The following is a 54,278-nucleotide window of genomic DNA, read 5'->3' on the forward strand; positions in this document are numbered from 1 at the left end:
GTTAGGCTGAACACAAGGAAAACAAATGAACACCCGGAATCTGCTCGTCCTGCCTGATGATTTGCCAGTCCCCGAAGACGATGGTGCATGTGCCCATTTGGAAGGTGCGGATATGCCAGCCATCGCTCTAGCGAGCACTTTAGGCGCCAAGATTAATATCGGGCTAGAAAGTGGAATATCCGTTGTTTACTTCTACCCCATGACCGGGAGACCGGACGCCCCTCCGATGATTGGTTGGAACGAGATCCCTGGCGCAAGGGGATGCACGCCACAGTCTTGTTCATTTCGTGATCATCATGCCGACTTACTCAAATCAGGAGCTAAGGTATATGGTGTTAGCTCGCAATCCTCGGAAGACCAGAAAGAAGCTGTTCAGCGCCTCCATTTACCTTTTGAGTTATTGAGTGACAGCAATTTTGAGCTAGCAACCGCATTGAGGTTGCCAACGTTCACATATCACTCGTTACGCCTCATCAAAAGGCTCACCCTCATTATCAAAAACGGTTCAATAAGAAAAGTGTTCTATCCCGTCTTTCCGCCAAATGAAAATGCTGCCAATGTCATCGCTTGGCTTCAGAACAACGATGCCTAACACGGCATTCCACCCGACCCACTACAGCGGGCTTCACCCGCTTCCGTGGCCTGGTGAATTTGAACGTTAGACGGCAATCTAATAAACGCAGCCTGGCATATGGACATCGAAGAACAACAGGTAATCGAGATCGTCAACAGAACGGCCTACATCGAGAACTTGCTCAATCAAGTAATCGAAAATTATTGTAGTCCGCACAAAGATCGTTTCATGTTCTTCTGGGACGTGGTCTTGGATAGCTCCATCATGCCGATCGGTTCCAAAGTTAAAATCGCTATGGCGGTTGCCCAAAATGTGAGTTTCAGGCTAGATCAAGATGCCTTACACAAAGTCATGGCGCTGCGCAACGCGTTCGCACACCATCAAACGGGGTCTCACCCCGTCTTAGTCGTGGGAAAAACAACAGACGAAGATTCTGTTCATTTCCAGCTTCAGGTGATTAGCAACTCAGGACAAATCACTCGAAAGAAGAGACACGACGCATATGTCGAATTCGTCAAATCGTTCAGTTCCGCCGAGTTGTCACTTGTAGATCTTCTCGCTTGCATAAAAAATGAAACGCCGGCCGTCTAACCAATCGTTCAACACCGCGCCGCTTCGCGTCGCTCGGACTGGTCGCCTGCGGCGTCCAGCCGGTTAACTCAAACGTTGAACGTCGGCTTACGACTCGAGAGAAGTCGTAATCAGATAACGGACTAACTTCCGCTTAGGGTCGTTTGCGGTCGGCCCGTTTTCAACATTGCGGCCTCAAACAACAAGCAGAGGTGTACTTCTTAATACAGGCGGTGCCGGAACAGCCAACTGGCGAGAATCAGCGACACGCCACCGATCACGGCCATGGGCCAGAACTGGCCCATCAGCACGTCGAAGCCGGCGCCTTCCAGGAACACCTTGCGCAGGATCACCAGGAAGTAACGCAGCGGATCGATCAGCGTGATCGTCTGCACGAACGCCGGCATGTTGGCGATCGGCGTCGCGAAGCCGGACAGAATCACCGCCGGCACCATGAACAGGAAGGCGCCCAGGAGGCCTTGCTGCTGGGTCACCGCCAGCGAGGAAATCAGCAGGCCGGCCCCCACCCCCGAGAGCAGGAACAGCGCGAGCCCGGCGTAGAGCGCGGGCAGGCTCCCCAGTAGCGGCACCTTGAACCACAGCGTGGCGATCAGCAGGATCGCCGTGCCCTGCACCATGCCGACAATGAATCCCGGCAGCGCCTTGCCCAGCAGGATCTCGCCGGGTCGCAGCGGTGTGACCAGTAATTGGTCGAAGGTGCCTTGCTCCCGCTCGCGTGCCACGGTCAGCGCCGTCACCAGCATGGTGGTCACCAGGGTGAGCATGCCGATGATGCCGGGAATGAAGAACCAGCGGCTTTCCAGGTTGGGATTGAACCAGGCCCGTGTTTCCAGGCGGGCGGGCGGGGCTGGCAGGCCGTGCGCGGCGATCCATTCCCGGTTGAAGCCATCCACGATGGCGCGTACGTAATTCAGGGCGATCAGGGCGGTATTGGAGTTGCGGCCGTCGACGATGACCTGCACCGGCGCGCTGCCGCGCGATTGCAAATCGGCGCTGAAGCGCGGGCCGATGCGGAGCACCACCAGCACAGCCCGCTTGTCCACCAGCGGCGCGACCTCGCCTTCGGCATGGAGCGTGGCCACACGGTGGAAAGCGGGTGCGCCGTCGAATGCCGCCACCAGCTCGCGCGAAGCCGTGCCGCGATCCTCGTTGTAGAGGGCGTAGGAAATGTCCTTGAGGTCGAAGGTGGCGGCGTAGCCGAACACCAGCAGCTGGATCATCGGCGGCACGATGAGCACCATGCGGCTCCGGGGATCCTTGAGCAGGGCAAGGAATTCCTTGTGGATGAGCGCCAGCAGCCGGATCAGCATGTCGCGGGCCCTGTCATTCGAGTCGCTTTCGAGACTTGCGCCAGGTGATGCCGAGGAAGATCGCCGCCATGAGCAGCAGGGCGAACGCATTGGGTAATACGACCGACCACACGTCGCCCGCGAGGAACAGCGTCTGCACGATGGACACGAAATAGCGCGCGACGATGACGTGGGTGATGCCCTGGACCACGGTCGGCATGCTGTCGATGTCGAAGATGAAACCGGACAGCAGGAAGGCGGGCAGGAAGGTGCCGATGATGGCGACCTGCCCCGCCACGAACTGGTTGCGTGCCACCGCGGAAATGGCCAGGCCCATGCCGAGCGCCGCCAGCAGAAACAGCGAGGCGCACGCCCACAAGAGCCAGAACGCGCCGCGCATCGGCACCTCGAACAGCCCCACCGCGAGGCCGACGGTCAGCAGCATGCCGCCGGTGCCCAGCACGAAGTAGGCGATGATCTTGCCCAGCAGGATTTCGGTCATGCTGGCCGGCGTCACCAGCAGCGCTTCCAGCGTGCCGCGTTCCCATTCGCGCGCCATGACGAGGGCGGTGAGCAGAGTGCCGATCAGGGTCATGATGATGGCCACCAGACCCGGCACCAGATAGTTGCGGCTACGCAGTTCGCTGTTGAACCACACCCGCTGCTCCAGCTGCACCGGCGTGGCCAGCGCCTGTCCCTGGCTCGCGGTACGGCGCGCCAGCCAGTTGCCCCAGGCGCCCTCGATATAGCCCTGGGTGAGCCGCGCGGTGTTGGCGTCGACGCCGTTGACGATGACCTGAATGGGGGCGCCGTCGGACCGTCGTAGCTGCTCGGCGAAGTTGGCGCGCAGATGCACGATGGCGTTCACCCGGCCTTCGCGTAGCGCCTGCTCCGCCGCGGCAAGCGTGCGGGCATGCAACGGCGCGAAATAATGGCTGCTCTCCAGGCTGGCGAAAAAGTCCGCCGTATCCGCCGAAGGGGTTTCCGCCACCAGGGCCACCGGGACGTGGTCGGCGTCGAGCGACACGCCGTAGCCGAACAGCACCAGCAGGAAAATCGGCATGACGAAGGCGATGGCGATGCTGCTCGGGTCGCGCACGATCTGCAGGAACTCCTTGCGCACCAGGCCTTTCAGGCGCATCAGGCCGCCGCCGCGCAAGGACGGCTTCTGCGCGGCGCTCATGCCGCTTCCTTCGCCGCGTCAGCGGCTTCCACCAGCCGGATGAAGGCGTCTTCCATGCTGGGCTCGGGCTGCTCGGGCGTGCGAGCGCCGGCCTTGATGGCGGCCGGTTCGTCCATCGCGAGGATGCGGCCGGCGGCCATGATGGCGAGGCGGTCGCAGTATTCCGCCTCCTCCATGAAATGGGTGGTCACCAGCACCGTCACGCCGGCGCGGGCCAGCGCGTTGATGCGCAGCCAGAATTCGCGCCGGGCCAGCGGATCGACGCCCGAGGTCGGCTCGTCGAGGAACAGGATCTCGGGCTGGTGCATCAGCGCGCAGGCCATCGCCAGGCGCTGCTTGTAGCCGAGCGAGAGGTCGGCGGAAAGCCGTTCGGCGTAGGGCGACAGCTCGAACTCCGTCAGCGCCCAGTCGCGTCGTGCCTCGCGCCTCGTGCCTGTCAGGCCGTAGGCGCTGGCGAAGAAATCGAGGTTCTGCGCCACGCTCAGGTTGCCGTAGAGGGAGAACTTCTGCGACATGTAGCCGATGCGGCCGCGTGCCGTGGAGGCGGCGTGGCGCAGGTCCAGTCCCGCCACGCGCAGGCTGCCGGCGCTGGCGGGCAGGAGGCCGCAGAGCATGCGGAAGGTGGTGGATTTGCCGGCGCCGTTGGCGCCCAGGAGGCCAAAAATCTCGCCGCGCCGCACGTCGAAGCTGATCCCGTCCACTGCCCAGAAGCTGCCGAAGCGGCGGCGCAGGCCGTCCACCTGGATGACCGGTGCATCGTCCGCGCCGGTACGTTGCGGCAACGCGTCGACGCGGGGTACGCCATGCGGGGCGGCCGTCGGGTCGTTGCGGGTATGCAGCAGATCGATGAAGCCATCCTCGAAACGTGGCGGCACGGCGTCGATGTGGGCGTCCTGCAGGCCGGGCAACCCGGTCAGCTGCGCCGGATCGTCAGCCGTCTGCGTTACCAGACGCACGTGATCGCCCTGGACCAGGGCATCCACCACGCCGGCCTGGCCCGTCAACGTGGCTTGCAGGTCGCGTGGACGTTTTCCGGCGACGCGGACGGCCCAGGTCCGGCCCGTCATGCGCGCGCTGATCGTCGCCGGCGGGCCCTGATCGAGGATCTTCCCCCGGTCGAGCAGGATCACGGCCTGGCAGCGTTCCGCCTCGTCCAGATAGGCGGTGGACAGCAGCACGCTCATCCCTTCGTTCTTTACCAGGCGGTCGACGCGCGGCGCGATACCGGATCGACGCCCACGGTGGGCTCGTCGAGCAGCAGCAGGCGCGGTGCCCGCACCAGGGTGCAGGCGAGGCCGAGTTTTTGTTTCATGCCGCCGGACAGCCGGCCGGCCAGCCGGCGGGTAAAGGGGCCGAGGCCGGTCATGTGCATCAGTTCGGCGTAGCGTTCGGCGCGTGCCGTATGGGGCACACCCTGCAGGTCGGCGTAGAGGTCGAGGTTTTCCTGCACGCTGAGATCCTCGTAGAGGCCGAAGCGCTGCGGCATGTAGCCGAGTGCAGCCTGCACCGCGAGGGACTCGCGGGTGGAATCCAGGCCGAGCGCGCGGATGCTGCCGGCGTCGGGCACCAGCAGCCCGGCCGCCAGACGCATCAGGGTGGTCTTGCCTGCCCCGTCCGGCCCGATCAGCCCGGTCACCACGCCGGGGCGGATGGCGAAGCTCACGCCATCCAGCGCCTGCGTGCGCTGGTGGCCGGAAGCGAAGGACCGGGCCAGGTCAACCGCTTCCAGGATCGGCGCAGCGTCCATGACGGCGTTGCCTATTTGCTGTCCGTGCAAGGGGCCGCGCCCTGCGCCGGCGGTGCCTGGTCGAGCGGAATGGTCACCGTGGCAGGCATGCCCAGGCGCAGCTCGCCTTGTCCTTCGCAGACGAACACGCGGGCCTGGTAGACCAGGCTGGAACGGATTTCCGCGGTTTCCACTGATTTGGGGGTGAACTCGGCGGCCGGCGAGACATAGCCGACCCAAGCGCGGTAGCGCTTGTCGGGATGGCTGTCGGTCTGCACCCAGGCGCGCGCGCCGACCGGCACGCGGCCCAGTTGCGGTTCGGTCAGCCAGGTGCGCACCCAGACCGGATCGGTCAGCGCCAGGGTGAACACCGGTTTCTGCGGCGAGGCCATGTCGCCCGGCTCCAGGATGCGGTTCTGGATCACGCCGTCCGAGGGTGCGTGCAGTTCGCCTTCGTCAAGGTCGCGCTGGAGCACGGCCACGGTCGCCTCGTTGGCGGCGAGGGTCGCCTTCGCTGCCGCGATGTCCTCCTTGCGCGGACCGAGTTCGGCCAGGCGCAGCGTTTCCTCGGCCGCCTTCAACTGGTCGCGCGCCTTGTCGAGCGCGAAACGGGCGCTGTCCACCTGCTGCTGCGAGATGAATTTACGGGCCACCAGATCCGCCTGGCGCTGGTAATAGGCTTCTGCGTCTGCCACCGTCACCCGGGCCGCGTCGCGCTGCGCGCGGGCCTGGCGGATCTCCTCCGGGCGGGAACCCGCCAGATAGCGCGCCACCACCTGGCGCTGGACGGCTACTTGCGCCTCGGCCTGCTGGCGCGAGAGGCGCAGCCGCTCGGTGTCCAGGCTGGCCAGCAATTGCCCGGCTTTCACACGCGTCCCTTCCTGCGCCAGGATCTGCGCGATACGGCCGCTGGCGTTGAAAGCCAGTTCGACCTGGCGGATGTCCACGTTGCCGTGCAGGGTCAGTTCGTTCTGCGGTGGAGTCCCTTCGTTGCAGAACCAGCCGACGCCGACAAGCACGGCGGCGACCGCGGCGATGATCAGGATGATTTTGATTTTCATGGTACGTCCTTCGAGCGGGTCGACCGGTCTGCCTGGTTCGCCAAGCATGATAGGGCAGATCGCGTCGACCTGTCTGTGCGTGGCCGGGCAGGTGTTCGGGAACTTCGTGGCCATGCCGCGCTTCTCTATCAGGCAACTCAACAACACGCCTGATCGGAAGGATGCCGTGGACGCCGCAACTGCCTCAGTCACTCCCCCCGCGCTCGCTGCCCTCAACGGCCTGCGCACCTATCTCAACGACCAGATCCTCGGCCAGGAAAGCCTGGTCGAACGCCTGCTGGTGGCCCTGCTGGCGGATGGTCACCTGCTGGTCGAAGGTCCGCCCGGGCTGGCCAAGACCCGCGCCATCAAGGCGTTGGCGCACGGCCTGGAAGGCGATTTTCAGCGCCTGCAGTTCACACCTGACATGTTGCCGGCCGACCTCACCGGCTCCGACATCTACCGGCCCGAGGAAGGCGGTTTCCATTTCCAGCGCGGCCCGCTGTTCCACAACCTGATCCTCGCGGACGAGATCAACCGCGCGCCCGCGAAGGTGCAGTCCGCGCTGCTCGAAGCCATGGCCGAACGGCAGATCAGCGTCGGCGCCGCCACCTATCCCCTGCCGCGCCTGTTCCTGGTGATGGCCACGCAGAACCCGATCGAGCACGAAGGCACCTATCCGCTGCCCGAGGCGCAACTCGACCGCTTCATGCTACACACCCGGGTCGACTACCCGGACCGCGCCACCACCCTGCGCATCATGGAGCTGGCGCGGCGCGAGGCCCGGGAGGCGCGCGAGCTGCCGCCGCCGCCCAGCCGCCTGAGCCAGGAAACGATCCTCGCTGCGCGCCGCGAAGTGCTCGATCTGGCGCTGGCCGATTCGGTGGCGGAGTACATCGCCGCCCTGGTCGAGGCCACGCGCAGCCCGGAAAAATACAGTGCCGGCCTCGCCGAATGGTTGCGCTGGGGCGCCAGTCCGCGCGCGGCGATCGCCATCGAGCGCGGCGCCCGCGCACTGGCCTGGCTGGATGGACGCGACTACGTCAGCCCCGACGACGTCCAGGCCATCGCCCCGGACGCGTTGCGCCACCGGCTGCTGCTCGATTACACCGCGCAGGCACGCGGCGTCACCGCCCAGCAATGCGTCGCCGAATTGTTGCAGCAGGTGCCCGCCCCGTGAGCCTGCCCGATCTGGCGGAACTGGTCGCGCTACGCGGTCCCGCTCGCGGTCTCAGCCTGCATGCGCACCGTCCCGCACTGGCGTTGCTGCAGGGTTCGCACCGTAGCGCGCAGCGTGGCCGCGGCCTGGAATTCGAGGAGGTACGGCCCTATGCGCCCGGCGACGATGCCCGCACCATCGACTGGCGCGTCACCGCCCGGCGCGGCCGGCCACACACCAAACTGTTCCGCGAGGAACGCGAGCGGCCGGTCTGGCTGCTCGCGGACCTGCATCCCGGCCTCTATTTCGGCAGCCGCCGCCAGCTCAAGTCCGCCCTGCTGCTGAGTGCGGCGGCCCTGCTGGCCTGGGTCGCGGTGCTGGGCGGCGACCGCCTCGGTGCCCTGATCGCCGGTGGTGCGGACCTGCCGCGCATCTTCCCGCCGCGAGGCCGCGAGGCCGGCGTGCTGCCCGTGCTCGAAGCGCTGGTCGAGGCGCAGCCGCAGGCGCCCGGCGTGCCCGATGCCGGCAGCCTGAATGCCCTGCTGGCCGGGTTGCGGCCGTTGCTGCAGCCCGGCAGTCTGGTGCTGGTGCTGAGCGATTTCAGCGCGCTGGACGCGCGCACCGAATCCGCCCTGGCCGCGCTGAGCACGCACAGCGACTGCCGGCTGCTGGCGCTGACCGATCCACTGGAGCGCAACGGCCTGCCCGCCGGCCTGTATCGCGCCGGCCTGCCCGGCCGGCTCTGGTGGCTCGATGGCGCGCGCAGCCGGGACGCCTGGCAGGAAAAATGGGCGGCGCGGCAGCAGCGGCTGGATGCCCTGGCCCGCCGGCTTGCCTTGCCGCTGACCCACCTGGATACCGCGGATGCCGTGGCCGAGTCGCTGCCGCCGCTGCTCAGGGAAACGGCATGGGCGGCATGAATGCCGACTGGCTGTCCCAACTGGCGCCGGCCCATGCGCCGCCCCCGCCGGGCTGGTGGCCACTGGCGCCGGGCTGGTGGGGATTGGCACTGCTGCTCGGGCTGATCGCTGCCGGCCTGGTCTACAGGGTTCGCCGCCCGCCCGTCCGCCTGCGCCGTACGGCCCTGCGCGAACTCAAACGCCTGGAAGGGAGCACGAACGACGATGCCCGCCTGGCAGGCGAACTGGAACACTTGATGCGCCGTTATGCCGTGGCCGCCTACGGCCGCGAAACCGTCGCACATCTGAGCGGGGCGGCCTGGCTGGACTTCGTCGTCGCGCACGGCGGCAAGGATCTGGCGGGCGACGTGGGCCAGGCGCTGCTGCGCGCGGCTTACGGCAGCCCGGTCCCAGCCGATCGCACCCGCTGGCTGAAAGGGGTTCGCGGTTTCCTGGGGACGCGTCGATGATCCACGTCGCCTGGCCCTGGATGCTGTTGTGTCTGCCGTTGCCCTGGCTGCTGGCGCGCTGGCTGCCGCCCGCCCAGCCGCAGGGCGCGGCGTTGTTCCTGCCTTTCGCCGCCGCCGTGGCGGATGCTTCGCTGCCGGTTGGGCGCCCGGTGTCGCGGCCGCGCAAGCTGCTGTTCGCCCTGGTCTGGCTGCTGCTGGTTCTCGCCGCCATCCGGCCGCAGTGGCTGGGCGATCCCGAAGCGGTCGCCGCCACCGGGCGGCGCCTGCTGCTGGCGGTCGACGTGTCGGGGTCCATGGCCAATCAGGACATGGCGGGCGGCGCAACTCGCCTGCAGGTGGTGCAGAAAGTGGCCGGCGATTTCATCCGCCGCCGTCACGGCGACCAGGTCGGCCTCATCCTGTTCGGTACCCGGCCCTATCTGCAGGCGCCGCTCACCCCCGATCTCAACACGGTGGACCAATTTCTCGACGAGGCCATGATCGGCGTGGCCGGCACGCAGACCGCCATCGGCGACGCCATCGGCCTTGCCATCAAGCGGCTGAAAGCGGACCCGGCCAGGGCGGGCCACAAGGGCGATACCGTACTGATCCTGCTGACCGACGGCAGCAGCAACGCCGGCGCCATGCCGCCGCTCGAAGCGGCCAGAATGGCCGCACAAGCCGGGCTGCGCATCTACACCATCGGCGTCGGCGCCGCCGCGCAGGATGGCTTCTTCGGTATCAGCGGCAACAGTGACCTCGACGAGGACACGCTGAAAAGCATCGCCAAGACAACCGGCGGCGAATACTTCCGCGCCACCGATGCCGCCGCCCTCGAACAGGTCTACGCTCGCATCGACCGACTGGAGCCGAGCGCTGCGCGCCAGCAGTGGTATCGCCCGCGCGACGAATGGTTCGCGTGGCCATTGGGGCTGGCGCTGTTGCTGAGCCTGCCGGCCGTGCTGTGGAGCGGACGCGCATGGCGCTGATGCAGCAGTTTCACTTCCTGCGGCCGTTCTGGCTGCTGGCCTTGCCCGTGCTCTGGGGGCTCAGCGTCTGGCTCGCCCGGCGTCGCGGCCGCGATGGCGACTGGGCTCGGCTCATCGACCCCGACCTGCTGCCGGCGCTACGTCTGGCCGGCGACGGCAAGCCCGGACGCTCGCCGTGGCTGTGGCTGGCGCTGGCCTGGACGCTGGCGGCGCTGGCCCTGGCCGGGCCCAGCTGGCAACGCGCGCCTTCTCCCGCCTATCGTGGCAATGCAGCCTGGGTGCTGGTGCTCGACCTGTCGCCGTCGATGGCCGCGGCCGACCTGGCGCCGAACCGGGTCACCCGTGCCCGCTATGCGCTCGACGACCTGCTGGATGCAGCACACGATGCCCGCGTCGGCCTGGTGGTGTTCAGCGACGAGGCCTATACCGTCACGCCCTTGACCGACGATGTCGCCACCGTACGTGCCCTGCTGCCGCCTCTCGCCCCGGGCATCATGCCGACGCGCGGCGACGATCTGGCGCCAGCGCTCGAACAGGCCGGCAAACTGCTGGCGCATGGCGGGAGCCAGTCGGGCCAGGTCGTGGTGGTGACCGACGGTTTCGCCGACCCGGCCGCTGCCTTCGACGCTGCCGGGAAACTGCGGTCGCGCGGCATCGCCGTCAACGTCGTGGGGGTCGGCGCCCGGGGGGGCGGCTTCGTCCGTACGGGCCAGTCGAATGCCAGGCCGCTCGACGTCGATCGGCTGCGGCAATTGGCCGCCTCGGGGGGCGGGCACTATGTCGACGCGGCCGGCCTGACCGCTTTGGTCGGCGACCTCCAGGCCCGCGCCAGTCGTGCCGGCATGACGCGGGCCGCGCAGGACATCCGCGTGGCGCATTGGCTGGACGGCGGGGTCTGGCTGTTGCCGTTCCTGCTGTTGTTTGCCGGCCTGCTGGCACGACGGGGGTGGCTGTGATGCGCGGCCTGTGGTTGACCGGGTTGCTGCTGTGGGCGGCCGCGGCGCAAGCGAGTCCGACCTGGGACAACCTGTGGCGTACGCCCGACCAGCGCGCCCAGCAACTGTTGCACCAAGGCAAGCCGGCCGAAGCGTCCCGGCTGTTCCGGGACCCGCGCCGCAAGGCCTATGCTGAATTGCAGGCCGGCAATTTTCCACAAGCGGCGCAGGATTTCAGTGCGTTCAATGACACGGACGGCCAGTACAACCGGGGCAATGCGCTGGCGCGTGCCGGTCGCCTGCAGGAGGCGATCCAGGCCTACGATGCGGCGCTGGCGCGCGACCCGAACAATCGCGATGCCCGGCACAATCGCGAACTGGTGGCCAAGGCCCTGCAGAAGCAGCCGCCCAAGCCGCCACCCACCTCGGGCCAGGGCCAGCAGGGAAACACGAGCCAGAACAGTCCGAAACAGGGCGACCAGGGCCAGCAGAAACAGAACTCCGGCTCGCAGAACGGCGAGACGTCGAAGCCGTCATCAAACAATACGGCGCAAGCGGGCAAGCCGGGGCAGAGCCCGGCCGACGGCAGCCAGACCCGGCCGGCCGGACAAGGTCAGCCGCAGCAAGGACAGTCCCAGCCTCGCCAGCTGCAAGCCGGCCCAGCCAGCCCGCCGCCCGATCGCCGCAACGCGGATGCGAACGGTTCACAACAGGAACAGGCAGCGAATGCCGCCGCCCAGGCCCGTAGCGATGCCGAAGCCGGACTGGCCAAGCCGCAAACGGCTCAAGCGCCACAGGCAGTGACCAACCCGCCCAGCGAGCGCCAGCTCGCCGAGGAACAATGGCTGCGCCGCATTCCGGACGACCCGGGTGGCCTGCTGCGGCGCAAATTCATGATCGAACATCTCATCCGACAGCAAGGGACGCAACCATGAATACCCCATGCCGCCTCTTCGTTTTTGCCGCACTCTGCGGTGTCAGCCTGACCGCATCCGCGGCAGTGAGTGCCTGGCTCGACCCGACCCAGGTCGGATCGGGTGAAGCCGTTCAGCTCGTCCTCAAGCACGACGGCGAGACCGGCAAGCAGCCCGACCTCGGCCCGCTCAAGCAGGACTTCGACGTGCTCGGCCGCAGTACGGGCTCCAGTATCCAGATCGTCAACGGCAAGATGTCGGCGCAGACCGAAATCAGCCTGACGCTGATGCCGAAGCATGGCGGCACGCTGCAGGTGCCGCCGCTGAAGTGGGATGGCGAGACGTCGCCCGCCCTCACCTTGACCGTAGGTGGAAACGCGGCCGCCGCCCAGCCCGGCAACGCCCCGGCGCCCGCCAGCGGCTCGGCGCACGTCTTCCTTACTGCGACGCTCGACCAGAAGCAGCCCTATGTCCAGGCCGCCGACACCCTGACGGTACGCCTCTATACCGACCAGCCGCTCTTTCAGGCCAGCCTCGAGCTGCAACCGAGCAACGACGTACTGGTGCAGCAGCTGGGGCAGGACAGCCAGACCAGCACCACGCGCGACGGCCGCAGCTATCGGGTGATCGAGCGCAAATATCTGCTGTTCCCGCAGCGCAGCGGCAAGATCCACCTTGATGGCCCGGTGCTGAACGCCGAGGTGCAGGACGACCGCGGCGGCAACGATCCGTTCGGTACGAACACCTTTTTCGGTAACGTATTCGGTCGCAACCCGTTCGCGGGCATGATGAATGCCACCCGGCCGTTGCGGGTCCGGGCCGACCCGCTGGTTCTCGACGTGCGCCCGCGTCCCGCGAGCGGCACCGGCCACGACTGGCTGCCCGCGCAGAAAGTGACGCTGGCTGAGACCTGGCAGCCCGACAACGGGCCGCTCCATGTCGGCGACCCCATCACGCGCCACGTGCATCTCAGCGCGCTCGGTCTCACCGCTTCGCAGCTGCCCGACCTGAGCGTGCTGATGCCGCTGCCGGATGGCCTGCGAGCCTATCCCGACCAGGCCAAGCTGGATACCGGCGTGCAGGGCGACGGCGTCGTCGGCACCCGCGACCAGGACATTGCACTGGTCGCCAGCCGTTCGGGTCGTTATCAGATCCCTGCGCTGCATCTGTACTGGTGGGATACCACCCGCAACCAGCAGCGCGAAGTCGAGCTGCCGGCGCGTACCTTGTTTGTCCTGCCCGGTTTCGGCGGCGTTGCTGCCACGACCGCGTCCGCAGGCCCGACAGCCGGCACGCCGCTGCTGCCGGCCAATCCGTCCAAGTCGGTCGCCGAACAGATCCGGGCGCCGGCAAACGTCCACGGGTACTGGCTCAGTCTGGTTCTTGGCGTGCTCTGGCTCGGGACGTTGGCAGCCTGGGGGATCAGCCGCCGGCGCCGTCCGCTGGCGAGCCCGGATGCAAGCAGCCCGACACCGACGGTTGCCGTCGCAGATGCGCGCAAGGCCTTCCGGCAAGCCTGCCACGACGACGATCCGCACGCGGCGCGACGGGCGCTGCTCGACTGGGCGCGTGCCACTTGGCCGCTCGATCCGCCGCTGGGTCTCCAGGCCTTGTCGGACCGACTTGGCGACGCCGCATCGAAAAACTTGCTGAAGCAACTCGACCGGGTCTGTTATGCCGGCGGGACGTGGACGGGAAAGCCGTTGGCGGAAACGCTCACGCGCCTTGACGGAAACACAAAAGGAAGAATTGCGACCACGCCGGAATTGGCCGGACTCTACCCCTAGCATTGCTTGCGAATACCGCCTATTGTCCGTTCTTCAGGAATGGTGTGGTTTGAACCTGACCCTTTGTGTGGCTGATGAAGGGGAAGTTGTGTGCAGATAAGCCAAGGAAGCCTGAATGCTTGTAGTATTTAGTTCTCTCAACCAACGAAGGGATATTTATGAACAAATCCGAATTGATCGAAGTCGCCGCAACCGAGGCAGACATCAGCAAGGCCGCCGCTGGCAGAGCACTCGACGCAATCCTTGATGCAGTCGTCAAGGCCGTGGCGAAAGGGGACACCGTGACCCTCGTCGGCTTCGGCACCTTCAAGTCGTCCAAGCGTGCTGCGCGTACTGGCCGCAACCCGCAAACCGGCGCCGAGATCAAGATCGCCGCGTCGACGGTGCCGCGTTTCACCGCAGGCGCCGGCTTCAAGACCGCCGTCGCAGGCAAGAAAGCCGCGAAAAAGAAGTGATGTAACACAAGCGGGGAGGGTGCCGCCCATCGTGGTGCCATCCCTGCTATCAATACGGGCCGGCGTCTCTCGCCTTCCCGCCCGTGTCATGTGCCCGTCCTTGCCATGACGTCAGCAAGAGCAAGTCTTTACCGTACTCAGTGCGTTCCGGGTCACGCCAAGTCGATTGGCCCCGTACCGATTCTCAGCAAATGTACATCCCGGGTGATGCCTGATGTGTCTGAGAGAGGGCAATGGGATGACTGGAAATGAAAACGGCCCGCGAAAAGCGCGAGCCGTTGGAAGTGGTGGCCAGTCTCGGAATCGAACCAAGGACACGCGGATTTTCAATCCGCTGCTCTACCAACTGAGCTAACTGGCCAGTCCGCGGTCATGCGACCACGTTGAGATCAAATGCATGGTGCACAGCCCGACGCATTTGTTTTGCGATGCCAATGCAAACGCCGAAACAGGGAGCAGCCGTTCACATGCGGGGCGCAGTATAAGCGACCCACCCGGTTTTGTGAAGCTGCGGCCGTCGCAGCCTGAAGGCCGATCCCGCTGATACGCTGTCGATTCTTGAAGAATTTGGCAATCTCTTTGCTTGTGATGGAACAGGCGTCGTGACCATGTCCCAGTCAGACCATCGCCTCCCGGCGCTGGCACCGGAGCAAGACGGTACTTGGCGAGCTCGCTCCTAAATGGTCCAGCAGGCCCACCTCCTTCTCCGCTTGCCTGCGCGAAAGGCCGTGAGGCCGGTGATGCAAACGTTGGATGGGAGGGAGAAAGGGAATTCGCCCCGTCATGGCAGTGAGCTTCACATCCGTCCACTCGGCCATTGCAGACATTCCGGGCCTCAGCCGCCCACGTGCAGGATCACCTCGGGAACCCAGCCCAACACGAAATACAGCACCCAGAAACCCAGCACATAGGCCATCGCCACGTGCCAGCCTTCGCGGATCCAGCGCCCGGTGTTCTTGGCTTCCTCGAATTCGTTGGTGATGGCGACGCCGGCCGAGGAGCCGAACCAGATCATCGAGCCGCCGAAGCCGACGGCGAAGGCGAGCATGCCCCAGTCGTAGCCGCCCTGATCGAGCGCGAGTTTGGTGAGCGGGATGTTGTCGAACACGGCCGAGACGAAGCCAAGACCGAAGGTGGTGTGCACCGAGGCTGCAGGCAGTTTGTCAACCGGCATCAGGCTGGCGGCGGTGACGAGGAAGATCAGAAACAGGCTGCCCTTGAGTGCGTGGAACGCTTCGCGCCAGGGCGCCGGGCGGATCAGGGCGCCGAGCACGATGGCCGCCCACACGCCGACCGCGGGAAGTCCGAGGATCACGTTGGCCGCGATGGCGCCGCCGATGATGAGCCCGACCACGCCCAGCCGCACCCAGTCGACTTGATGGTCGCGCGGCCAGTCCTTGCGGATGGGCTGATAGGCATGCTGCTTGTGGGCGGCGACGAAGGCCGAGAAGGTGACGGCGACGATCGAGGCGATGAAGGCGTCGGCGACGTGCAGCGCCGGCACGCCGGCGATCCACATCATGGTGGTGGTGGTGTCGCCCACCACCGAGCCTGCACCGCCTGCGTTGGAGGCGGCGACGATGGCGGCGAGGTAGCCCACCATGACCTTGCCCTGGAAGACGCGCCGTGCGATGACGCCGCCGATCATGGCGGCGGCGATGTTGTCGAGAAAGCTGGAGATCACCGCCACCAGCACCAGCAGCAGGAAGCCGCCGCGCCAGTCGTCGGGCAACCAGTGCGGCAGCAGGTCGGGGACGTGCGATTCCTCGAACACCTTGGCGAGGATGGCGAAGCCGAGCAGCAGGCCCAGCAGGTTGAGCAGCAGCGGTGCTTCGTGTCCGAGGTGGGGCAGCAGCGGGTAGCCCAGCTCCGAGACCTTGTAGAGCGCGATGACCACGAGTCCCGTCAGGGCGATCTCGAAGTTGCGCTGGTGCATGAGGGCCACGCCCAGCAGGGTCAGGGCGAAGAAGAAGAACTCGACGGGAAAAGGCAGCATGGCGGGATGGTCGTTTATTGGAAAGGCGGGGCACCAAGACTCCGCGCTGCGATTCTATGCGCTGTAGGGTGCGCGCATCCAATCCGTGCGCAGTTTGATCGCCTGCTCGCGAAACACGGCGAGCCTGCATCGAGGCTGCCGGCCAGCGTGGCGGGACGGGGCGGGGAGAAGAGAATGGGTGTTCCCTGCAGGTTCGATCGGGATCGTCATGAATCCCGCGACGATGGATCCTGTTACCGGTCTACTTTTCCATACCGTAATATTGGAAGCTAGGCATTCTCAAGACCGGCACGAATCATCAGGATAGATAGCCATGGCTGCCGTCCCTGATATTCATCAATGAAGTGAGACCGAACATTTCCATCAAGCGCTTCGGCAGGAGTTCCCTTTGCTACGCCCCTCTCTATTTCTGATCGGTTCCGCAGCACTCGTGCTGTTGCTGGTGCTCTCCGGTATCCACCCCTTCGATCGCACGACCTGGGTGCTCGAAATCTTTCCCGTCCTGATCGCGCTGCCCGTGCTCTGGGCGACTCATCGTCGCTTCCCCTTGACCTCTCTCCTTTACAGCCTGATTTTCGTGCATGCCCTGCTCCTCATGGTCGGCGGCAAGTATTCCTATGCCCGGGTGCCCCTCGGATTCGAGATCGAAGGCTTGTTGCATCTGGGCCGAAATCCCTACGACAAGATCGGCCATTTCTTCCAGGGTTTCGTGCCGGCCCTGATTGCGCGCGAGATATTGATTCGCGGCGAATTTGTCCGTGGCAGGAAAATGCTGGCCTTCCTGTCCGTATGCGTTGTGCTCGCCATCAGTGCGAGCTACGAACTCATCGAATGGGCATCGGCCGTCGCGCTCGGACAGGGGGCCGACGAGTTCCTCGGGACGCAGGGAGACTCTTGGGATACCCAGTCCGACATGCTGTTTGCGCTTATCGGAGGTATTATGGCGATGCTGCTTCTCTCGCGCATTCACGACAGGCAGATCCGTCGTTTGCGCATCGTGACGCCGCCAGCCGGACCGGCAGTCCACCGCAGCCGCGCAGCTGATTCTGAACCCTGATGATCTCCGCCCACGCCCAAATACTCTGTGACCTGCTACGCACGCAGGAGGTCGCCGCCCTCGGCACGCTGCACCAAGGCCGTCCCTATGTGTCCATGGTGCCCTTCGCCATGCTGCCTGGCGGAACGGATTTCATCATCCATGTCAGCCAGCTCGCGGCCCATACCAAGGACATGCTGACGAGTCCGCCGGTGAGTCTGCTGGTGATCGCACCGCCGGTGCCCGGGGTGATGGCGCAGGAACAGGCGCGCATTACAGTGCAGGGCGAAGCGGTACAACGGGTTGCCGGCACGTCTGGGCATGCTGCCGCGAAGGCGGCTTATCTGGCGCGCTTCCCGCAGAGCGAACCGATGTTCGGTTTTTCCGACTTCTCGCTGTTCGTCATCGTGCCGGACACGATTCGTTTCGTCGGCGGGTTTGCGCAGGCAACGACGATTTCACGGGAAACGCTGGCCGAGGTCCTGGGCCAGGGCGCGCCGCGCTGAAAGCGCGTTTTCGCGTCGCGCCTGGCCCGCCATCGCATACAGTAGGGAGGGCATGCTGGGCAGTGTCGGTGTGCTATGTTGAACGAGGAGGTGTCCACCATGCAAAACGCTCATCCGAATTCTCATTCGACCGTCAAATCCGTACGCGCGGCACTGGAGCGCGAATCGCGCATCGATCTGCATCGCTGGCCCGTCAGCATCGAGTTGACCACCGACGATGCGCTGGTTCTGGAAGGCGAAGTCGGGAGCGTCGCCGCCAAGAAACGGGCGCTGGAGATAGCGGGATCCTGGCACAACGTGCGCGGCGTGGTCGACCGCCTGCATGTGGCGCCTTCCGAACGCAAGGGCGATGGTGCGATGCTGGATAGCCTGACTGCTTCGTTGCTCGGTGCGGCGGAATTGAAGAACTGCACGCTGCGTGCGGTGAAGAAAGGGGGGGCCCGGATGGTGCAGGAATCGGGTGGCGAGGATTCCAGCGGCGATATCCTGGTTTCGGTGAAAGCGGGGATCGTGACCCTCGACGGCTGGGTGCTCAGCCTGTCGCACAAGCGCATGGCAGGCGTGCTGGCGTGGTGGACGCCTGGCTGTCGCGACGTCGTCGACTGCCTGGAGGTGCTTCCGCCGGAACAGGACAATGACGACGAAGTCAGCGACGCGTTGTCGCTGGTGCTGGAACTGGATCCCCTGATTCCCCACCCGGAACAGATCCATGTCCAGACGCGCAATTACGTCGTCACGCTGGAAGGCCTGGTCAATACGGAGACAGAGAAAGCCCGGGCCGAGCAGGATGCCTGGTGTCTGTTCGCCGTGGACAAGGTGGTCAACCGGCTCGCCGTCGGGGGATAACAAAGGCAAGCATGGTGACGTGCCCCCGGCCCGGTCAGGCGCGCGACGACCCGGATTTTCAGGGGATGTTCATCGGCCGCATCAATACGTCGGGCAGTACGGTCCAGGCGGGTCAGTCGATCATCACAATGCATACATGGAAGCTGCGCTCGACCTCATGACGGCCGATTTGGAATGTGACGCTACCGCTTGCCTGGCAGAGTAGTTGCAAGTGGCCCAAGGATGAGTGAGCATGCGGTTTCTGGCTCATACGCAAAACTGGATAACGCATGGATGACTGGTTTGTCTGGCTTGCCCGCTTGATGTTCGTCGGCATTTTTCCCTTGGGTATCGGCATGCTTTTCCGCGCCTGGTCCATCGCGGTGCGCGGGGATTATCGCTACGTGGCGGATTGGCGCGGCCGGTCGATTCAAGAGGGGAAACGCTGGGCTCCTGTCGTCCTGGGCATCAATGGATTGTGCGGGGCGGGGCTGCTTGCGGTGGGGGTACTGGTCTTGCTGATCGGTCTGCCGTTTGCAATCTGGTCGGGACTGACGGCATTCATTATCTGGAGCTATTATTTTTCCCTGCAGGTTGTTGTGCAGCGCGCCAGGAGTCAGCGCGCGATCGCCTGACCTGCCTGAAAGCGCATCGGGGCTTTCCGGGGAATGGTTTGAATTGACTATCGCCGACCAGCCGGATGGGCTATACCGTTGCAAAGGTGTAGTAGAGTGCGCGAAATAACATATAAACCCAAGCAAGTACCAACTTATTCATAAATCACAGCCACCAGGGAGGAGAACTGTCGATGTCCAAGCCACAAGACTTTGATGCAAAAGCGTACTGGAGTGCAACGCTCCGGCTACTTGTCGTAACACTCGTTATCTGGTTCGTTGTTTCGTTCGGTGCCGGCATCCTGTTCCGCGATGCGCTCGACGGCATTCATCTCGGCGGTTATCCCCTGGGCTTCTGGTTTGCCCAGCAGGGTTCCATCTTTGTCTTCGTCGGTCTGATCTTCTGGTATGCGCGCCGCATGGACAAGATCGACCGCGAGCATGACGTTCACGAAGAATAAGCACAACACCGAGGAGACACACAATGGATCTGAAAACCCTGACTTTCGTCGTGGTGGGCCTGTCGTTCGCCCTCTACATCGGCATCGCCATCTGGGCGCGCGCTGGCACCACCAAGGAGTTCTACATCGCCGGTGGCGGCGTTCACCCGATCATCAACGGCATGGCGACCGGCGCTGACTGGATGTCCGCCGCCTCCTTCATCTCCATGGCCGGCCTGATCGCCTTCCTTGGCTATGGCGGCTCGGTCTATCTGATGGGCTGGACCGGCGGCTACGTGCTGCTGGCCGTATTGCTTGCCCCGTACCTGCGCAAGTTCGGCAAGTTCACCGTGCCCGAGTTCATCGGCGACCGGTATTACTCGCAGACGGCGCGCATCGTCGCGGTGATCTGCCTGATCTTCATCTCCTTCACCTATGTCGCGGGCCAGATGCGCGGCGTCGGCATCGTGTTCTCGCGCTTCCTCGAAGTGGACATCACGACCGGCCTGATCATCGGCATGGGCCTGGTGTTCTTCTACGCGGTGCTCGGCGGCATGAAGGGCATCACCTACACCCAGGTGGCGCAGTACTGCGTGCTGATCTTCGCCTACACCATCCCGGCGGTGTTCATCTCGCTGCAGATCTCTGGCAACGTGTTCCCGCAGCTCGGACTGGGCGGGCACATGGGCGACATGTACTTCCTCGACAAGCTGAACAAGACCGTGACCGATCTGGGTTTTGCCGCCTATACCACCGGCAACAAGACCATGATCGACGTGTTCTGCATCACGCTGGCGCTGATGGCCGGTACCGCAGGCCTGCCCCACGTGATCGTGCGTTTCTTCACCGTGCCCAAAGTGCATGACGCCCGTCTGTCCGCCGGCTGGGCGCTGGTCTTCATCGCCATCCTCTATACCACCGCTCCCGCGGTCGGTGCCATGGCCCGCTACAACCTGCATGCCACGGTGAACACTGCGGTCGCCACCGGCGGCGACGTGTTCGCCCCCGATGCCGCGATCCAGGGCGAATCGCGCCCCGGCTGGATGAAGCGCTGGGAGAAAACCGGCCTGATCGCCTGGGAAGACAAGAATGGCGACGGCCGCATCCAGTACTACAACGACAAGAGCAAGGACGAGGCTTTCCTGGCCAAGGCCGCTGCCGCGGGCTGGAAGGGCAACGAACTCGGTTCCGAGGCCAAGGGGAAATTCACCGGCAAGGTCGACAATGACATCATGGTGTTGGCCAACCCCGAGATCGCCGGTCTGCCCGACTGGGTGATCGCCCTGATCGCCGCCGGGGGTATCGCTGCAGCGCTGTCCACCGCCGCCGGTCTGCTGCTGGTGATCTCCTCCGCCATCTCGCATGACCTCATGAAGGGCGTGTTCGCCAAGGACATTTCCGAGAAGGGTGAACTGATGGCGGGCCGTGTCGCTGCCGCCGTCGCGGTGCTCGTAGCCGGCTACCTCGGCTACAACCCACCGGGCTTCGTCGCGCAGGTGGTGGCGTTCGCCTTCGGACTGGCCTGTGCCTCGCTGTTCCCGACCATCGTCATGGGCATCTTCAGCAAGTCGATGAACCGCGGTGGCGCCATCGCCGGCATGCTGACCGGCCTGGTGTTCACCCTGGCCTACATCATCTACTTCAAGCGCGATGTGCTGCTGGGCATGCCCAAGGTGCCTGATTCCGACTGGCTGTTCGGCATTTCGCCGGAGGGCATCGGCGTCATCGGCATGATCCTCAACTTCACGGTGTCCTACGTGGTGATGAAGCTGACGCCCAAGTGTCCGGATCACATCCAGCACCTGGTCGAAGGCATCCGCTACCCGCGGGGTGCCGGTACGGCTCAGGCTCACTGAACCCATAACGGGTGAAACGGCAAGGCCCCCGCTGCGGCGGGGGCCTTTGTTTTTGCATGGTCGTCAGACCGACAGGGTTTGCCGCCTGTGTTCCTGTTCCAGCCGCTTCAAGCCCCCAAAACTGGCCATCCCGCGCGGCGCCAGGCCAGGGCGCAACGCCAGCAGCAGTTCGGCCGTGGACAGGGCATCGGCCAGGGCATTGTGACGGGCGTAATTGCCGATCCCGAACCGGCCCATCCAGTCATCCAGCGTGCGATAGCGCCGGGCAAGCTGTGGGTGCAGCGCGGGCGCCACATATGCCAGGTCGGCCCAGGCATGCCGGAAATCGAGCCCAAGGAAGGTGCGCATGGCCCGGCCGATCATCGACTCGTCGAACGCGACGTGAAAGGCAATGAGCGGATCCTTGTCCAGGTATTCGAGAAAGGCGAGCAGGGCATCGGCAGCCGGCATGCCCTCCCGCTGGGCGGTGCCACCGATCCCATGGATCAGGATGTTGTCCTTTTCGCTGACCTGCGCCTGTTGCAATACGATTTCGAAACTGTCGTCCAGCCGGATGCGTCCGTTCGCCACCGCGACCGCGCCAATCGCGATCAGGCGATCGCGGCTGATATTGAGCCCGCTGCTTTCCACGTCTACCACCACGTAGCGGCTTTCATTGAAAGGCGTGTTTTGACGCGGCGGCGGCAGCGCCTGCCAGGCAGCCAGGCGCTGCATTTGTGGCGAGGTCAGGTCCGGCTTTCTGCCGACGAGCCGATCCAGCAGCCAGCTCATACCTGGTAGTCCAGGCCCAGCTTGGTCTGCAGCTTGCGCGCCTGGCGAAAGGCTTCCTTGAGAATGCGCTGGTCGAGGTTGTTGAGCGTGTCGGGATCCACCCGGTTGGTAAGCGTTGTGCCCTGCTCGCTTTGCACGTGATGCAGGCGCAGGCGCAGCAATTGAATGAACAGGAAGGCCTGGCAGTAGGCGTCGACGTCGCGCGTGCTGATATTCAAGGGAAGGGCGATCTCGCGCAGGCGCTGCAGCGTGTTGGTGTGCGTGCCGCCAGTCGCCAGGCTGAAAATGCGCGCGGCATCGACGAAAGGGGTGATGCCGTTCATCTTGAGATCGATGGTGTGATCGTCACCCGTTACGAAATCGCGCACCATGCCGAGGGGCGGTCGGTTGCGCAAGGCATTGACGGCAAGCTGGTGGAGGAAGCGCGAGTTCTTCGGTGCGGCTGCCTGCAGCCATTCACGCAGCGCCGTCCCCAGGTGGGTCGCACCGTAGAGCGGACGGAAGTCGAAGAAGATGGTCGAGTGCAGCAGATCCATCGGGGCGCCGTGGTAGATCCATTTGTCGAACGTGGTCTGCCATTCATCGAGCGACAGGCACCATTTCGGGTTCGACGCCATGACGTCGCCGCCGCACAGCGGAAACCCGCACTCCGCGAGGGCGAGATTGATGCGTTTGGCAAAGGGCAGCAGCACGGCACGCAACGCGGCGGGGTCCTGGTTGTCCTTGAGCGCGAAGATGATGCCGTTGTCCTGGTCCGTGTTCAGCGTCTGCTCGAAGCGACCTTCGGAGCCTAGCGCCAGCCAGCAGAATTCGATGCCTCGAGCCGGGCTCTCCTGCAACTCCAGTTCGATGATGCGTGTAGTCAGCAGGTCATTGAGCGTCGTGATGATCTGGGTCAGCTGCTCGGCGGCCACGCCCTGGGCCAACATGTTGCGGGCAAGCTGCTGGATGTCGCGCGCGCATTGCTTGAGCAACGCAAGATCGGGTGCATGGCGGATGGCCGTGCTGATCCGGCTCAGCCCGACGCGCTGCAGGCTGAACAAGTCCTTTTCCGATATCACGCCGGTCAGACGGCCGCTGTCGGTTACCAGCACATGACGAATACCCTGTTTGGCCATGGCGAGGGCAGCCTCATGGGCGGCGGCATGGGGCGGCAGGGTGATGAGATTCGTGCTCATGATGCGGATGACGGGTTCGTCGAGATCCATTCCGGCCAGGGCTACGCGGCTCAGCACGTCGTGCAAGGTAAGGATCCCCTTGGGAACACGGGATTCCACGGCAACCATCGCGCCCACGCCGTGGTCCTCCATGCGCTGCAGCGCCTGCCGGATGGACGTGTCCGGGGCGCAGGTCACCGGCTCGCGCCGGATGACGGACGCGAGACTGCTGCTCATCGACTGCTGTTCCGAACTGGCTTTGGAATAGCCCGCCTGGATGAGATGCTTCGATTGCTCGAGCAGATTGGCGATGCGGCGGGTGCAGAAATCGTGGAAGGCTGCGCTCAGGCGGGTCAGCTGCAGGAAGTCGCCGGCCGGCAAGGCATAGCAAAAGACATCGCTGCTGGCACGGTAGACGCTGGTGACGGGGCGATCGGCGAGCAGTGCGCCCAGCGGGAAGCACTCGCCCTCGTGCAGTTCCAGCCAGGCACTGTCCTCTTGCGTTTGTGCGATGCCCTGCTCGCCCTGCACGATGCCTTGTTTGATGATGAGGAAAGGGACCGGGTCGGTCTGTCCGGGCGAGAGGATCACTTCACCCTTTGCAAAATAGCCCAGCGTCAGTTTCCGGGCCATCCACAGCAGGTGTTCACGGGCCATCTGGTCAAACGGCGCAAACTGGCCCAGGTGCTCAACGGTAGCCAGAATCAGTGAATTGGCAGCCTCCGACATCGTTTTCCCTCGGCGTGTCTTCTGGTTCGTGGCCCATTATCGTCAGGTGCCGGCGTATTCCGCAAGGCGAGTTATCGGGCAGGCAACGGCCGCCCATAAAAAAGCGGTGGGCAATTGCCACCGCTTCAAAGGCTGCTGAAACGATTTAATTTGCGCGTTTACGCATGAGGCGAGTAAGTACCAGCCCCGTACCCAGCAGCAGCAGCGATCCCGGTTCGGGTACGGAGTTTCCGCCCCCGCCAATCGGTGCGAAGCGGTCTTCCAGCGTCCAGCTGAGAACGTCGTGATTGGCGTATGCCGCACCGGTGCCAGACGTAAAGCCGACGAAAGCATTGGTGGTGCCCAGGTCACTCGCCAGATTGCGCGTCAGCGACAGAATGGCGCTGGTGGGGCGTACAGCGGAACGGCCCAGGCGGGCTTCCAGTAGATTGGTGCTGCCGTCGTAATCGATCCACGCGTTCCAGATGTCGCCATCGTTCATGTCGGCTTCGGTCACTTCGGCAAGGACGATCGAATCGACGCTGCCGTTGACATCGACGCCGATGTGGTTGCTGCTGTTGTTGTCGCCGGCGCCATTGTTCCATGTGTCGAATTCAATGCCGACGCTGTTGTTGATGCCGGCATAGCCAATGCCGCCGCCAGCCCCGCCGACGTTGTTGCCGACGGTCTGTACTACGAACACCAGGCCGTCGGCGCCGCATCCTTGACCATCGCAGGCGCCGCCGGGATTGGTGAAGCGAAACTGGAAGAAGGTGCTGAACGAGGCGTTGGAGGCAAGGGAAACCGTGCTGGTCGAGAAGGCGCTGCCCGATTCGCCATAATTCGCGGGCGTCAGCCGCAGTACGTTGCCCACCTGAGCGGCATTGCCATTGAGTGTGAGACCGGCCACGCTGGAAAAATCCGGGTAGCTGATCACTGCAGCACCGGCCTGCCCCGCCAGGGTGAGGATGCAGGCGGCAACAGCAAGCTGTTTGATCGTTTTCATTCATTTCTCCCTTGTTGGATGTTCCCCATCGCACTGCAAATACCGGGCCATCAGATGATTTGATCTTTGATTCATCTGGTTAATCAATGGCTTGTTGCATTTTCCCGTGAGGTGTTTGCATCAGGCATGGGGCATTTGATACTGGAACGTAAAAAACGCCGACAGATGCCGATTGCCAAGAGGGTTTGCCGGATAAAAAAAGCCCCGCCGAAGCGGGGCTTTGGGACTGCTTGAAAACCCGAAACGGGTTAAACGGGCAGGCGTTTGCTTCCTTACATCATGCCGCCCATGCCACCCATCCCGCCCATGTCGGCGCCGCCCATCGGCATGGCCGGCTTGTCTTCCGGCAAGTCGGCGACCATGCAGTCGGTGGTCAGCATCAGGCCGGCGATCGACGCGGCGTTCTGCAGCGCGGTGCGGTGCCTTCGAGCACCTTGTTGACCACGACCGAGGGCTCGTCGCCGCAGTTCTTGACGATCTGGCGCAGCGGTTCCTCGATGGCGCGCAGCACGATCTTCACGCCGGCGTCCTGGTCGTGGTTGTCGCCCTTGACGGCAGCGGCCGCGGCCTTGGCGCGCAGCAGTGCGACGCCGCCGCCGGGGACGATGCCTTCTTCAACGGCGGCACGCGTGGCGTGCAGCGCGTCTTCCACGCGGGCCTTCTTCTCCTTCATCTCGACTTCGGTCGCAGCGCCGACCTTGATCACCGCCACGCCGCCGGCCAGCTTGGCCTTGCGCTCCTGCAGCTTCTCGCGGTCGTAGTCGCTGGTGACTTCGTCGATCTGCTTGTTGATCTGGGCGATGCGGCCCTTGATCGCGTTGGCATCGCCGGCACCGTCGATGATGGTGGTGTTTTCCTTGCCGACTTCGATGCGCTTGGCGCGGCCGAGGTCCTGCAGGGTGGCCTTCTCGAGCGACAGGCCGACTTCCTCGGCGATCACGGTGCCGCCGGTGAGGATGGCCATGTCTTCCAGCATCGCCTTGCGGCGGTCGCCGAAGCCCGGGGCCTTGACGGCGCAGGTCTTGAGGATGCCGCGGATGTTGTTGACCACCAGGGTGGCGAGCGCTTCGCCGTCGACGTCTTCGGCGACGATCATCAGCGGCTTGCCGGCCTTGGCGACCTGCTCCAGCACGGGCAGCAGGTCACGGATGTTGGAGATCTTCTTGTCGAACAGCAGGATGAAGGGATCTTCCATGATCGCCATCTGCTTGTCGGGATTGTTGATGAAGTAGGGCGACAGGTAGCCGCGGTCGAACTGCATGCCTTCGACGACGTCGAGTTCATTTTCCAGGCCCGAGCTGTCTTCGACCGTGATGACGCCTTCCTTGCCGACCTTGTCCATCGCGGCGGCGATGATGTCGCCGATCGAGGAGTCGGAGTTGGCGGAAATGGAACCGACCTGGGCGATTTCCTTGGAGGTCTTGCAGGGCTGGGAAATCTTCTTCAGTTCGGCGGTGATGGCGATCACGGCCTTGTCGATGCCGCGCTTCAGATCCATCGGGTTCATGCCGGCGGCGACAAACTTCATGCCTTCGTTGACGATGGATTGCGCCAGCACGGTGGCGGTGGTGGTGCCGTCACCCGCGACATCGGAGGTCTTGGAAGCGACTTCCTTGACCATCTGCGCGCCCATGTTCTCCAGCTTGTCCTTCAGCTCGATTTCCTTGGCGACCGACACACCGTCCTTGGTCACGGTGGGGGCGCCGTAGGAACGGTCGAGCACCACGTTGCGGCCTTTCGGGCCCAGGGTTACCTTGACGGCGTCAGCCAGGACATTGACACCAGCCACCATGCGGTGACGCGCGGAATCGCCAAAACGTACGTCTTTTGCAGCCATGCTTTAACTCCTAAATTGAATTCGGTTGGATTGCGTGTCAGGGATGATTACTGCTCGACCACGCCCATGATGTCTTCTTCGCGCATCACCAGCAGTTCGTCGCCTTCGACCTTGACAGTCTGGCCAGCGTATTTGCCGAACAGCACGCGGTCGCCGACTTTCACGTCCAGCGGAATCAGCTTGCCCTGGTCGTCTTTCTTGCCTGCGCCGACGGCGATCACTTCACCCTGGTCGGGTTTCTCGGTCGCGGTGTCGGGGATCACAATCCCGGAAGCGGTCTTGCGCTCTTCTTCCATGCGCTTGACAATCACTCGGTCGTGCAGAGGACGGATTTTCATTGCAAAGTCTCCATTGCGGTACGTTGATATAAGGCAGCCGGAGCTGCCCGAAAAATGAGGAAGCGGCGAAGTGTTGTTAGCACTCGTCGCCGTTGAGTGCTAATAGTAGAGGCGCAGAGTTTCAATTTCAAGTCCATGGACGATTGTCGGTCGCCATTAGAGTTGATAGTTTTGCCAATAAACTTGATGGCCCGGCCACGGCGGCGAAGCCGCTTGGTGCGATGGCGCTCACTAACGTGCATAAAAATCAATCAGATACGGTTAGGGTGGCTGTGGCGGTCACCTGCCAAATTCCTCGCCTGCTTTCGACATGCGTACGGATGTCCTGAATTCGGATCTGTACCCCGAGTGGCTCCAATACCTCGCCTCTGAGGACGCGAGGGATGCGTTTTGCTTGATCATTGGCCTTGCAGCCTGTTTGCGCGACTGCGGGTGCCGCAGAGCCGCGTGATAAGTCGGCTATATGACATGGGAGCGATCGAACGCGTGAGGAGTGGGCGTAGCGTCCGGTGGCAAGGCAAAACGAATGTTCGACTCAGCGACTGACAAGTTCAGAGATTGCCTCTTGTGAATACCACAGGCCAAATCGAGAAGCGCACCCAGGCCCGTGTCGTCGCCCTGTTCCGCGACCGGCTGGCCTACCATTACTTGGGCAACTGGATCGACCGCTCGGCTAACACCAACATCGAGCAGGAGCTACTGTGCACCTACGCGCTTTTATCGATTTCCGGCTGGCGCGCGTCAGCCCGGATCCGTGGTGGGACCATGACTGGGCGAACATCTGTATGGAGCGCCGTCGTTCCCGATGAATCCAGACGATGCGCGAGCGGCGGCTTGACAGTCTCCGCCTGATCGCCTACCTTCCCGGCCATGTTTGCTTTTGATTGCCCCGTCTACACGCATGCCGCCCGCCAAACCCTGATGGCAGGCATGCACACGCACGGCCTCAAGTTGACAAGCGTCATGGGCACTTGCCCGCCGGGCGCAGATACTTAAGCCCGGCGATACCCCACCCTCATCTCATTTGCGCAAACACATATCGCCGGGCCTAAGCCAGGCGCGATAGTGGCCGTCCCCTTGCCGGGTCGGCCGCGCTTTTGGGAATCACCATGCATACGTACATCCCTGTCAGGCCCATGCTTGACGCACCCAGCTTCGTCCATCTTTCCTGGCTGGAGCAAGACCCGCGCCAAGCGGCTATCCGTGACCGCCGGCCCCTCTCTGGGCGACTTTTCAGTCTGTTGCGGCGTATAGGCCACCGCTTTTTCGATGAGGCCGGCTCGCCATGGATCTGACCAAGAACTTCGTAAAAGCCAAGCGCCCCTGTGCCGAGGGTTTTCGCTGGTTTCTCCGCACCCACCAGAACGGCGGTGATTACCAGCCGTTGCTCGATGCCCTCGTCAGAGACGGAAGGGTTGACGACGCCTGCTGGCTGCTGACCCAGTTCGGTCCCACGGATGCGGTTCTGTCCGTGAATGCGATCGATGCGCAGGCCATCGTGTTCGCTGGCACCCTGGAGGTGCGCGGCAACATCGAGGTCGATTCGATCCTACGTGCGGGTGGGTCGATCCGGGCCGGCGGCGGGATTCGCGCTGGCCAGTCCATCATCGCAGGCGAGGATGTCCGGGCTGACGGCAACATCCGTTCGGGCGGAACGCTCGACGCCGGCGGAGACATCAAGGCTGGCTGGGGCATCGAGGCCGAAGGCGCGCTGCAATGTGGTGGCAACCTGCGTGTCGAGTGGGATCTGTCCTGCGGCGGCCTGCTGACGGTGGGCGGCAATGCCTACATCGGCCAGGACGTGGTTGCCAAGGGTGCCGTCCAGTGCAGCAAGAGCCTGCGAACCGGCGGCTTCATCACCGGCGCCAGTTCGATCCGTGCTACCCATGGCATAGAGGCCGGCACGACAATTCATTGCCAGGAACACCTGGAAGCAGGTTGGGGCATCAAGGCACTCGGCGCCATCGTCGCCGGCGGGGCGATCAAAGCTGGCGAAAGCCTGCAGACCGAAGCGACGATCCGTGCTGGCGACGGCTACGGCATCTACGCCGGCCTCAACGTACCGGTGGAGGTGTGGGAAGCCAGCGCGTGGGTACGCGCGCGGGAACTGCCGAACCGGCTGTTCAGCGGCCATTGGCAAGCACCGGCCACGTCCTGAGCGACGCAGCTTTTCCTTGTCGTTCCCATACTCTTGCAGGAGTTTGCCATGCGGGTCTTGAATTTCTCCCCCTTTCTTTTCGCCGGGGGCCACTGCGCTGCCGACGCAGCTGCGCATCGATGTCGAACTCCCTGAAGACGGGCTCGATGAGCCTTCAGTCGAAAGAACCGTCATGGCCGCGGCCATGAAGGGCTTTCATTCTTGCTGCCAAATGAGGTCAAGATGAACACACCTTTCATTTCTCTGTGTCCCGAGATCACTCGGGAAAACGCGCTGACACTGATTGACTGGTTGGAGGATGAGGACATCACCCGCTACCTGAGCGATTCCCGCCATGTCTCCCGCTTGATCGAGCAGATCATCGGTCGGGTCCAGTTGCCAATCCTGACCCATCTTTTCAACCAGGGCGGCCGGTTCTTCATGGCCTACGACCAGCATGACGTACCGGTGGGCTTCGTGCGTCTCGCCAAGGCGGGCCCGGACTGCGAAATGGTCCTGGTCATCGGTGACCGCGAAAACTGGGGCCGCAAGCTCGGCGCCAGCGCCATCCGCGAAGGCATGAAGCTCGCTTTCTTCGAGATGCGGGCCGAGAAGCTCATCGCCAAAATCCACCCGGACAACGTGCGATCGTTGAATGCTTTCCTGCGTAGCGGCTTCTTGCTGGAAAGCGAAACGCCGGCGATGAAGTCCCTGGTCATGAACTCAACGCGCTATCTCCGGCTCTTGCGCGAACGCCCTCCGGTTCACACCGCCGACATCTACATCACCGAGATCGACAAGGCCCGGCTCAGGAGTCTGGTCGACCTCGAACAGGGCTCGAGTATTTTCGAGCTTGAGCATGAGATCGAGCGAGCCATCGTCGTCGATCCAAAGAAAGTGGCGGAGGATGTTGTCACGATGAACTCCAGGGCCTTGCTGAAGGTGGACGACGAGGAGGTGGAAGTTGCGCTGGTTTACCCAGAGGATGCGGACGATCGTGCCGGGAAACTATCGGTTTGCTCCGGCATCGGCACCGCGATCCTGGGCTACAAGGAGGGCGATGCCTTCAGCTGGCGGATTCCGAACCGAACCTGCCATATCCGGATTGGAAAAGTGCTTTATCAGCCTGAGGCCGCGGGTGATTTCCACCTGTAGGTCTGCACGCTGCGCATCCGCCGCAGATCGCGCATGGGCGCTCCGGCCGCCTGCGATTCGGCGGTCGCTCCTCTCCACAACCGACCGATTGCTGCTGAAAGCTGACCTTCAGGCCCGCGCGATACAACGCCTGTATTGGGTCGGGTCCTGTCGCGGGGGAAATCAGAACGCGGACGTTCGGGGAATTTCCTGCCCTATGTCCGGTAACGACCACATAGCAGAAGTAGAAGGCCAAATCTCCAGCGGCAGCTTCGGCCGAACTGCTGCCGGCTAAAGGGCTCACCCGGAGTGTCCACTCGGCTAGAATTGGTGCTCCTTATTCGCAATATCCGTTTTAATGTCGAAAACCCTGACGACTGTCGGAATTAACGTCAATTTCTCTGATGTTGGGAATGGCGATAGTCGTTGGAACCCCTTGAGAGACGCGCAAGTGGACTATCGAATCCAATGGCGGCCGACAACGATCTTTTAAGCCGTACCCGCGCTGCCGTCTGGCACCCCTGCACCCAGATGAAACAGCTGGAAGCCGCCCCGCCGCTGCCGATTGCGCGCGGCGAAGGGGTGTGGCTGGTCGACACCGACGGGCGGCGCTATCTCGACGCGATTTCGAGCTGGTGGGTCAATCTCTTCGGCCACTGCAATCCGCGCATCAACGCCGCGATCGTCGACCAGCTCGGCAGGATCGAGCATGTGATGCTGGCCGGCGCCACCCACGAACCGGTCGTGGCGCTCTCGGAGCGGCTGGCCAAGCTGACCGGGCTGGGCCACGCGTTCTATGGCTCGGATGGCGCGTCGGCTACCGAGATCGCACTGAAAATGAGCGCTCACTTCTGGCGTAATGCCGGTCAAACGGAGAAAAACGGCTTCATCAGCCTCCAGAACGGCTATCACGGCGAAACCGTCGGCGCGCTGTCGGTGACCGATATTCCGCTGTTCAAGGCCACCTATGCGTCCCTGCTGCGGCACACGGTGCAGGTTCCGACGCCGGATGCGCGCCTGGCCGAAACAGGCGAAACGGCCGAGGAATTTGCCCTGCGCTGTGCGGATGCCCTGGAAGCGCATCTGGTCGAACACGCCGCGGAAACGGCCGCCTTCATCGTCGAACCGCTGGTACAGGGCGCGACAGGGATGGCGATGTATCACCCGGTCTATCTCAAGCGAGCCCGGGAACTGTGCACGAAATATCGAGTGCACCTGATCGCCGACGAGATCGCCGTGGGTTTCGGCCGCACCGGCACGATGTTCGCCTGCGAGCAGGCCGCCATCCACCCCGATTTCATCTGCCTGTCGAAGGGGATCACGGGGGGCTATCTGCCGCTGTCGGCCGTGCTGACGACCGACGCCGTCTACGCCGCGTTCTATGGCGACGCTACGGCGCGCGGCTTCCTGCATTCGCATTCCTACACCGGCAACCCCCTGGCCTGCCGGGCGGCGCTGGCGGTGCTGGACATCTTCGAAACGGACCAGGTCATTGCCGCCAACCGCATCAAGGCGCAGGAATTCACGGGATTGCTGGCGGATGTGGCGATGCACCCGCGGGTACGCCATTTTCGTCAGCGCGGCATGATCTGGGCGTTCGACGTGGCGGATGCACAGCCCGGTTTCTCCGCCCGCCTGCACCAGGCGGCGCTGGGGCAAGGCGTGTTCATTCGCCCGATCGGCAATACGGTGTATGTCATGCCGCCCTATGTGACAAGCGCCGACGATATTCGCATGCTGGGGGCGGTCCTGCTGGCCTGCCTTAAAAACCCGGATATCTGAGAATGGGCGCTTCTCCGGCTTGACGCGTGTCGAACCCGATCATAAGATAGTGATCAATAACTATCTAGGGCTGCGTTCATGTCCGAGGCTGTGCGCAAACGGTTGGGTGCCGACGAAAGGCGCGAGGAAATTATCCGCGTGACGCTCGAACTGGCCGCCAGGCAGGGTGTCGACGACGTGACTACCCAGGACATGGCCCAGGCGATGGGGGTGACGCAGGGCGCAGTGTTCCGGCACTTTCCGAGCAAGGACGCCATCTGGCTGGCGGTGATGCAGTGGGTGCGCGACCGCATGATGGCGGTGCTGACGCGTGCGGCCGCGCAAGGCCGCGATCCGCTGGACGCCCTGCAGCGCATGTTTTTTGCCCATATCGCGTTCATCGCCGGCCATCCGGCCATCCCGCGCGTGCTCACCTCCGAGCATCTGCATGGTCGCAATGCGGTGCTGCGTCAGGTCGTGACCGAAATCATGCTGGCGTACGAGGCGAAAATCGCGCATCTGCTCCAGGATGGCCAAATAGAGAAGCAAGTCCGCCCCGATCTCGATACGCAGGCCGCAGCCACGCTCTATATCGGCATGATCCAGGGACTGGTCCTGCAAACGTCCATCCTGCGGGGCCAGCGCACGCTGGCGGCCGAAGCCGCCCGCACTTTCCCGGTCTTTCTCGCGGCAGTCCGTACACCCTCATCCACCCAAGGAACGCACCCATGAAATATGTCTCAATGCTGCTCGCAGCCTGCCAGTGCATGAATCTGGCCACCGCCCATGCGCAGGACATGGCGCCCCTCCATGTCCATGCGCCTGCCGCCGACACTCGCGTGATCCTGGCCCTGTCTCCGGACGAACGCGCCATGATCCTGGAAGAAATGCGTCTCTTCCTCGACAGCGTCGGCACCATGACCGGTGCGCTCGGCAAGCAGGACATGCAGGCGACGGCGGCCGCGGCCCGCGGAATGGGGATGAAGATGGTGCACGAAGTACCGCCCGAGTTGCGGGCCAAGTTGCCCATGGAATTCAGGCAGCTGGGTTTTTCGGTGCACCGCGATTTCGACCAGATCGCAATGGATGCCGACAGCCTGGAGCTGCCATGCGGCCTATCAAATCCGCAGTCCGCTGAACGACGATAAACACTGAGCGGACCCCGTATGAAGCGCCGCGCTGTCTCGTTCATCAATCGACGTAATCTGTTTCTGGTCATTGGCCTTCTGGCATTTGTCGCGGCCTCCGTCTGGTTGCTCGCGACACGCGGGCCGCTGGCGCCGGTGGGCATCGAGCAGGCTGCCGTCATCCGCGCCGACCTTCATCCCGGCGTGTACGGAATCGGCACGGTGGAGGCGCAGCATGCCTATAGTGTCGGCCCGATCCAGGCCGGCCGGCTGTTGCGGGTGATGGTTGATCAAGGCGATCGGGTCGAGGCTGGCCAGGTGCTGGCCGAGATCGATCCGGTGGATCTGCGCCAGCGCGCCGACGCGGCGATGAGCGCTGCCGCCCGCGCCCGGCAGGCTGCAGCGGCGGCACAGGCGCAGGTGGGTGAGGCCGACAGTCGGACGCGTCTGGCGCAAGCCAATCTGGCGCGCTATCAGGCGCTGTATCGGCAGAATTTCGTCGCCAGGGAAATGGTGGACAGCCGTCTGCACGAAGCAGCGGCCGCCGACGCGGCGCTGACTGCGGCGCGCGCCAATGCCGCGGCCGCGCAGCGCGAAATCGGGCGGGCCGACGCCGAGCGGCGGGGCGTCGATCAGCTGCGCAACAGCCTCACATTGCTGAGCCCGATCACAGGCGTGGTCACGGCGCGCGAGGCCGAACCCGGCACGACGGTGGTAGCGGGGCAGGCCGTACTGCGGCTGGCCGATCCGGCGAGCCTGTGGGTGCGCGCGCGGGTCGATCAGGCGCGCGCGCAGGCTATACGGGTGGGACAGTCGGCGGATATCGCGATGCGTTCTGCGCCCGACGTGGCCCTGCCGGGGAAGGTGGCGCGCATCGAACTGCAAAGCGATGCCGTGACCGAGGAGCGCATCGTCGACGTGGCGTTCGACCCGGTGCCCGATCGTCTGTATCTGGGCGAGCTAGCGGAGGTGACGCTGCATCTGCCCGGCACGCGCAACGCGTTGACCGTGCCGAGTGCCGCCATCGGCCTACGCAACGACCGGACCGGCGTATGGCAGGCAGTCGACGGCCGTGCCCGCTTCAAGTCGGTGCAATTCGGCGTGCAGACTGCGGATCGTGTGCAGGTCGTCTCCGGCCTCGCCGAGGGCGAGCGCATCATCGTCTACAGCGCGAGGCAGCTCGACGCCGGCATGCGGGTGCGCGAGCAACAATTGATGGCGCGCTGAGCCGCTCCGGCCATGATCAATCTCGCCGGGCGCGACATCGTCCACCATCTGAAAAGCTATCTGCTGACCGGGCTGGGGCTGGGCCTGCTGATCGGGGTGACGTTGACCATGGCCGGCGTGTATCGCGGCATGGTCGACGACGCCAAAGTACTGCTGCGTGCGGTCGACGCCGACGTCTGGGTGGTGCAGCAGGATACCCTCGGTCCCTTCGCCGAGCCCTCCTCCGTGCCGGACGATCTCTACCGCGCGCTGCTGGGGCTGCCAGGCGTGGCGCAGGCGGGAAACGTCGCCTACCTCACCATGCAGGTGTCGCACGCAGGCCGGTCGCAGCGTGTGATGGTGGCGGGTTTCGAACCGGGCAAGCCCGGCGGGCCGGCGTTTCTGGTAGCCGGCCGCCCCATCGCCCGTGCGCATTACGAAGCCGTGGCCGACGCCAAGACCGGCCTGCGGGTGGGTGACGTGGTCCGCATTCGCCGCAACGACTACACTGTGGTCGGGCTGACGCGGCGCATGGTGTCGTCCAACGGCGACCCGATGTTGTTCATTCCGTTGAAGGACGCGCAGGAAGCGCAGTTCCTCAAGGACAACGACGCCATCGTCGAGGATCGCCAGCGGCTCGCCGCCAATCCGGCGATCAACCGCCCCGGCCAACCCGGCGTGCTCGATGCGGTGCAGGAGATCCAGACGTCCAGCCACAAGGTCAACGCCGTGCTGCTGCGGCTGCAGCATGGGGCCGACGCGCGCGCCGTCGCCGACACGATCGCGCGCTGGCAGCGTTTCACCGCCTATACCCGCGACGACATGGAAGAGATCCTGGTGGCGAAGCTGATCGCCACTGCGGCCAAACAGATCGGCCTGTTCCTAATGATCCTGGCGGTGGTCAGCGCGGCCATCGTCGCCTTCATCATCTACACGATGACGCTCGGCAAGATCAAGGAGATCGCCGTGCTCAAACTCATCGGCACCCGAAATCGCACCATCGCCGCGATGATCATGCAGGAGGCGCTGGGACTGGGCATCATTGGATTTCTGGTCGGCAAATTCGCCGCCACCCTGTGGGCGCCGGCCTTTCCAAAATACGTGCTGCTTGAAACCGGCGATGCAGGACGCGCCTTCGTGCTGACCCTGGTGGTATGCGCATTGGCCTCGGTGCTGGCGATACGCGCCGCGCTCAGGATCGATCCGGCGGAGGCGATCGGTGGCTGACGTTGCCTCAACCCAGCCTGCGATTCTCATCGAGGGCCTCGCCAAGCGCTATGGCAGCGGCAGCGCGGCGGTCGATGCGCTGAAGGGCGTCGATATGACGGTCTGGCCCGGCGAGGTGGTCGGCCTGATCGGGCCGTCCGGATCCGGCAAGACCACCTTGCTGAAATGCCTGGGGGCGGTGATCGAGCCGACCGCCGGCCGGTTCACCCTCGGCGGCGAAATGATCTTCGACGGCGGCTGGAAGACCGGCGACCTGCGCGCGCTGCGGCGCGACCGCATCGGTTTCGTGTTCCAGGCGCCCTATCTGATCCCCTTTCTCGATGCCACCGACAACGTCGCGCTGCTGCCGATGCTGGCTGGCGTACCCAATCCGCAGGCGCGCGCGATCGCGCTGGAGATGCTCACCGCGCTCGATGTGCAGCACCGCGCGCAGGCGCGCATCGCCGAACTCTCGGGCGGCGAACAGCAGCGCGTGGCGATCGCGCGGGCGCTCGCCAACAAACCGCCGATCATCCTCGCCGACGAGCCGACCGCGCCGCTCGACAGCGAACGCGCGCTCACCGTGGTGAAGATCCTCAACCGCCTGGCGCAGGAATTCCAGACCGCGATCATCGTCGTCACCCACGACGAAAAAATCATCCCGACCTTCAAACGCATTTACCATATCCGCGACGGCAAGACCTACGAAGAAGCGGGCGAAGGACGCGCGATATGAAACTGACTTTTCTCGGCGCAGCGCGCGAAGTGACGGGCTCCAGCTATCTGCTGGAAGCCGACGGCGTGCGCTTTCTGGTCGATTGCGGCATGTTCCAGGGCGGGCGCGAAGCGCGCGACAAGAATCGCCGCGCCTTCAACTTCGATCCCCGAACGATCGATTTCGTCATCCTGACGCATGCCCACATCGATCACTCCGGGCTACTGCCGCGCCTGGTCGCGCTCGGTTTCAACGGCACCGTTCATGCCACGCGTGCCACCTGCGACCTGCTGGTGGTGATGCTGCCCGATTCGGCGCACATCCAGGAAAAGGAAGCCGAGTATGCCAACGTCAATCGCTTCCGCAAGGGTATGGATCGTCGCGACAAGGCGCGCAGAGTGTTGCGTGATGACGCAGCGCCATCCGGGGCTGCGCCGCCGCGCGACATCGCGCCGCTCTACACGGTCGCGCAGGCGCAGGCTTCGCTCAAGCGCCTCAATCCGGTCGATTACGATCTCGAGATCGCGCCGCATCCGCAGGTGCGCTGCACCTTCCGCGACGCCGGCCACATCCTCGGTTCGGCAATTGTCGAAGTCTGGGTGGGGGACGGGCCGCGGCGCCGCAAAATCGTGTTTTCCGGCGACCTCGGCCAGCCTGCACGGCCCTTGCTGCGCGACCCGACGCCGATCTTCGACGCCGACTACCTGCTGGTCGAGTCGACCTACGGCAACCGCGACCACAAGAGCATGGAAGCGACGCAGGACGAGCTGGTGGAGGCAATCTGCGACACCATCGAGCGAAAGGGCGGCAACGTCATCATTCCCGCCTTTGCGGTGGGGCGCACGCAGGACATGCTCTACCTGCTGGCCGACCTGACCCGGCAGGCGCGTATCCCCAAGCTCTCCGTCTTCGTCGATTCGCCGATGGCCACCGCAGCCACCGAAATCACCTTCAAGCACATGGAACTGCTCGATGCCGAAACCCACGCGTTGATGGGCCGGCATGGCGGTGCGCAATATTTCCGCAAGCTCGAATTCGTCGAGGATGTCGAGGAATCGAAGGCGCTTGATCGCGTCACGGGCGGCGCCGTCATCATCTCGGCCAGCGGCATGTGCGAGGCCGGCCGCATCAAATACCACCTGCGCGCCAATCTGCCGCGCCGCGAATCGACTATCCTCATCACCGGTTTCCAGGCTGCCGGTACCTTCGGCCGCCGCCTGGTCGATGGCGCCAAGCGCGTGCGTCTGTTGGGCGAGGATATTCCGGTGCGTGCCGATCTCTATACATTGGGCGGGTTGTCGGCGCACGCCGACCGTACCGCCCTGCTCGCCTGGCTGGGCCACTTTCGCAGCAAGCCGCGCCAGGTGTTCGTCGTGCATGGCGAGGAGACGGTGGCGAAGGATTTTGCCGCCGATCTGAAGACGCAGTTCGACTGGGATGCGATGGCGCCGGCGCCGGGCCATGGCGTCATCCTCGAATGAGCCTGTGCCGATGAATTTTCCCAGTCCATCGTACGGCCTCCTGTTGCTGGCTTTGCTGGGGGGTGGCCTGGCGGGGCATGCGCGGGCCGCTTCGACGGCTGACTGGGAAGGGTGCAGCGCGATTCCGGCGGATGCCGAACGGCTGGCCTGCTACGACCGCGTGTCAGGGCGTTCGCAACTCGAGACTGCCCCCCGGGTCGAGGCCAAACCGGCACCGCAGCCTGCCGCAGCGCCCCCGCTGGCGCAGCAGCCGGAACCGAAGCTGCTTTCTGCGCTGTCCCGCCACTGGGAACTGGACGACGAAGCCAAGCAGGGCGCCTTCCTGTTTCAGCCTCATCGGCCCAACTATTTCCTGCCCGTCAAATACAGCAACGCACCCAACGATTCCCCGTTTCGGAATACCTTTGCCCAGCCCGGCCTCGGTCTCGAAAACGTCGAGACGGAATTGCAGTTGAGTTTCAAGATCAAGGCCATGCAGGGCGTGTTCGGCCATGACGATGCCGATCTGTGGTTCGGCTATACGGCGACTTCGTTCTGGCAGGCCTACAACCACAGCATTTCTTCGCCGTTTCGCGAGACCAACTACGAACCGGAGGCGATGCTGGTGTACCGCACGAATTACGAGCTTGCTGGTTTCAGAGGACGTTTCATCAATTTCGGTCTGTCGCATCAGTCGAACGGGCGCGGCGAAGGCCTGTCGCGCAGCTGGAACCGGGCTTATGCGCAGTTCGGCCTGGAACGCGGCAATCTGGCCTTGCTGGTCCGGCCCTGGATCCGCATCCACGAAAACCGGGGTAGTGACGACAACCCCGATATCGAAGACTACATGGGTCATGGCGATCTGCTGGTGGTCTACAGCAAGGGCCGCAACGCCTATTCGCTCCTGCTGCGCAATAATTTCAAGAGCCCGGACAACCGGGGTGCGCTGAAACTGAACTGGAGCTTCCCGCTGATCGGGCGCCTGAAAGGTTACGTGCAATATTTCACCGGCTACGGCGAATCGCTGATCGACTACAACCACCGCCAGCAGTCCCTGGGTCTAGGCGTCAGCCTGGCCGAGGGGATGTAAGCTTCAGGGCGCGTGGGGCAGCGCTTCCTCCAGCAGGCGATGCACGTACTTGACCGGAATGGCGTAGCTGATCCCGCTGGGCGCGGAGATCGCAGCTTCGCGCGTGCCCCGTACGTAGACCGAATTGACCACGCCCAGGACCTCGCCGGTATCTGGGTGCCATACTGGGCTGCCGCTGTTGCCGGGATAGGCTACGGCGTCGAGTTCGAACACTTCATACGGCGAGGCGGCCTGTTTGATGGCATGCGCGTTCAACTGGGACGCGGCGGCGACGGGCGTGAAGATGGGAATGATGGCGGCCAGGCCGGCACGATGCGTGGAAGGATTGAGACCCAGTATCGAGCCGATCGGATAGCCGGTGAAATAGAGCTGCCAGCCTTCGCGCACCTGGCTGGAGTCGCCAAGTTTCAGCGGGGGCAGTGGCTCCCCCGCGATTTTAAGCAAGGCCAGGTCGCGCGCCTTGTCGCTGGCGATCAGCTCCGCGGCGCGGACCGATATCCGCTGGTCGCGACCGACGAACACGGCGTACATTTCCTTCTTCTCGCTATCCAGCGGCTTGCTGAATATATGCGCGCACGATACGACGTAGTGCCCGTCCAGCACCGCGAAGCCGGTGCCCATCAGGTTGGCGGGCGGGCGGCCGGTGGGCTTGAAGGTGCCGACGCCGACCACGCCCGGTTTGATGCTGGGGAGCATGTCGGCCACGTCGGCGTGGACGGGCGAGGCCAGCAGGAGCGTAATCACGGCCCAGCTGGTATGCGGCTTGCTCACCCATGAAGCGCGCAGCCGCCGGATGCAGCCGGGCAAGGACCTGTAAATTCGATACAATCCGGGCGGCAGCAAAGACTTTATATTCATAGGGGAATCCAAGCATGAGCGTTGTTGCGGTTGTCGGGCTGGGCTATGTGGGCCTGCCGTTGGCGGTGGAATTCGGCAAGAAAATGACCACCATCGGCTACGATCTCTCGGTTGAAAAAGTCGAGCATTACCGTCGATTCTGCGACCCCACCGGCGAAGTATCAACGGACGACCTCAAGGCGGCGACTCAGCTGACGGTGACCACCGACCCCGCCGATCTGGCCAAGGCCGACTTCATCATCGTTGCCGTTCCCACCCCGGTGGACCAGGCGCATATCCCCGATTTCTCGCCGCTGGTCGGTTCCTCCACCACCGTCGGCAAGTATATGAAAAAAGGCGCAACGGTCATCTACGAATCCACAGTCTACCCCGGCGCCACCGAGGAGGTCTGCATCCCCATCCTGGAAAAGCTTTCCGGCATGACATGGCTGCAGGACTTCCACGTCGGCTACTCGCCAGAACGCGTCAATCCCGGCGACAAGGAACGGACCATCACCAGGATCGTGAAAGTCGTCTCCGGCGATGACGCCGCTACCCTCGATAAGGTGGCCGATCTCTACGGCAGCGTCATCACCGCCGGCGTGCATCGCGCCAGTTCAATTAAAGTCGCCGAAGCCGCCAAGGTGATCGAGAACACCCAGCGCGACCTCAACATCGCGCTGATGAACGAACTCTCGCTGATCTTCCATCGCCTCGGCATCGACACCCTCGAAGTGCTGAAAGCGGCCGGCACCAAGTGGAACTTCCTGCCCTTCCGTCCGGGTCTCGTCGGCGGCCACTGCATTGGCGTCGACCCCTACTATCTCACCCACAAGGCAGACATGCTCGGCTACCACCCGCAGGTCATTCTCGCCGGCCGCCGCATCAACGACGGCATGGGCGCCTACGTGGCGCAGGAAACGGTGAAGAACATGATCGCCAACGGCGTTCAGGTGAAAGGCGCCAAGGTCAACGTGTTGGGCCTCACCTTCAAGGAAAACTGCCCCGACCTGCGCAATTCCAAGGTGGTCGACGTCATCCGCGAACTGCAGTCCTTCGGTTGCGACGTACATGTACACGATCCCCTTGGCGAACCGAAGGAAGCTGAGCACGAATATGGCATCCATCTCACGGCATGGAACGACCTGCCCGAATGCGATGCCATCATCGCAGCGGTATCGCATCACGCGTATCTGGAAAAATCGTTTCCCGAACTGACCGCCAAGCTGAAAAAAGGCGGCGCCTTCACCGACGTCAAGGCGGCCTACGATCCGGCTGCCGTGAAAGCGGCGGGCTTCACCCTCTGGAGGCTGTGATGTCCGCATTCGATGCGCTGAAGAAAACGCTCGAAGCCGAGCCCCGCACCTGGCTCGTCACCGGAGCTGCCGGCTTCATCGGCAGCAATCTGGTGGAAGCGTTGCTGCTGCTCAACCAGCGCGTCGTCGGTCTCGACAACTTCGCGACCGGCCACGAAAAAAACCTGGCGCAGGTCCAGGTCAGTGTCGGTCCGTCCCGCTGGGAAAATTTCAGATTCAAACGCGGCGACATCCGCGATCTCATCACGTGCCACACGGTATGCAAGGACGTCGATTACGTCCTGCACCAGGCGGCTTTGGGTTCGGTGCCGCGTTCGATCGAGGATCCGTTGACGACGCACGCCGCCAACAACACCGGTTTTCTCAACACACCGGTTTTCTCAACATGCTGGTCGCCGCGCGCGATGCGAAGGTCAAGCGCTTCGTTTACGCTGCGTCGAGCTCCACCTATGGCGACCATCCCGGCTTGCCCAAGGTCGAGGACGTCATCGGCAAGCCGCTGTCGCCCTATGCGGTGACCAAGCTGGTGAACGAACTGTATGCCGACGTGTTCGGCCGCTGCTACGGCATGGAATCGATCGGCCTGCGCTACTTCAACATCTTCGGCCGCCGCCAGGATCCGCAGGGCGCCTACGCGGCCGTGGTGCCGAAGTGGGTGTCGAGCATGATCAGGAACGAGCCGGTGTACATCAACGGCGACGGCGAGACCAGCCGCGACTTCTGCTACATCGACAACGTCATTCAGGCCAACCTGCTTGCCGCCACCAGTCAGCATGTGGACGCGGCCAACCAGGTCTACAATGTCGCGGTCGGCGACCGTACCACGCTGAATCAGCTGTTCGAGGCCATCCGCAGCCTGCTCGTCCCGAAATTTCCCCACCTCGCGGAATTCAAGCCGGTCTACCGCGACTTCCGCGCCGGCGACGTGCGCCATTCGCTTGCCGATATTTCCAAGGCCCGCACCCGTCTTGGGTACGCGCCGACGCACCGCATCGGCGAAGGCCTGGCCGAGGCGATGGACTGGTATGTGCAGGATTTGAGTTGAGGCTGTTTGCCGAGCAATGTGCCGGGCCTCGCACCCGATGCATGCAGCGGCCAGGAGGGATGCCCGTTCAACCATGACGACGCATGACGAACAGACCGGGCCGGGCGACGCCGCCAGGCGGAACGCGCTGGATATCCTGTTGCGGCGGATGCAGGCAGAGAGCGATTTCCCGGCCTTGTCCGAAGCGATCGGCGATATCAACCGGATCGCCTCGTCCGACCGTGAGGGCGTCAACGAACTCTCCAACCATATCCTCAAGGACTTCGCGCTCACCAACAAGCTGTTGAAACTGGCCAACGTCGCCTTCTACAACCAGGTGGGCGGCGGATCGATCAGCACGATTTCGCGTGCGGTGGTGGTCCTCGGCTTCGATGCGGTACGGTCGATCGCTCTGAGCCTGATCCTGTTCGACAACCTGGAAAACAAGGCGCACGCGCAGCACCTGAAAGAGGAGTTCGTCAAGGTGATGTACGCCGGCATGCTGGCGCGCGAGATGGCGGGTAATGCGCAGGTGAAGGATGTGGAGGAGGCCTTCATCGGGGCCATGCTGCACAAGCTCGGTCGCATGCTGGCAATGTTTTATTTCCCCGAGGAGATGGCTCTGGTCCTGCAACGCGTCGAAACCGAAGGCTTGAGCGACGTCCGGGTGTCGGCCGAAGTGCTGGGCGTGTCGTTCGAGAATCTTGGCATCGGCATCGCACGCAGCTGGGGGTTTCCCGACCAGCTGGTGCAGAGCATGAAAAAGCTGCCGGACGGGAAAATCAGAAAAAGCGCCAGCAACGTCGAGCGGTTGCGTGCGCTGGCAGGATTCGCCAACGAGTTGTGTGAAATCATCCTCGAGACGCCCGATGAAGACCGCAGCAAGGCTTTGGGCAGGCTCACCGCGCGGTTCGGCGATACCGTGCCGGTAACGGCGGAACAGCTGGCCGGCATGATGGAAAAATCGATGCAGGACATCGGCCAGTTTGCGCGGGTGGTGAATGTGAACCTGAAGCACAGCGATTTTGCCCGGCAGGCGTCGAAATGGGCGGGCCTGGCGGCACCGCCGGGCCAGGCGTCGGCACAACAGGAAACGAACACGGACATGCCGGACGCCGTGCCGGATGCCATGGCGGCGCTGGATGCCAATGTGTTGCATGAGGCCGCACCGGCTATCGAACAGGGCGCCGTCGCCCGCGATAAACAGGAACGCACGCCGGAGGAGATTCAATCCATCCTGGCCTCGGGCTTGCAGGATGTCGGCAATTCGCTGATCGACGACAGCATTTCCATCAACGATATCCTGCGCATGATCCTCGAGGCCATGTATACCGGCATGGGATTCGCACACGTGGTGCTGTGCATCAAGGATGGACGCCGCAACGCGATGTGCGGCAAGTTCGGTTTTGGCGACGACGTGCAGCGCCTGGTCAAGGCATTCGATTTTTCCCTGGCGGGCCAGCCCGACGTTTTTCTCGTCGCGCTGCAGAACAATGCCGACATCCTGATTTCCGACATCGACGATCCCAAGATCGCCACGCGGATTCCGGCCTGGTACCGCCAGCATATTCCGGCGCGCACCTTCGTGCTGTTTCCCGTCATCGTGAAAGGTAAGCCGGTCGGCCTGATCTATGCCGACCGGCCGCACGCCGGCGACATCGCGATCCCCGAGAAGGAATTGTCCCTGCTCAAGTCGCTGCGCAACCAGGCGGTATTGGCGATCCGGCAATCCTTGTAGGCCGGGCCTGGCGGCTGGCCAGGGCGGAATTCGGCATAATGTCGCCATGCCGTTTTTCCGAGTCGTGTCCCGTTCCCTGCCCGCGCTGCTGTTTGCATTATCCGTTGCGGCGCACGCCGGATCGCTTCCCGCGGCCTTCACGGCCGCGCTGCAACAGGCCGGCATTCCGCTCGACCACGTGGCGGTGGTGGTGCAGCCGCTGGATGCGGACGCACCGCTGCTCAGCCACAATGCCGACGCGGCCCTGAATCCCGCTTCCGTCATGAAACTGGTGACCAGTTTCGCGGCCTTGAACCAGTTGGGCCCGGACTATGCGTGGAAGACCGATGTCTGGGCGGAGGGGCCGGTTAGGGAGGGCGTGCTCGAAGGCGACCTGGTCGTCAAGGGCTACGGCGATCCCACGTTGACGCTGGAACGGATGTGGCTGTTGCAGCGCGAACTGCGGGCGCGCGGCGTGCGCCATATCCGCGGCAATCTGGTGCTCGACCTGAGCGACTTCGAACTGCCGGCAAGCGATCCGGGGGCATTCGATGGCGAGCCGCTGGCTCTGTACAACGCCGCGCCGGGCGCGCTGGTCGCCAATTTCAATGCCACGACGCTGCGGCTCAAGCCCGGCGGCAAGGCCGTCGAGATCGAGCCGGATGTCGCGCTGCCCGGCGTCGCGATCCGCCCGGACATCGCCTTGACCGACGATGCCGCGTGCAATGGCTGGAAGGATGCGCTGGCATCGAGCATTCCCGATCCCCGGCGCAGGGATCTCGTCGTCGCCGGGCGCTATCCGCGCGGATGCGGCGAACAGACGCTGTCGCTGAATCTGTTCGAACCCGCGGTGACCTTCGATTTTCTGTTTCGCGGCCTGTGGGCGGAAACGGGCGGCACGCTCGATGGGCAGACCGTGCCCGGCATGGCGCCGGAAACGCCTCCGCTCCTGCGCTTCGAATCGCCCCCGCTGACCGATGCGCTCATCCGCCTCAACAAGTACTCCAACAACCTGATGGCGCGCAACCTGTTCCTGACGCTGGGCGCGGAAGCCTATGGCGCGCCGGCGACGCCGGACAAGGGCGCCCGCGCGGTGCGCGAAGACCTGGCGCAGCGCGGCATTTCAACGCGCAAGCTGGTGCTGGAGAATGGCGCGGGCCTGTCGCGCATCGAGCGCATCCGCGCGGCCACGTTGAACCAGTTGTTGCGCGCGGCCTATCGGAGCCCGCTGTTCGCCGAATTCGAATCGACCCTGCCCATCGCCGCGACCGACGGCACCCTGAAGCGCCGCTTCAAGGGCAGTAGCCTGACCGGCAGCGCGCATCTCAAGACCGGTACCCTGCGCGATGTCAGCGCACTGGCGGGCTATGTGGACACGGCGAGCGGCCGGCGGGTGAGTTTCGTCATGCTGGTGAACCACGCCAAGGCAAACCGTAGCGAGGTGGCGCAGCGTGCGTTGCTGGAATGGGTGCAGTCGGAGATGTCTTTGGATAGCGGGGCGCGGGATGACGTTCGATAAGGTGCCCGCATGGGCGGCGTGGCTGGCACAGGATGCGGATGGGGTCTGGTGGGCCTACGAAGCCGAGCCCAACAAGCAGGATAACATCGCGCGGCTGGGCCAGAGCGCGCCGCCGCCCGACTGGGAGGCGACCCTGATCGCCTGGCCGCCCAAGGCCTGAGACGGGTTTGGATCAGGGTTCGGCGGGCGCGTCCAGCTGCAATTGGCCGTCCTTGACCGGAATGCGCGAACCGGGCTGATGGTCCATCCGCACGTGGCCTTCCTCCTTGCCCAGGCGATAGCGCACGTCATAACCGATCGTTTTGGTATGCGATTCGTAGACGGTCTTGCAGCGCGTCTCGGTGCGGCTGACGGTGTCCTTTTCCTGCAGGTTCTTCTGTATCTGATTGCCCGCGTAGCCCCCCGCTGCCGCACCGCCGACAGTGGCCAGGGTGCGCCCGGTACCGCCACCGATCTGGTGGCCGAGCAGACCGCCTGCCACCGCACCGATGGCCGTGCCGGCGATGCGGTTGCTGTCCTTAACGGGCGCCTGCTCGTTGACAACCACGTCATGGCATTCCTGTCGAGGCGTTTTGACGGTTTCGGTCACTGGCTTGGCGGCCAGAACCTCGGCGAATTCCGGCTTCGGATTCAGGGCCTTGTAGCCCGCTACGCCACCAATCGCCGTCACGGCGATTGCACCCAGTACGACACCTGTCAGCATGGATTTATTCATGATTTTTTCCCAGGAAAATTGCGAAGGTCACTGAATTCCAATTCAGATGATAGTTCAACTCACGGTACGTTTCCGTAGCGAGGTCAGTCCGGTTGCAGCAAATCGATCTTGAAGCTGGCTTCGTATGGCGGTACGTTGCATTCGATGACGTCTGGCGGCGCGACATCGAGGCGGACACCCACGATGTCCGAGCGTACCGGCAGCTTCGCCGCCCCGCGATCCACCAATACCATGGTGCGGATTTCATCGGGCTGCCTGCGGGCCAGGTATTCCACCGCGCGCAGCATGGAATGCCCGCGATACATCACGTCGTCCACCACCAGCACGGTATGGCCTGTGAGATCGAGAGTGGTGTGCAGCGGGTTTTCCGTCAGCCGGGTTTCGGGATACAGCAGGGTGAGATCGTCGGCATAACGGGTGATCTGCAAATCGAGGCGTACACAATCGGCGAGGCCGTAGTGCGCCTGCAAGCGTGCATGCAGGCGGTCGGCCAATGGCGCGCCGCGGCGCAGGATCCCGACAAGCGCAACCCGGGTACGTCCTGTCAGCAAACCCGCGGCCTGGCGCGCCATGTCGTCGACGATGGTGTCGAGTTGTCGGGTGGTATAGAGACAGGTTCGCTTGCCCTGGGGTTTGTCTGTCATGGTGGCGGCGTGGGGAAGTTCAGGCAGGGCTGTCTGCCACCTGGTTGGCCCATGCCATGGCTTCGATCTCTGCCGTGGTCAGATCCGAAAGCGTCAGCCCGCCAGCCTGTGCCAGCAATGCGTTGGTGTAGTCCAGGTCCAGATGTTCGACGCTTTCGACCAGTTGCAGCAGGACGCCCATTTCGCCCTCGCGGCGTAGCAGACCTGCCGCAAGACGTTCACCCAGATTGAGTTCGCGCACAATATCGATCAGCGGCTTGTCGATGAGGCTTTCGATCAGGGACAGGATCCCGGCCATGAAGGCCTCATCGCAATAATCGGCATTGCGCTGCTGTTTGAGCGCCAGCACTTCCATCATCTTGCCGCGCGTGGCGGCGAGCAGCAGCAGGGGGCTGGGATAGACCGGGCCGCTTTGCAGGGTAAACATCAACAATTGCAGCCAGCGTTGCAATTGCTTGCGTCCCAGGACCAGGATGGCCTGCGAGACCGAGGTGATGCTGCGGTGGACACCGCTTGCAACCGAGTTCACCAGCCGCATCAGGTTGTAGGTGAGATTGGGATGCTGCTTGAAGATCTGCTCGATCTGCACGGTGTCGGCGTCACTCAGTACCAGGCCCAGCAACTGAATGAGTGCCATCTGGCTGGAGTCCGCCCGTTTGGCCGAGAGCACCAATGGCCGTGCAAAGTAATAGCCCTGAAACAGGTCGAATCCAAGCGAATGGCAATAAGCCGCCTGCTCGGCACGGTCGACTTTCTCAGCCAGCAGTCTCACCGGCCATTGCTTGAGCTGGTTGACGATTACACGCAACTGGTCCTGGTCATGCAACAGCAGATCGACCTTGATGATGTCGACCAGCGGCAGCAAGGGACGATAACTTTCATCGAAGATGAAATCATCCAGAGCCAGCGTGAACCCGAGCTGCTTGAGTGCGCGGCAGCGTTCAATGATGGCCTCGTCGACACGGATGGTTTCGAGCAGTTCGAGCACCACCTGGGCCCGTGGCAGCAGTTCGATCATGTCGGACAGCAGCATGTCGGCACTGACGTTGATGAACCCCAGTTGCGACCCCAGTACCGTTTGGACGCCCATTTCGCTGAACGCATGATGAATGACGCTCGCGGTCGCCTGCATGTCGTCGGTGACAGCGGCGCCGGAAGTGTTGCCGGCGCGGAACAGCAACTCGTAGGCGACGATGCGCTGGTTGCGGTCGAGGATGGGCTGACGGGCGAGGAAGATGTTCTGGGTGGTCATGATTACAGCCCCAGGTCTTGCCACAGCGCATCGACGCGCGCCTTGACGTTGGCATCCATCACGATCGGCGTGCCCCATTCGCGGGTGGTTTCGCCCGGCCATTTGTTGGTGGCATCGATGCCCATTTTGCTGCCGAGCCCGGACACGGGGCTGGCGAAGTCGAGATAATCGATCGGCGTGTTTTCCACCAGCAGCGTGTCGCGTGCCGGGTCGACGCGCGTGGTCAGCGCCCACATGACCTCCTTCCAGTCGCGCACGTCGACGTCGTCGTCGGTGACGAGGATGAACTTGGTGTACATGAACTGACGCAAAAAGCTCCACACGCCGAACATCACGCGCTTGGCGTGGCCGGGATAGGCCTTCTTCATGCTGACCACCGCCATGCGGTAGGAGCAGCCTTCGGGTGGCAGGTAGAAATCGACGATCTCGGGGAACTGCTTCTGCAGCAGCGGCACGAAGACCTCGTTGAGCGCCACGCCCAGGATGGCCGGTTCGTCCGGCGGCTTGCCGGTGTAGGTGCTGTGATAGATCGGATCGCGCCGCAGCGTGACGCGCTCGACCGTGAAGACCGGGAAGGTTTCCTGCTCGTTGTAGTAGCCGGTGTGGTCGCCGTATGGGCCTTCGAGTGCCGTTTCACCCGGATGGATCACGCCTTCGAGCACGATCTCGGCGGATGCCGGCACCTGCAGGTCGTTGCCGAGGCATTTCACCACTTCGGTCTTGGCGCCGCGCAGGAGGCCGGCGAACTGGTATTCCGACAGCGAATCCGGCACCGGGGTGACCGCGCCGAGGATGGTCGCTGGATCGGCGCCGAGCGCGACCGCGAGCGGGAACGGCTCCCCCGGATGGGTCAGTTGGTGTTCACGGAAATCGAGCGCGCCGCCGCGATGCGCGAGCCAGCGCATGATGAGCTTGTTCGGCCCGATGACCTGTTGCCTGTAGATGCCGAGATTCTGGCGCTTCTTGTGCGGGCCGCGGGTGACGGTCAGTCCCCAGGTGATCAGCGGTGCGACGTCGCCCGGCCAGCAGTGCTGGATTGGCAGCCGCAACAGGTCGACGTCCGCGCCTTCCCGGACGACCTCCTGGCATGGTGCGCTCTTCACTTCCTTGGGCGCCATGTTCAAGACCTGTTTGAGCACCGGCCACTTGTCCCAGGCGTCGCGCAGGCCTTTCGGGGGCTCGGGTTCTTTCAGATAGGCCAGCAGCTTGCCGACTTCGCGCAGCCGGCTCGGGTCGTCCTCGCCCATTCCCAGCGCCACGCGCTTGACCGTGCCGAACAGGTTCGCCAGCACGGGCATGGTGTGTCCCTTGGGTTTTTCGAACAGCAGTGCCGGGCCGCCGGCGCGCAGCACGCGGTCGGCAATCTCGGTCATTTCCAGTTTTGGATCGACTTCGACGGCGATGCGCTTCAGCTCGCCCATTTTTTCGAGTTGTGCGATGAAGTCGCGCAGGTCGTGATAGATCATGGAGCGCCGATCAGGAACGGATGCGCCGAAGAAGCGCGGTAGTCGAGGTGTGATGCCGGAACGGGATCGAATGCACGCTGCCGCCCCAGCCGCTTACTTCCGCTGCGCCGACGATGCGGTCCGGCGTCCAGTCGCCGCCCTTCACCAGCACATCGGGGCGGATGGCGAGGATAAGGTCGAGCGGTGTATCGGCATCGAACCAGGTGACCAGGGATACGGACTCCAGCGCCGCCAGCAAGGCCATGCGGTCGTACAGCGTATTGATCGGACGGTCGCCGCCTTTGCCCTGGCGTTTCACCGACGCATCCGAATTCACCGCGACGATGAGCGAGGCACCCAGCGCGCGCGCCTCGGCCAGATAGGTCACATGGCCACGATGCAGGATGTCGAAGCAACCGTTGGTGAACACCCGCGGGTGCGGCAGCTGTGCGACCCGTTCGGCCAGGTCGGCGGGGCCGCACAACTTGCGCTCGAATGCGGGTGCGTGCATCGATTGCGGCCGGGCGGTCAGTTGAGGTATTCGAACAGGGACGCCCGAGGTGGTGCGCGCGATATCCGTGGCAGCCTCAGCCTCGGTTTTCGTCACCAGTCCCATCAGGTAGACCACGCCGGCCTCGGTGACCACCTTGATTTTGGTCCCGGGTACGCGCTCGTCGCGCAGCATGCGTGCCTTGACCTGGCTGGTCAGGGCGACGTCGTTGGCGTCAGAAGTCAGCGAGGTAATTCCCGATACGGTCAGTTCGTTGAATACCGTGCGTACGTCGGGAATGCCCTTGACCACGTCGCTTGCCCGCGAGCGCGTGGCCTCATCCGGCACCTGGCCGGTGAGCAGTACCTGACGGTTATAACTGGTGGCGGAAATGTTGTCGGTCTTTTGCGGGAAGGCTTCACGCAGGCGCGCCAGCGCACGCAGCTCGATTTCCTGGTCGCTTACGTACACGCCGGCCGTGCGGCGATCCAATGCGACCGAGGTGCCGACGGCGGCACCGCCCACGACGGCGGCAGCACAACCGCCCAATTGCGACAGGACTGCGCCGATCAGCGCGATACGAATCAGTTTGTTCATTCCTCGACTCCTAATAAAACGCTGTCCACCGCATCGCACAGGCAATGAATGGTCAGCAGATGGACTTCCTGGATGCGCGCCGTGGATTCGGCGGGCACGCACAGGAAGACGTCGTCCTCCTGCATTTGTTCCGCCAGCCCGCCGCCGCTGCGTCCGGTCAATGCGATGACATGCATGTTGCGTGCGTGGGCAGCAGCCACGCCCTGTAGCACGCTGGGCGAATTGCCGCTGGTCGAAATCGCCAGCAGGATGTCGCCCGGATGCCCGAGCGCTTTCACCTGCCGCGCAAACACCTGGTCATAGGCGTAGTCGTTGGCGATCGAGGTCAAGGTCGAGGTGTCGGTGGTGAGCGCGATGGCCGCGAGACCCGGACGCTCCTGTTCGAAACGGTTGATCATTTCCGACGCGAAATGTTGGGCGTCCGCTGCTGATCCGCCGTTGCCGCAGGCGAGGATCTTGCCGCCTTGGGCGAGGCTGTGCACCATCAGGCGTGCCGCGCTCTCGATCGCTGGGGCAAGCGCTTCGGCCGCATCCAGCTTGGTCTGTGCCGAGGCCTTGAAATGGCCGAGAATTCTGTCGTGTAAAGGCATGTTGGTCGCGATTATCCCATATCGTCGAAAGCGTTCCGGATCCATTCCGGGGCGTTGTCGCCCGACAGTGCGACAACGTCGAAACGGCACGGCGGCAGCGTTCTCAGCGTGGCCAGATATTGATGCGCGGTGGCCAGTAGCTTCTTCTGTTTGGCCGGCGTGACGCTGGCGGCAGCACTGCCGAAATCGCTGCGACTGCGCAGTCGCACTTCGATGAACACCAGCGTCGAACCATCCTGCATGATGAGGTCGATTTCTCCGAAGCGGCTGCGCCAGTTGCGTGCCACGAGTTTCAGGCCTTGTGTCTTCAGGAAGGCTGCGGCGCGCGATTCGGCGGATTGGCCGAGCAGGGATTTCAACATCTGCGACAATGCAGGGATGAGTGAAAGTCCGCATCATACGCCTCTGTTTCCCGCGCTCTATGTCGTCGCCACGCCGATCGGCAATCTGGGCGACATCACGCTGCGTGCGCTCGACATCCTGCAGCGCGTGGATCGTGTGGCAGCCGAGGATACCCGTGTATCCGGACAGCTGCTGGCGCATTTCAATATCTCCAAACCGCTGATGTCCATCCGCGAGCACAACGAGCGCGAAGCCGCCGCCGGCGTGGTTGCGCGGATCGCCGCCGGCGAGGCGGTCGCCTATGTGTCGGACGCGGGAACGCCGGCCGTATCGGACCCCGGTGCGCGGCTGGTGGCAGCGGTTCGCACGGCCGGGTTGAAGGTGGTGCCGATTCCTGGTGCGTCGGCCGTGACGACGGCGCTGTCGGCGGCCGGGGTGGAATCGGGTGCGTGGCTGTTCCACGGTTTCCTGCCACCCAAGCCCGGTGCACGCCGTGCCCAGCTGCAATCGCTCGCCGCGCTGCCGGCGGCGCTGGTGTTCTATGAGGCGCCGCACCGCATCGAGGAGACGCTGGCCGACATGGCGGACGTGTTCGACAGCGCACGCGGGGTGACCCTGGCGCGTGAGCTGACCAAGCGATTCGAGACCATCGTTACGCTGCCGCTTGCCGATGCGCCGGCCTGGCTCGCCGCCGACACGAATAATGTGCGTGGCGAATTCGTCGTCATCGTGCATCCTCCGGCGACCGAGGTGGCGGTCGATGCGGAAGCGATGCGCGTGCTCGACATCCTGCAGGGTGCGCTGCCGCCGACGCTTGCCGCCAAACTGGCGTCGCAGATCACCGGGCGCAGCAAGGCCGAACTCTATAAAATGTCGCTGGCACTCAAGCCGCACCCGCAGGACGCAGAATGACCGACACCCTCACGATCACACGGCCCGACGACTGGCACATCCATTTCCGCGATGGGGCGGCCATGCGGAGCGTGCTGCCCGACACCGCGCGCGTGTTCGGCCGTGCCATCGCCATGCCCAATCTGAAACCCCCGGTGGTGAACGTGGCCGACGCCGCGGCCTACCGCGACCGTCTGCTCGCAGCGTCAGGCGCCGCCGCATTCGATCCCTTGATGACGCTTTATCTCACCGACAACACCCAGCCGGACGAAATCCGCCGGGCGCGCGCCAGCGGCTTCGTGCACGCCGTCAAATACTATCCGGCCGGTGCGACGACGAATTCCGATTCCGGCGTCACCGAGCTGGCGAAGGCCTATCAGGCGATCGCGGCGATGGAGGAGGCGGGCATGCCGCTGCTGTTGCATGGCGAAGTGGTCGATGCAGAGGTCGACGTGTTCGACCGCGAAGCCGTGTTCATCGAGCGCCACCTTGTACGGCTCATGAACGATTTTCCGCGTCTGAAGATCGTGCTGGAGCACATCACCACACGTCATGCTGCCGAATTCGTGGCGACGGCACCGGCCAATGTTGCCGCGACGATCACCGTGCACCACTTGCTGTATAACCGCAACGCCATGTTCCGCGGCGGCATCCGCCCACACATGTATTGCCTGCCGGTACTGAAGCGCGAACAGCATCGCCAGGCACTGGTTGCGGCGGCCATCTCGGGCAACCCGAAATTCTTTCTCGGCACCGATTCCGCACCGCATGCGGTTGGCGCCAAGGAGGCCGCATGCGGTTGCGCGGGCATCTATTCGGCGCATGCCGCGATCGAGCTGTATGCCGAGGCGTTCGAGGATGCCGGTGCGCTCGATCGTCTGGAAGCCTTCGCCAGTTTCCATGGGGCAGATTTCTACGGCTTGCCACGCCATGCCGACACGATCACGCTACGCCGTGAGAACTGGACAGCCCCAGACCGTCTCGAACTGGGCGACGAGGCACTGATCCCGCTGCGCGCCGGCGAGACGATCCGCTGGCGCGTGGTCTGACAAAAAAACGGCAGACCAGGGGAAGTCTGCCGCGGCGGAAGCGGTGTCAGCGTTGGCTGCTGACTGCTTCCAGATGTCGCGCAGCATTGCGCTGCGCGCGGGGAGGGAGGCGCTACGGGAACGCCGGGATGGTGGGTTCGATGCCGGAGTTCAAGGCTTCGGGGTGGTATGCGGCGATCAGTTTCTTGATTTCATCGACCCGCCCGGACGGTACGTCGACCATCATCAGAATGCGCCCTGCGGCAATGGCTGACTCGAAGGATTTCAGCCGCGAATTGGGGATGGCGCTGGCTACCATGCTGGCGACCCAGGCGCCGAACGCTGCGCCGATCAAGGCCGTGAGCAGGATGGTCACCAGTTGCAGGTCCACGCCCGCAGGCGGAAACACCACGGCAACCAGCCCGGCGATAATGCCGATGCCGCCACCGACCGCCAATCCCGTCTCGGCACCGTGGACAAAATCGGTTTTCTGCAGGATCGAGGCTTCGTGCAGACCGGGTAGGGAGACGCCATCCCGGGCCAGAACATGAATATGGCCGTCCTCGATGCGGGCCAGCAGAAGTTCGTTGTGGATCTGTCGGGCGCTCGCCACGTCCGGCACCATGAAATACAGTCGTCTTCTCATGATGGCTCTCCTGGCGGGGGCAAGATTGTCCCCGGATACCTTGGATTAGCAAATTAGCGGATGCAGTCAAGTTAAAGTTCTATAATTCGGAGTGGAAAAGCAGGTCAGGCAACCGCTGTCCTCACGTCCGTTGGACGTGGGGGGAGAGGAAAGTCCGGGCTCCACAGAGCAGGATGCCGGCTAACGGCCGGACGCCGCGAGGCGAGGAATAGGGCCACAGAGACGAGCGTATTCAGTTACGGTGAAACGCGGTAACCTCCATCCGGAGCAACACCAAATAGGCAGGCGATGAAGCGGCTCGCTGAGTCT

General features: G+C 63.7%; 52 protein-coding genes, 1 tRNA gene, 1 other RNA gene and 3 pseudogenes. 35 read left to right on the forward strand and 22 right to left on the reverse strand.

Going from position 1 to position 54,278, the window contains the following annotated elements:
• The first annotated feature begins 25 nt into the window (after positions 1-25).
• Together ABT23_RS12710 and ABT23_RS12715 are read left to right on the forward strand one after the other, a co-directional pair.
• Positions 26-592, forward strand: coding sequence for a peroxiredoxin (locus tag ABT23_RS12710; protein ID WP_296635937.1), 567 nt, complete (start codon positions 26-28; stop codon positions 590-592).
• A 99-nt stretch (positions 593-691) separates the two neighbouring features.
• Positions 692-1,165, forward strand: coding sequence for a hypothetical protein (locus ABT23_RS12715; protein ID WP_296635941.1), 474 nt, complete (start codon positions 692-694; stop codon positions 1,163-1,165).
• Between the two features lie 200 nt (positions 1,166-1,365).
• Here ABT23_RS12715 and ABT23_RS12720 read toward each other — a convergent pair whose 3' ends face one another.
• Genes ABT23_RS12720 through ABT23_RS12740 form a run of 5 tightly spaced genes read right to left on the reverse strand, consistent with a single transcriptional unit; the run spans position 1,366 to position 6,424 of the window.
• Positions 1,366-2,475 carry an ABC transporter permease gene (locus ABT23_RS12720; protein ID WP_296635943.1) on the reverse strand — a complete coding sequence of 370 codons (1,110 nt, stop codon included), beginning with the start codon at positions 2,473-2,475 and terminating at the stop codon, positions 1,366-1,368.
• 13 nt (positions 2,476-2,488) lie between these two features.
• Positions 2,489-3,637: an ABC transporter permease gene (locus ABT23_RS12725; protein WP_296635945.1), complete on the reverse strand. Its 1,149-nt coding sequence runs from the start codon at positions 3,635-3,637 to the stop codon at positions 2,489-2,491.
• Positions 3,634-4,821 (reverse strand): ATP-binding cassette domain-containing protein, encoded by a 1,188-nt coding sequence (locus tag ABT23_RS12730; protein ID WP_296635948.1) that lies wholly within the window; start codon positions 4,819-4,821, stop codon positions 3,634-3,636. The genes ABT23_RS12725 and ABT23_RS12730 overlap by 4 nt, the downstream gene beginning before the upstream one ends.
• An 11-nt stretch (positions 4,822-4,832) precedes the next feature.
• On the reverse strand, positions 4,833-5,384 hold the full coding sequence (locus tag ABT23_RS12735; RefSeq protein ID WP_296635949.1) for an ABC transporter ATP-binding protein: 552 nt from the start codon (positions 5,382-5,384) through the stop codon (positions 4,833-4,835).
• Positions 5,385-5,395: 11 nt separating this feature from the next.
• Positions 5,396-6,424 (reverse strand): HlyD family efflux transporter periplasmic adaptor subunit, encoded by a 1,029-nt coding sequence (locus tag ABT23_RS12740; protein WP_296635951.1) that lies wholly within the window; start codon positions 6,422-6,424, stop codon positions 5,396-5,398.
• A gap of 46 nt (positions 6,425-6,470) precedes the next feature.
• Here ABT23_RS12740 and ABT23_RS12745 point away from each other — a divergent pair, with 46 nt between their 5' ends.
• From ABT23_RS12745 to ABT23_RS12780, 8 genes are all read left to right on the forward strand, one after another.
• On the forward strand, positions 6,471-7,583 hold the full coding sequence (locus ABT23_RS12745; protein ID WP_296635953.1) for a MoxR family ATPase: 1,113 nt from the start codon (positions 6,471-6,473) through the stop codon (positions 7,581-7,583).
• On the forward strand, positions 7,580-8,482 hold the full coding sequence (locus tag ABT23_RS12750; RefSeq protein ID WP_296635955.1) for a DUF58 domain-containing protein: 903 nt from the start codon (positions 7,580-7,582) through the stop codon (positions 8,480-8,482). The genes ABT23_RS12745 and ABT23_RS12750 overlap by 4 nt, the downstream gene beginning before the upstream one ends.
• A complete protein-coding gene (locus ABT23_RS12755; RefSeq protein ID WP_296635957.1) occupies positions 8,470-8,931 on the forward strand; it encodes a DUF4381 domain-containing protein in 462 nt (153 codons plus the stop codon). Before ABT23_RS12750 ends, ABT23_RS12755 begins: the two co-directional genes overlap by 13 nt.
• Positions 8,928-9,899, forward strand: coding sequence for a VWA domain-containing protein (locus ABT23_RS12760; RefSeq protein WP_296635959.1), 972 nt, complete (start codon positions 8,928-8,930; stop codon positions 9,897-9,899). The genes ABT23_RS12755 and ABT23_RS12760 overlap by 4 nt, the downstream gene beginning before the upstream one ends.
• Positions 9,890-10,855: a VWA domain-containing protein gene (locus ABT23_RS12765; protein WP_296635962.1), complete on the forward strand. Its 966-nt coding sequence runs from the start codon at positions 9,890-9,892 to the stop codon at positions 10,853-10,855. The genes ABT23_RS12760 and ABT23_RS12765 overlap by 10 nt, the downstream gene beginning before the upstream one ends.
• The gene (locus ABT23_RS12770) at positions 10,855-11,769 is read left to right on the forward strand and encodes a tetratricopeptide repeat protein (RefSeq protein WP_296636060.1); all 915 of its coding nucleotides are present in this window, start codon (positions 10,855-10,857) and stop codon (positions 11,767-11,769) included. The genes ABT23_RS12765 and ABT23_RS12770 overlap by 1 nt, the downstream gene beginning before the upstream one ends.
• Positions 11,766-13,535 (forward strand): BatD family protein, encoded by a 1,770-nt coding sequence (locus ABT23_RS12775; protein WP_296635964.1) that lies wholly within the window; start codon positions 11,766-11,768, stop codon positions 13,533-13,535. Before ABT23_RS12770 ends, ABT23_RS12775 begins: the two co-directional genes overlap by 4 nt.
• Positions 13,536-13,693: 158 nt before the next feature.
• Positions 13,694-13,990, forward strand: coding sequence for an HU family DNA-binding protein (locus ABT23_RS12780; RefSeq protein WP_018509203.1), 297 nt, complete (start codon positions 13,694-13,696; stop codon positions 13,988-13,990).
• A gap of 285 nt (positions 13,991-14,275) precedes the next feature.
• On the opposite strand, the gene ABT23_RS12785 is transcribed toward ABT23_RS12780, so the two are convergent.
• Together ABT23_RS12785 and ABT23_RS12790 are read right to left on the reverse strand one after the other, a co-directional pair.
• Positions 14,276-14,351, reverse strand: a tRNA-Phe gene (locus ABT23_RS12785).
• 474 nt (positions 14,352-14,825) lie between these two features.
• Entirely contained in the window at positions 14,826-15,986 is a 1,161-nt protein-coding gene (locus tag ABT23_RS12790; RefSeq protein WP_296635967.1) for an SLC13 family permease, read from the reverse strand.
• Between the two features lie 430 nt (positions 15,987-16,416).
• Here ABT23_RS12790 and ABT23_RS12795 point away from each other — a divergent pair, with 430 nt between their 5' ends.
• The 6 genes from ABT23_RS12795 (at position 16,417) to ABT23_RS12820 (ending at position 21,263) form a co-directional block, all read left to right on the forward strand.
• Positions 16,417-17,043 carry a DUF2238 domain-containing protein gene (locus ABT23_RS12795; protein WP_296635970.1) on the forward strand — a complete coding sequence of 209 codons (627 nt, stop codon included), beginning with the start codon at positions 16,417-16,419 and terminating at the stop codon, positions 17,041-17,043.
• The gene (locus ABT23_RS12800) at positions 17,043-17,528 is read left to right on the forward strand and encodes a pyridoxamine 5'-phosphate oxidase family protein (RefSeq protein WP_296635973.1); all 486 of its coding nucleotides are present in this window, start codon (positions 17,043-17,045) and stop codon (positions 17,526-17,528) included. Before ABT23_RS12795 ends, ABT23_RS12800 begins: the two co-directional genes overlap by 1 nt.
• A gap of 99 nt (positions 17,529-17,627) precedes the next feature.
• Positions 17,628-18,374: a BON domain-containing protein gene (locus ABT23_RS12805; protein WP_296635976.1), complete on the forward strand. Its 747-nt coding sequence runs from the start codon at positions 17,628-17,630 to the stop codon at positions 18,372-18,374.
• A gap of 269 nt (positions 18,375-18,643) precedes the next feature.
• Positions 18,644-18,988 (forward strand): hypothetical protein, encoded by a 345-nt coding sequence (locus ABT23_RS12810; RefSeq protein WP_296635979.1) that lies wholly within the window; start codon positions 18,644-18,646, stop codon positions 18,986-18,988.
• Between the two features lie 173 nt (positions 18,989-19,161).
• Positions 19,162-19,428 (forward strand): DUF4212 domain-containing protein, encoded by a 267-nt coding sequence (locus ABT23_RS12815; protein WP_296635982.1) that lies wholly within the window; start codon positions 19,162-19,164, stop codon positions 19,426-19,428.
• Between the two features lie 23 nt (positions 19,429-19,451).
• On the forward strand, positions 19,452-21,263 hold the full coding sequence (locus tag ABT23_RS12820) for a sodium:solute symporter family protein (RefSeq protein ID WP_296635985.1): 1,812 nt from the start codon (positions 19,452-19,454) through the stop codon (positions 21,261-21,263).
• Positions 21,264-21,326: 63 nt separating this feature from the next.
• On the opposite strand, the gene ABT23_RS12825 is transcribed toward ABT23_RS12820, so the two are convergent.
• From ABT23_RS12825 to groES, 5 genes and pseudogenes are all read right to left on the reverse strand, one after another.
• Entirely contained in the window at positions 21,327-22,034 is a 708-nt protein-coding gene (locus ABT23_RS12825) for a 3'-5' exonuclease (RefSeq protein ID WP_296635986.1), read from the reverse strand.
• Positions 22,031-23,920: a DUF294 nucleotidyltransferase-like domain-containing protein gene (locus ABT23_RS12830; protein WP_296635988.1), complete on the reverse strand. Its 1,890-nt coding sequence runs from the start codon at positions 23,918-23,920 to the stop codon at positions 22,031-22,033. The genes ABT23_RS12825 and ABT23_RS12830 overlap by 4 nt, the downstream gene beginning before the upstream one ends.
• Before the next feature lie 145 nt (positions 23,921-24,065).
• Positions 24,066-24,905, reverse strand: coding sequence for an L-type lectin-domain containing protein (locus ABT23_RS12835; RefSeq protein ID WP_296635990.1), 840 nt, complete (start codon positions 24,903-24,905; stop codon positions 24,066-24,068).
• A 272-nt stretch (positions 24,906-25,177) separates the two neighbouring features.
• Positions 25,178-26,742: pseudogene (groL, locus tag ABT23_RS12840) on the reverse strand (chaperonin GroEL).
• Between the two features lie 47 nt (positions 26,743-26,789).
• Entirely contained in the window at positions 26,790-27,080 is a 291-nt protein-coding gene (groES, locus tag ABT23_RS12845) for a co-chaperone GroES (RefSeq protein WP_018509198.1), read from the reverse strand.
• A gap of 567 nt (positions 27,081-27,647) precedes the next feature.
• Here groES and ABT23_RS12850 point away from each other — a divergent pair.
• From ABT23_RS12850 to ABT23_RS12900, 11 genes are all read left to right on the forward strand, one after another.
• The gene (locus ABT23_RS12850) at positions 27,648-27,932 is read left to right on the forward strand and encodes a hypothetical protein (RefSeq protein ID WP_296635993.1); all 285 of its coding nucleotides are present in this window, start codon (positions 27,648-27,650) and stop codon (positions 27,930-27,932) included.
• Positions 27,933-28,365: 433 nt separating this feature from the next.
• Complete coding sequence (locus ABT23_RS12855) at positions 28,366-29,238, forward strand: hypothetical protein (protein WP_296635996.1); 873 nt, start codon at positions 28,366-28,368, stop codon at positions 29,236-29,238.
• Between the two features lie 222 nt (positions 29,239-29,460).
• A complete protein-coding gene (locus ABT23_RS12860; protein ID WP_296635998.1) occupies positions 29,461-30,372 on the forward strand; it encodes a bifunctional GNAT family N-acetyltransferase/nucleoside diphosphate kinase regulator in 912 nt (303 codons plus the stop codon).
• A gap of 447 nt (positions 30,373-30,819) precedes the next feature.
• A complete protein-coding gene (bioA, locus tag ABT23_RS12865) occupies positions 30,820-32,133 on the forward strand; it encodes an adenosylmethionine--8-amino-7-oxononanoate transaminase (protein WP_296636000.1) in 1,314 nt (437 codons plus the stop codon).
• 78 nt (positions 32,134-32,211) lie between these two features.
• Complete coding sequence (locus tag ABT23_RS12870) at positions 32,212-32,844, forward strand: TetR/AcrR family transcriptional regulator (protein WP_296636003.1); 633 nt, start codon at positions 32,212-32,214, stop codon at positions 32,842-32,844.
• Positions 32,841-33,260 carry a hypothetical protein gene (locus ABT23_RS12875; protein ID WP_296636005.1) on the forward strand — a complete coding sequence of 140 codons (420 nt, stop codon included), beginning with the start codon at positions 32,841-32,843 and terminating at the stop codon, positions 33,258-33,260. The genes ABT23_RS12870 and ABT23_RS12875 overlap by 4 nt, the downstream gene beginning before the upstream one ends.
• A gap of 18 nt (positions 33,261-33,278) precedes the next feature.
• Positions 33,279-34,466: an efflux RND transporter periplasmic adaptor subunit gene (locus ABT23_RS12880; RefSeq protein ID WP_296636008.1), complete on the forward strand. Its 1,188-nt coding sequence runs from the start codon at positions 33,279-33,281 to the stop codon at positions 34,464-34,466.
• 12 nt (positions 34,467-34,478) lie between these two features.
• On the forward strand, positions 34,479-35,672 hold the full coding sequence (locus tag ABT23_RS12885; RefSeq protein WP_296636010.1) for an ABC transporter permease: 1,194 nt from the start codon (positions 34,479-34,481) through the stop codon (positions 35,670-35,672).
• Positions 35,665-36,387, forward strand: a complete 723-nt coding sequence (locus ABT23_RS12890) for an ABC transporter ATP-binding protein (RefSeq protein ID WP_296636012.1) — start codon at positions 35,665-35,667, stop codon at positions 36,385-36,387. The genes ABT23_RS12885 and ABT23_RS12890 overlap by 8 nt, the downstream gene beginning before the upstream one ends.
• The gene (locus tag ABT23_RS12895) at positions 36,384-37,847 is read left to right on the forward strand and encodes an MBL fold metallo-hydrolase (RefSeq protein ID WP_296636015.1); all 1,464 of its coding nucleotides are present in this window, start codon (positions 36,384-36,386) and stop codon (positions 37,845-37,847) included. Before ABT23_RS12890 ends, ABT23_RS12895 begins: the two co-directional genes overlap by 4 nt.
• A 10-nt stretch (positions 37,848-37,857) precedes the next feature.
• Positions 37,858-38,916, forward strand: a complete 1,059-nt coding sequence (locus ABT23_RS12900) for a phospholipase A (protein ID WP_296636018.1) — start codon at positions 37,858-37,860, stop codon at positions 38,914-38,916.
• 3 nt (positions 38,917-38,919) lie between these two features.
• On the opposite strand, the gene ABT23_RS12905 is transcribed toward ABT23_RS12900, so the two are convergent.
• The gene (locus ABT23_RS12905; RefSeq protein ID WP_296636020.1) at positions 38,920-39,687 is read right to left on the reverse strand and encodes a serine protease; all 768 of its coding nucleotides are present in this window, start codon (positions 39,685-39,687) and stop codon (positions 38,920-38,922) included.
• A 101-nt stretch (positions 39,688-39,788) separates the two neighbouring features.
• Between ABT23_RS12905 and ABT23_RS12910 the strand changes: the two genes are divergently transcribed.
• The 5 genes and pseudogenes from ABT23_RS12910 to ABT23_RS12930 all read left to right on the forward strand — a co-directional run bounded on the left by ABT23_RS12910 (position 39,789) and on the right by ABT23_RS12930 (position 45,489).
• The gene (locus tag ABT23_RS12910; protein ID WP_296636023.1) at positions 39,789-41,069 is read left to right on the forward strand and encodes a nucleotide sugar dehydrogenase; all 1,281 of its coding nucleotides are present in this window, start codon (positions 39,789-39,791) and stop codon (positions 41,067-41,069) included.
• Positions 41,069-42,114: pseudogene (locus tag ABT23_RS12915) on the forward strand (SDR family oxidoreductase). The gene ABT23_RS12910 and the pseudogene ABT23_RS12915 overlap by 1 nt, the downstream one beginning before the upstream one ends.
• 73 nt (positions 42,115-42,187) lie before the next feature.
• The gene (locus ABT23_RS12920) at positions 42,188-43,831 is read left to right on the forward strand and encodes an HDOD domain-containing protein (RefSeq protein WP_296636025.1); all 1,644 of its coding nucleotides are present in this window, start codon (positions 42,188-42,190) and stop codon (positions 43,829-43,831) included.
• Between the two features lie 64 nt (positions 43,832-43,895).
• Positions 43,896-45,329: a D-alanyl-D-alanine carboxypeptidase/D-alanyl-D-alanine-endopeptidase gene (dacB, locus tag ABT23_RS12925; protein ID WP_296636028.1), complete on the forward strand. Its 1,434-nt coding sequence runs from the start codon at positions 43,896-43,898 to the stop codon at positions 45,327-45,329.
• Positions 45,316-45,489 (forward strand): hypothetical protein, encoded by a 174-nt coding sequence (locus ABT23_RS12930; protein ID WP_296636031.1) that lies wholly within the window; start codon positions 45,316-45,318, stop codon positions 45,487-45,489. The genes dacB and ABT23_RS12930 overlap by 14 nt, the downstream gene beginning before the upstream one ends.
• Before the next feature lie 12 nt (positions 45,490-45,501).
• On the opposite strand, the gene ABT23_RS12935 is transcribed toward ABT23_RS12930, so the two are convergent.
• The 8 genes and pseudogenes from ABT23_RS12935 to ABT23_RS12970 all read right to left on the reverse strand — a co-directional run bounded on the left by ABT23_RS12935 (position 45,502) and on the right by ABT23_RS12970 (position 51,424).
• Positions 45,502-46,044 carry a glycine zipper 2TM domain-containing protein gene (locus tag ABT23_RS12935; RefSeq protein WP_296636034.1) on the reverse strand — a complete coding sequence of 181 codons (543 nt, stop codon included), beginning with the start codon at positions 46,042-46,044 and terminating at the stop codon, positions 45,502-45,504.
• A gap of 83 nt (positions 46,045-46,127) precedes the next feature.
• Positions 46,128-46,688 carry a phosphoribosyltransferase domain-containing protein gene (locus ABT23_RS12940; protein ID WP_296636037.1) on the reverse strand — a complete coding sequence of 187 codons (561 nt, stop codon included), beginning with the start codon at positions 46,686-46,688 and terminating at the stop codon, positions 46,128-46,130.
• Positions 46,689-46,707: 19 nt separating this feature from the next.
• Positions 46,708-47,940: an EAL domain-containing protein gene (locus ABT23_RS12945; protein WP_296636040.1), complete on the reverse strand. Its 1,233-nt coding sequence runs from the start codon at positions 47,938-47,940 to the stop codon at positions 46,708-46,710.
• A gap of 2 nt (positions 47,941-47,942) precedes the next feature.
• Positions 47,943-49,406 carry a 4-hydroxy-3-polyprenylbenzoate decarboxylase gene (ubiD, locus tag ABT23_RS12950; RefSeq protein ID WP_296636043.1) on the reverse strand — a complete coding sequence of 488 codons (1,464 nt, stop codon included), beginning with the start codon at positions 49,404-49,406 and terminating at the stop codon, positions 47,943-47,945.
• 10 nt (positions 49,407-49,416) lie between these two features.
• A complete protein-coding gene (gene rfaE2 / locus ABT23_RS12955) occupies positions 49,417-49,896 on the reverse strand; it encodes a D-glycero-beta-D-manno-heptose 1-phosphate adenylyltransferase (protein WP_296636063.1) in 480 nt (159 codons plus the stop codon).
• 99 nt (positions 49,897-49,995) lie between these two features.
• Positions 49,996-50,472: pseudogene (locus ABT23_RS12960) on the reverse strand (BON domain-containing protein); the annotation flags it as partial.
• A complete protein-coding gene (locus tag ABT23_RS12965; RefSeq protein ID WP_296636045.1) occupies positions 50,469-51,062 on the reverse strand; it encodes a phosphoheptose isomerase in 594 nt (197 codons plus the stop codon). The pseudogene ABT23_RS12960 and the gene ABT23_RS12965, both read right to left, overlap by 4 nt.
• Before the next feature lie 11 nt (positions 51,063-51,073).
• Positions 51,074-51,424 (reverse strand): YraN family protein, encoded by a 351-nt coding sequence (locus ABT23_RS12970; RefSeq protein ID WP_296636049.1) that lies wholly within the window; start codon positions 51,422-51,424, stop codon positions 51,074-51,076.
• A gap of 16 nt (positions 51,425-51,440) precedes the next feature.
• Between ABT23_RS12970 and rsmI the strand changes: the two genes are divergently transcribed.
• Entirely contained in the window at positions 51,441-52,316 is an 876-nt protein-coding gene (rsmI, locus tag ABT23_RS12975; protein WP_296636052.1) for a 16S rRNA (cytidine(1402)-2'-O)-methyltransferase, read from the forward strand.
• The gene (gene pyrC / locus ABT23_RS12980; RefSeq protein ID WP_296636054.1) at positions 52,313-53,344 is read left to right on the forward strand and encodes a dihydroorotase; all 1,032 of its coding nucleotides are present in this window, start codon (positions 52,313-52,315) and stop codon (positions 53,342-53,344) included. Before rsmI ends, pyrC begins: the two co-directional genes overlap by 4 nt.
• Positions 53,345-53,456: 112 nt before the next feature.
• On the opposite strand, the gene ABT23_RS12985 is transcribed toward pyrC, so the two are convergent.
• Positions 53,457-53,969 carry a DUF1269 domain-containing protein gene (locus ABT23_RS12985; RefSeq protein ID WP_296636057.1) on the reverse strand — a complete coding sequence of 171 codons (513 nt, stop codon included), beginning with the start codon at positions 53,967-53,969 and terminating at the stop codon, positions 53,457-53,459.
• 96 nt (positions 53,970-54,065) lie between these two features.
• On the opposite strand from ABT23_RS12985, the gene rnpB reads away from it, so the two are divergent.
• Positions 54,066-54,278, forward strand: an RNA gene (gene rnpB, locus ABT23_RS12990) — RNase P RNA component class A; the annotation flags it as partial.

It is taken from the genome of Thiobacillus sp. SCN 63-57, assembly GCF_001725555.1.
Classification (GTDB): domain Bacteria; phylum Pseudomonadota; class Gammaproteobacteria; order Burkholderiales; family Thiobacillaceae; genus Thiobacillus.

Excerpts from the sequence above, each read along its gene's own strand:
- ABT23_RS12920 (WP_296636025.1), top strand. The coding sequence starts at position 42,188 with ATGACGACGCATGACGAACAGACCGGGCCGGGCGACGCCGCCAGGCGG.
- ABT23_RS12710 (WP_296635937.1), top strand. The coding sequence starts at position 26 with ATGAACACCCGGAATCTGCTCGTCCTGCCTGATGATTTGCCAGTCCCC.
- ABT23_RS12875 (WP_296636005.1), top strand. The coding sequence starts at position 32,841 with ATGAAATATGTCTCAATGCTGCTCGCAGCCTGCCAGTGCATGAATCTG.
- ABT23_RS12810 (WP_296635979.1), top strand. The coding sequence starts at position 18,644 with ATGGATGACTGGTTTGTCTGGCTTGCCCGCTTGATGTTCGTCGGCATT.
- ABT23_RS12965 (WP_296636045.1), bottom strand. The coding sequence starts at position 51,062 with ATGCCTTTACACGACAGAATTCTCGGCCATTTCAAGGCCTCGGCACAG.
- ubiD (WP_296636043.1), bottom strand. The coding sequence starts at position 49,406 with ATGATCTATCACGACCTGCGCGACTTCATCGCACAACTCGAAAAAATG.
- ABT23_RS12985 (WP_296636057.1), bottom strand. The coding sequence starts at position 53,969 with ATGAGAAGACGACTGTATTTCATGGTGCCGGACGTGGCGAGCGCCCGA.
- ABT23_RS12815 (WP_296635982.1), top strand. The coding sequence starts at position 19,162 with ATGTCCAAGCCACAAGACTTTGATGCAAAAGCGTACTGGAGTGCAACG.
- ABT23_RS12800 (WP_296635973.1), top strand. The coding sequence starts at position 17,043 with ATGATCTCCGCCCACGCCCAAATACTCTGTGACCTGCTACGCACGCAG.
- ABT23_RS12780 (WP_018509203.1), top strand. The coding sequence starts at position 13,694 with ATGAACAAATCCGAATTGATCGAAGTCGCCGCAACCGAGGCAGACATC.
- ABT23_RS12885 (WP_296636010.1), top strand. The coding sequence starts at position 34,479 with ATGATCAATCTCGCCGGGCGCGACATCGTCCACCATCTGAAAAGCTAT.
- ABT23_RS12900 (WP_296636018.1), top strand. The coding sequence starts at position 37,858 with ATGAATTTTCCCAGTCCATCGTACGGCCTCCTGTTGCTGGCTTTGCTG.
- ABT23_RS12725 (WP_296635945.1), bottom strand. The coding sequence starts at position 3,637 with ATGAGCGCCGCGCAGAAGCCGTCCTTGCGCGGCGGCGGCCTGATGCGC.
- ABT23_RS12745 (WP_296635953.1), top strand. The coding sequence starts at position 6,471 with ATGATAGGGCAGATCGCGTCGACCTGTCTGTGCGTGGCCGGGCAGGTG.
- ABT23_RS12945 (WP_296636040.1), bottom strand. The coding sequence starts at position 47,940 with ATGACCACCCAGAACATCTTCCTCGCCCGTCAGCCCATCCTCGACCGC.
- ABT23_RS12740 (WP_296635951.1), bottom strand. The coding sequence starts at position 6,424 with ATGAAAATCAAAATCATCCTGATCATCGCCGCGGTCGCCGCCGTGCTT.
- pyrC (WP_296636054.1), top strand. The coding sequence starts at position 52,313 with ATGACCGACACCCTCACGATCACACGGCCCGACGACTGGCACATCCAT.
- ABT23_RS12870 (WP_296636003.1), top strand. The coding sequence starts at position 32,212 with ATGTCCGAGGCTGTGCGCAAACGGTTGGGTGCCGACGAAAGGCGCGAG.
- ABT23_RS12735 (WP_296635949.1), bottom strand. The coding sequence starts at position 5,384 with ATGGACGCTGCGCCGATCCTGGAAGCGGTTGACCTGGCCCGGTCCTTC.
- ABT23_RS12715 (WP_296635941.1), top strand. The coding sequence starts at position 692 with ATGGACATCGAAGAACAACAGGTAATCGAGATCGTCAACAGAACGGCC.
- rsmI (WP_296636052.1), top strand. The coding sequence starts at position 51,441 with ATGAGTGAAAGTCCGCATCATACGCCTCTGTTTCCCGCGCTCTATGTC.
- ABT23_RS12820 (WP_296635985.1), top strand. The coding sequence starts at position 19,452 with ATGGATCTGAAAACCCTGACTTTCGTCGTGGTGGGCCTGTCGTTCGCC.
- ABT23_RS12805 (WP_296635976.1), top strand. The coding sequence starts at position 17,628 with ATGCAAAACGCTCATCCGAATTCTCATTCGACCGTCAAATCCGTACGC.
- ABT23_RS12940 (WP_296636037.1), bottom strand. The coding sequence starts at position 46,688 with ATGACAGACAAACCCCAGGGCAAGCGAACCTGTCTCTATACCACCCGA.
- ABT23_RS12835 (WP_296635990.1), bottom strand. The coding sequence starts at position 24,905 with ATGAAAACGATCAAACAGCTTGCTGTTGCCGCCTGCATCCTCACCCTG.
- ABT23_RS12825 (WP_296635986.1), bottom strand. The coding sequence starts at position 22,034 with ATGAGCTGGCTGCTGGATCGGCTCGTCGGCAGAAAGCCGGACCTGACC.
- ABT23_RS12880 (WP_296636008.1), top strand. The coding sequence starts at position 33,279 with ATGAAGCGCCGCGCTGTCTCGTTCATCAATCGACGTAATCTGTTTCTG.
- ABT23_RS12720 (WP_296635943.1), bottom strand. The coding sequence starts at position 2,475 with ATGCTGATCCGGCTGCTGGCGCTCATCCACAAGGAATTCCTTGCCCTG.
- ABT23_RS12860 (WP_296635998.1), top strand. The coding sequence starts at position 29,461 with ATGAACACACCTTTCATTTCTCTGTGTCCCGAGATCACTCGGGAAAAC.
- ABT23_RS12910 (WP_296636023.1), top strand. The coding sequence starts at position 39,789 with ATGAGCGTTGTTGCGGTTGTCGGGCTGGGCTATGTGGGCCTGCCGTTG.
- ABT23_RS12895 (WP_296636015.1), top strand. The coding sequence starts at position 36,384 with ATGAAACTGACTTTTCTCGGCGCAGCGCGCGAAGTGACGGGCTCCAGC.
- rfaE2 (WP_296636063.1), bottom strand. The coding sequence starts at position 49,896 with ATGCACGCACCCGCATTCGAGCGCAAGTTGTGCGGCCCCGCCGACCTG.
- ABT23_RS12830 (WP_296635988.1), bottom strand. The coding sequence starts at position 23,920 with ATGTCGGAGGCTGCCAATTCACTGATTCTGGCTACCGTTGAGCACCTG.
- ABT23_RS12775 (WP_296635964.1), top strand. The coding sequence starts at position 11,766 with ATGAATACCCCATGCCGCCTCTTCGTTTTTGCCGCACTCTGCGGTGTC.
- ABT23_RS12970 (WP_296636049.1), bottom strand. The coding sequence starts at position 51,424 with ATGTTGAAATCCCTGCTCGGCCAATCCGCCGAATCGCGCGCCGCAGCC.
- bioA (WP_296636000.1), top strand. The coding sequence starts at position 30,820 with ATGGCGGCCGACAACGATCTTTTAAGCCGTACCCGCGCTGCCGTCTGG.
- ABT23_RS12855 (WP_296635996.1), top strand. The coding sequence starts at position 28,366 with ATGGATCTGACCAAGAACTTCGTAAAAGCCAAGCGCCCCTGTGCCGAG.
- ABT23_RS12770 (WP_296636060.1), top strand. The coding sequence starts at position 10,855 with ATGCGCGGCCTGTGGTTGACCGGGTTGCTGCTGTGGGCGGCCGCGGCG.
- ABT23_RS12935 (WP_296636034.1), bottom strand. The coding sequence starts at position 46,044 with ATGAATAAATCCATGCTGACAGGTGTCGTACTGGGTGCAATCGCCGTG.
- ABT23_RS12730 (WP_296635948.1), bottom strand. The coding sequence starts at position 4,821 with ATGAGCGTGCTGCTGTCCACCGCCTATCTGGACGAGGCGGAACGCTGC.
- ABT23_RS12790 (WP_296635967.1), bottom strand. The coding sequence starts at position 15,986 with ATGCTGCCTTTTCCCGTCGAGTTCTTCTTCTTCGCCCTGACCCTGCTG.
- ABT23_RS12930 (WP_296636031.1), top strand. The coding sequence starts at position 45,316 with ATGACGTTCGATAAGGTGCCCGCATGGGCGGCGTGGCTGGCACAGGAT.
- ABT23_RS12755 (WP_296635957.1), top strand. The coding sequence starts at position 8,470 with ATGGGCGGCATGAATGCCGACTGGCTGTCCCAACTGGCGCCGGCCCAT.
- ABT23_RS12760 (WP_296635959.1), top strand. The coding sequence starts at position 8,928 with ATGATCCACGTCGCCTGGCCCTGGATGCTGTTGTGTCTGCCGTTGCCC.
- ABT23_RS12765 (WP_296635962.1), top strand. The coding sequence starts at position 9,890 with ATGGCGCTGATGCAGCAGTTTCACTTCCTGCGGCCGTTCTGGCTGCTG.
- groES (WP_018509198.1), bottom strand. The coding sequence starts at position 27,080 with ATGAAAATCCGTCCTCTGCACGACCGAGTGATTGTCAAGCGCATGGAA.